Origin of the sequence: Limnohabitans sp., from assembly GCF_034680285.1 — a bacterium.
GTDB lineage: Bacteria > Pseudomonadota > Gammaproteobacteria > Burkholderiales > Burkholderiaceae_C > Limnohabitans_A.
Window position 1 is genome coordinate 1 of the sequence record NZ_JAXITC010000017.1, and the last position, 55244, is coordinate 55244.

Annotated in this window: 58 protein-coding genes (1 of these 58 running past the window's edge); 24 read left to right on the top strand and 34 right to left on the bottom strand. The window is 60.7% G+C overall.

The genetic code is table 11. The annotated features are described in order from the left end of the window. A partial coding sequence (locus tag SWE17_RS13370) for an uL14 family ribosomal protein (protein WP_322993671.1) occupies window positions 1-137 on the bottom strand: 137 nt, incomplete at its 3' end. A gap of 326 nt (window positions 138-463) precedes the next feature. Between SWE17_RS13370 and proC the strand changes: the two genes are divergently transcribed. After that, window positions 464-1288 carry a pyrroline-5-carboxylate reductase gene (gene proC, locus SWE17_RS13375; protein ID WP_322993580.1) on the top strand — a complete coding sequence of 275 codons (825 nt, stop codon included), beginning with the start codon at window positions 464-466 and terminating at the stop codon, window positions 1286-1288. A 23-nt stretch (window positions 1289-1311) separates the two neighbouring features. On the opposite strand, the gene ubiA is transcribed toward proC, so the two are convergent. From ubiA to recG, 3 genes are read right to left on the bottom strand one after another with little or no spacing between them, the layout of a single operon-like run. Further along, window positions 1312-2163, bottom strand: a complete 852-nt coding sequence (gene ubiA / locus SWE17_RS13380; RefSeq protein ID WP_322993581.1) for a 4-hydroxybenzoate octaprenyltransferase — start codon at window positions 2161-2163, stop codon at window positions 1312-1314. A 10-nt stretch (window positions 2164-2173) separates the two neighbouring features. Then, complete coding sequence (locus tag SWE17_RS13385; RefSeq protein WP_100120090.1) at window positions 2174-3136, bottom strand: LysR substrate-binding domain-containing protein; 963 nt, start codon at window positions 3134-3136, stop codon at window positions 2174-2176. Window positions 3137-3152: 16 nt separating this feature from the next. Continuing rightward, window positions 3153-5222: an ATP-dependent DNA helicase RecG gene (gene recG, locus SWE17_RS13390; protein ID WP_322993582.1), complete on the bottom strand. Its 2070-nt coding sequence runs from the start codon at window positions 5220-5222 to the stop codon at window positions 3153-3155. 110 nt (window positions 5223-5332) lie between these two features. Between recG and queA the strand changes: the two genes are divergently transcribed. Then, window positions 5333-6433 (top strand): tRNA preQ1(34) S-adenosylmethionine ribosyltransferase-isomerase QueA, encoded by a 1101-nt coding sequence (gene queA / locus SWE17_RS13395; protein WP_322993583.1) that lies wholly within the window; start codon window positions 5333-5335, stop codon window positions 6431-6433. Here queA and SWE17_RS13400 read toward each other — a convergent pair. Genes SWE17_RS13400 through SWE17_RS13410 form a run of 3 tightly spaced genes read right to left on the bottom strand, consistent with a single transcriptional unit; the run spans window position 6421 to window position 8494 of the window. Then, window positions 6421-6738, bottom strand: a complete 318-nt coding sequence (locus SWE17_RS13400) for a non-heme iron oxygenase ferredoxin subunit (protein WP_322993584.1) — start codon at window positions 6736-6738, stop codon at window positions 6421-6423. The genes queA and SWE17_RS13400 overlap by 13 nt on opposite strands. Beyond that, complete coding sequence (locus tag SWE17_RS13405; RefSeq protein WP_322993585.1) at window positions 6735-7223, bottom strand: aromatic-ring-hydroxylating dioxygenase subunit beta; 489 nt, start codon at window positions 7221-7223, stop codon at window positions 6735-6737. Before SWE17_RS13405 ends, SWE17_RS13400 begins: the two co-directional genes overlap by 4 nt. A 5-nt stretch (window positions 7224-7228) precedes the next feature. Then, window positions 7229-8494, bottom strand: a complete 1266-nt coding sequence (locus SWE17_RS13410; RefSeq protein ID WP_322993586.1) for an aromatic ring-hydroxylating dioxygenase subunit alpha — start codon at window positions 8492-8494, stop codon at window positions 7229-7231. A 116-nt stretch (window positions 8495-8610) separates the two neighbouring features. On the opposite strand from SWE17_RS13410, the gene SWE17_RS13415 reads away from it, so the two are divergent. Together SWE17_RS13415 and tgt are read left to right on the top strand one after the other, a co-directional pair. Then, window positions 8611-9537: a LysR family transcriptional regulator gene (locus SWE17_RS13415; RefSeq protein ID WP_322993587.1), complete on the top strand. Its 927-nt coding sequence runs from the start codon at window positions 8611-8613 to the stop codon at window positions 9535-9537. 21 nt (window positions 9538-9558) lie between these two features. Next, a complete protein-coding gene (tgt, locus tag SWE17_RS13420) occupies window positions 9559-10731 on the top strand; it encodes a tRNA guanosine(34) transglycosylase Tgt (RefSeq protein ID WP_322993588.1) in 1173 nt (390 codons plus the stop codon). Here tgt and SWE17_RS13425 read toward each other — a convergent pair whose 3' ends face one another. From SWE17_RS13425 to SWE17_RS13520, 20 genes are all read right to left on the bottom strand, one after another. Then, window positions 10732-11979 carry an FIST signal transduction protein gene (locus SWE17_RS13425; protein WP_322993589.1) on the bottom strand — a complete coding sequence of 416 codons (1248 nt, stop codon included), beginning with the start codon at window positions 11977-11979 and terminating at the stop codon, window positions 10732-10734. It abuts the gene before it with no gap. After that, on the bottom strand, window positions 11976-12707 hold the full coding sequence (locus SWE17_RS13430) for a PhaM family polyhydroxyalkanoate granule multifunctional regulatory protein (protein ID WP_322993590.1): 732 nt from the start codon (window positions 12705-12707) through the stop codon (window positions 11976-11978). The genes SWE17_RS13425 and SWE17_RS13430 overlap by 4 nt, the downstream gene beginning before the upstream one ends. A gap of 64 nt (window positions 12708-12771) precedes the next feature. After that, window positions 12772-13641, bottom strand: coding sequence for a TauD/TfdA dioxygenase family protein (locus SWE17_RS13435; RefSeq protein ID WP_322993591.1), 870 nt, complete (start codon window positions 13639-13641; stop codon window positions 12772-12774). Window positions 13642-13680: 39 nt separating this feature from the next. Beyond that, window positions 13681-14571, bottom strand: coding sequence for a DJ-1/PfpI family protein (locus SWE17_RS13440; protein ID WP_322993592.1), 891 nt, complete (start codon window positions 14569-14571; stop codon window positions 13681-13683). Between the two features lie 53 nt (window positions 14572-14624). Next, the gene (locus SWE17_RS13445) at window positions 14625-16739 is read right to left on the bottom strand and encodes a TonB-dependent siderophore receptor (protein WP_322993593.1); all 2115 of its coding nucleotides are present in this window, start codon (window positions 16737-16739) and stop codon (window positions 14625-14627) included. Between the two features lie 105 nt (window positions 16740-16844). Beyond that, window positions 16845-17354: a copper uptake system-associated protein gene (locus SWE17_RS13450; RefSeq protein WP_322993594.1), complete on the bottom strand. Its 510-nt coding sequence runs from the start codon at window positions 17352-17354 to the stop codon at window positions 16845-16847. A 20-nt stretch (window positions 17355-17374) separates the two neighbouring features. Then, on the bottom strand, window positions 17375-19255 hold the full coding sequence (locus SWE17_RS13455) for a TonB-dependent receptor (protein WP_322993595.1): 1881 nt from the start codon (window positions 19253-19255) through the stop codon (window positions 17375-17377). 93 nt (window positions 19256-19348) lie between these two features. Continuing rightward, window positions 19349-19711: a DUF2946 family protein gene (locus SWE17_RS13460; protein ID WP_322993596.1), complete on the bottom strand. Its 363-nt coding sequence runs from the start codon at window positions 19709-19711 to the stop codon at window positions 19349-19351. A gap of 9 nt (window positions 19712-19720) precedes the next feature. Beyond that, entirely contained in the window at window positions 19721-20869 is a 1149-nt protein-coding gene (locus tag SWE17_RS13465; RefSeq protein WP_322993597.1) for an MbnH family di-heme enzyme, read from the bottom strand. Between the two features lie 21 nt (window positions 20870-20890). Then, window positions 20891-21775 carry an MbnP family copper-binding protein gene (locus SWE17_RS13470; RefSeq protein ID WP_322993598.1) on the bottom strand — a complete coding sequence of 295 codons (885 nt, stop codon included), beginning with the start codon at window positions 21773-21775 and terminating at the stop codon, window positions 20891-20893. A 20-nt stretch (window positions 21776-21795) separates the two neighbouring features. Continuing rightward, the gene (locus SWE17_RS13475) at window positions 21796-22341 is read right to left on the bottom strand and encodes a copper chaperone PCu(A)C (RefSeq protein ID WP_322993599.1); all 546 of its coding nucleotides are present in this window, start codon (window positions 22339-22341) and stop codon (window positions 21796-21798) included. Window positions 22342-22351: 10 nt separating this feature from the next. Continuing rightward, window positions 22352-22939: a cyclic nucleotide-binding domain-containing protein gene (locus SWE17_RS13480; protein WP_322993600.1), complete on the bottom strand. Its 588-nt coding sequence runs from the start codon at window positions 22937-22939 to the stop codon at window positions 22352-22354. 94 nt (window positions 22940-23033) lie between these two features. Continuing rightward, window positions 23034-23432 carry a DUF2946 family protein gene (locus SWE17_RS13485; RefSeq protein ID WP_322993601.1) on the bottom strand — a complete coding sequence of 133 codons (399 nt, stop codon included), beginning with the start codon at window positions 23430-23432 and terminating at the stop codon, window positions 23034-23036. A 26-nt stretch (window positions 23433-23458) separates the two neighbouring features. Beyond that, the gene (locus tag SWE17_RS13490) at window positions 23459-23935 is read right to left on the bottom strand and encodes a copper chaperone PCu(A)C (protein ID WP_322993602.1); all 477 of its coding nucleotides are present in this window, start codon (window positions 23933-23935) and stop codon (window positions 23459-23461) included. Between the two features lie 129 nt (window positions 23936-24064). Then, window positions 24065-24430 (bottom strand): DUF2946 family protein, encoded by a 366-nt coding sequence (locus SWE17_RS13495; RefSeq protein WP_322993603.1) that lies wholly within the window; start codon window positions 24428-24430, stop codon window positions 24065-24067. A 63-nt stretch (window positions 24431-24493) separates the two neighbouring features. Beyond that, on the bottom strand, window positions 24494-24916 hold the full coding sequence (locus SWE17_RS13500; protein WP_322993604.1) for a BLUF domain-containing protein: 423 nt from the start codon (window positions 24914-24916) through the stop codon (window positions 24494-24496). A 175-nt stretch (window positions 24917-25091) separates the two neighbouring features. After that, a complete protein-coding gene (locus tag SWE17_RS13505) occupies window positions 25092-26186 on the bottom strand; it encodes a VWA domain-containing protein (RefSeq protein ID WP_322993605.1) in 1095 nt (364 codons plus the stop codon). Then, the gene (locus tag SWE17_RS13510; protein WP_322993606.1) at window positions 26179-27252 is read right to left on the bottom strand and encodes a DUF58 domain-containing protein; all 1074 of its coding nucleotides are present in this window, start codon (window positions 27250-27252) and stop codon (window positions 26179-26181) included. The genes SWE17_RS13505 and SWE17_RS13510 overlap by 8 nt, the downstream gene beginning before the upstream one ends. Next, window positions 27221-28201: a MoxR family ATPase gene (locus tag SWE17_RS13515; protein WP_322993672.1), complete on the bottom strand. Its 981-nt coding sequence runs from the start codon at window positions 28199-28201 to the stop codon at window positions 27221-27223. The genes SWE17_RS13510 and SWE17_RS13515 overlap by 32 nt, the downstream gene beginning before the upstream one ends. 117 nt (window positions 28202-28318) lie before the next feature. Then, a complete protein-coding gene (locus SWE17_RS13520; RefSeq protein WP_322993607.1) occupies window positions 28319-29242 on the bottom strand; it encodes a S1C family serine protease in 924 nt (307 codons plus the stop codon). A 55-nt stretch (window positions 29243-29297) separates the two neighbouring features. Between SWE17_RS13520 and SWE17_RS13525 the strand changes: the two genes are divergently transcribed. The 6 genes from SWE17_RS13525 (at window position 29298) to SWE17_RS13550 (ending at window position 33107) form a co-directional block, all read left to right on the top strand. Next, on the top strand, window positions 29298-30368 hold the full coding sequence (locus SWE17_RS13525) for a VWA domain-containing protein (RefSeq protein ID WP_322993608.1): 1071 nt from the start codon (window positions 29298-29300) through the stop codon (window positions 30366-30368). 99 nt (window positions 30369-30467) lie between these two features. Further along, window positions 30468-31118, top strand: a complete 651-nt coding sequence (locus SWE17_RS13530; RefSeq protein ID WP_322993609.1) for a glutathione S-transferase — start codon at window positions 30468-30470, stop codon at window positions 31116-31118. A 115-nt stretch (window positions 31119-31233) separates the two neighbouring features. Beyond that, on the top strand, window positions 31234-31605 hold the full coding sequence (locus SWE17_RS13535; RefSeq protein ID WP_322993610.1) for a TraR/DksA family transcriptional regulator: 372 nt from the start codon (window positions 31234-31236) through the stop codon (window positions 31603-31605). A gap of 20 nt (window positions 31606-31625) precedes the next feature. Then, window positions 31626-32000, top strand: a complete 375-nt coding sequence (locus SWE17_RS13540; RefSeq protein WP_322993611.1) for a hypothetical protein — start codon at window positions 31626-31628, stop codon at window positions 31998-32000. A gap of 88 nt (window positions 32001-32088) precedes the next feature. Further along, on the top strand, window positions 32089-32502 hold the full coding sequence (locus SWE17_RS13545; RefSeq protein ID WP_322993612.1) for a VOC family protein: 414 nt from the start codon (window positions 32089-32091) through the stop codon (window positions 32500-32502). A 5-nt stretch (window positions 32503-32507) separates the two neighbouring features. After that, window positions 32508-33107: a MarC family protein gene (locus SWE17_RS13550; protein WP_322993613.1), complete on the top strand. Its 600-nt coding sequence runs from the start codon at window positions 32508-32510 to the stop codon at window positions 33105-33107. Window positions 33108-33135: 28 nt separating this feature from the next. Here SWE17_RS13550 and mrdA read toward each other — a convergent pair whose 3' ends face one another. From mrdA to SWE17_RS13570, 4 genes are read right to left on the bottom strand one after another with little or no spacing between them, the layout of a single operon-like run. Beyond that, a complete protein-coding gene (gene mrdA, locus SWE17_RS13555) occupies window positions 33136-35109 on the bottom strand; it encodes a penicillin-binding protein 2 (protein WP_322993614.1) in 1974 nt (657 codons plus the stop codon). A 2-nt stretch (window positions 35110-35111) separates the two neighbouring features. Then, window positions 35112-35633 (bottom strand): rod shape-determining protein MreD, encoded by a 522-nt coding sequence (mreD, locus tag SWE17_RS13560; protein WP_322993615.1) that lies wholly within the window; start codon window positions 35631-35633, stop codon window positions 35112-35114. Beyond that, on the bottom strand, window positions 35630-36562 hold the full coding sequence (gene mreC, locus SWE17_RS13565; RefSeq protein ID WP_322993616.1) for a rod shape-determining protein MreC: 933 nt from the start codon (window positions 36560-36562) through the stop codon (window positions 35630-35632). Before mreC ends, mreD begins: the two co-directional genes overlap by 4 nt. Window positions 36563-36590: 28 nt before the next feature. Then, window positions 36591-37634 (bottom strand): rod shape-determining protein, encoded by a 1044-nt coding sequence (locus tag SWE17_RS13570; RefSeq protein WP_100120121.1) that lies wholly within the window; start codon window positions 37632-37634, stop codon window positions 36591-36593. A gap of 211 nt (window positions 37635-37845) precedes the next feature. Here SWE17_RS13570 and gatC point away from each other — a divergent pair, with 211 nt between their 5' ends. The 3 genes from gatC to gatB all read left to right on the top strand — a co-directional run bounded on the left by gatC (window position 37846) and on the right by gatB (window position 41215). After that, window positions 37846-38145, top strand: coding sequence for an Asp-tRNA(Asn)/Glu-tRNA(Gln) amidotransferase subunit GatC (gene gatC, locus SWE17_RS13575; RefSeq protein WP_322993617.1), 300 nt, complete (start codon window positions 37846-37848; stop codon window positions 38143-38145). Between the two features lie 3 nt (window positions 38146-38148). Next, entirely contained in the window at window positions 38149-39609 is a 1461-nt protein-coding gene (gene gatA, locus SWE17_RS13580) for an Asp-tRNA(Asn)/Glu-tRNA(Gln) amidotransferase subunit GatA (RefSeq protein ID WP_322993618.1), read from the top strand. 151 nt (window positions 39610-39760) lie between these two features. Then, the gene (gatB, locus tag SWE17_RS13585; protein ID WP_322993619.1) at window positions 39761-41215 is read left to right on the top strand and encodes an Asp-tRNA(Asn)/Glu-tRNA(Gln) amidotransferase subunit GatB; all 1455 of its coding nucleotides are present in this window, start codon (window positions 39761-39763) and stop codon (window positions 41213-41215) included. A gap of 116 nt (window positions 41216-41331) precedes the next feature. Here the strand turns inward: gatB and SWE17_RS13590 are convergent, their stop codons facing one another. Next, entirely contained in the window at window positions 41332-42342 is a 1011-nt protein-coding gene (locus SWE17_RS13590; protein ID WP_322993620.1) for a fumarylacetoacetate hydrolase family protein, read from the bottom strand. Between the two features lie 104 nt (window positions 42343-42446). Here SWE17_RS13590 and SWE17_RS13595 point away from each other — a divergent pair, with 104 nt between their 5' ends. The 3 genes from SWE17_RS13595 to SWE17_RS13605 all read left to right on the top strand — a co-directional run bounded on the left by SWE17_RS13595 (window position 42447) and on the right by SWE17_RS13605 (window position 44889). Next, window positions 42447-43277: an IclR family transcriptional regulator gene (locus SWE17_RS13595; RefSeq protein WP_322993621.1), complete on the top strand. Its 831-nt coding sequence runs from the start codon at window positions 42447-42449 to the stop codon at window positions 43275-43277. A gap of 33 nt (window positions 43278-43310) precedes the next feature. Next, window positions 43311-44537: a DUF3108 domain-containing protein gene (locus SWE17_RS13600; RefSeq protein ID WP_322993622.1), complete on the top strand. Its 1227-nt coding sequence runs from the start codon at window positions 43311-43313 to the stop codon at window positions 44535-44537. A gap of 70 nt (window positions 44538-44607) precedes the next feature. Beyond that, window positions 44608-44889: a DUF3567 domain-containing protein gene (locus tag SWE17_RS13605; protein WP_100120129.1), complete on the top strand. Its 282-nt coding sequence runs from the start codon at window positions 44608-44610 to the stop codon at window positions 44887-44889. Window positions 44890-44918: 29 nt separating this feature from the next. On the opposite strand, the gene SWE17_RS13610 is transcribed toward SWE17_RS13605, so the two are convergent. Continuing rightward, window positions 44919-46001, bottom strand: coding sequence for an AbrB family transcriptional regulator (locus SWE17_RS13610; protein ID WP_322993623.1), 1083 nt, complete (start codon window positions 45999-46001; stop codon window positions 44919-44921). Window positions 46002-46058: 57 nt separating this feature from the next. Further along, the gene (locus SWE17_RS13615; protein ID WP_322993624.1) at window positions 46059-47393 is read right to left on the bottom strand and encodes an aminotransferase class III-fold pyridoxal phosphate-dependent enzyme; all 1335 of its coding nucleotides are present in this window, start codon (window positions 47391-47393) and stop codon (window positions 46059-46061) included. 185 nt (window positions 47394-47578) lie between these two features. Here SWE17_RS13615 and purU point away from each other — a divergent pair, with 185 nt between their 5' ends. The 8 genes from purU to fahA all read left to right on the top strand — a co-directional run. After that, on the top strand, window positions 47579-48427 hold the full coding sequence (gene purU / locus SWE17_RS13620; RefSeq protein ID WP_322993625.1) for a formyltetrahydrofolate deformylase: 849 nt from the start codon (window positions 47579-47581) through the stop codon (window positions 48425-48427). Further along, on the top strand, window positions 48427-49302 hold the full coding sequence (locus SWE17_RS13625) for a LysR substrate-binding domain-containing protein (RefSeq protein WP_322993626.1): 876 nt from the start codon (window positions 48427-48429) through the stop codon (window positions 49300-49302). The genes purU and SWE17_RS13625 overlap by 1 nt, the downstream gene beginning before the upstream one ends. Window positions 49303-49394: 92 nt before the next feature. Next, window positions 49395-50903: an FAD-linked oxidase C-terminal domain-containing protein gene (locus SWE17_RS13630; RefSeq protein WP_322993627.1), complete on the top strand. Its 1509-nt coding sequence runs from the start codon at window positions 49395-49397 to the stop codon at window positions 50901-50903. Window positions 50904-51025: 122 nt separating this feature from the next. Then, a complete protein-coding gene (locus SWE17_RS13635; protein ID WP_322993628.1) occupies window positions 51026-51460 on the top strand; it encodes a MarR family transcriptional regulator in 435 nt (144 codons plus the stop codon). A gap of 17 nt (window positions 51461-51477) precedes the next feature. Further along, window positions 51478-53166, top strand: coding sequence for an FAD-dependent monooxygenase (locus tag SWE17_RS13640; protein ID WP_322993629.1), 1689 nt, complete (start codon window positions 51478-51480; stop codon window positions 53164-53166). Window positions 53167-53175: 9 nt separating this feature from the next. Beyond that, a complete protein-coding gene (locus SWE17_RS13645) occupies window positions 53176-53364 on the top strand; it encodes a DUF2783 domain-containing protein (protein WP_322993630.1) in 189 nt (62 codons plus the stop codon). Window positions 53365-53394: 30 nt separating this feature from the next. Further along, window positions 53395-53931, top strand: coding sequence for a VOC family protein (locus tag SWE17_RS13650; protein ID WP_322993631.1), 537 nt, complete (start codon window positions 53395-53397; stop codon window positions 53929-53931). An 11-nt stretch (window positions 53932-53942) separates the two neighbouring features. Further along, window positions 53943-55244 carry the 5' portion of a fumarylacetoacetase gene (gene fahA / locus SWE17_RS13655; RefSeq protein ID WP_322993632.1) on the top strand. 24 nt of this gene lie beyond the right edge of the window, so 1302 of the gene's 1326 nt are visible here — the first part of the coding sequence; the start codon lies at window positions 53943-53945; the stop codon falls past the right edge of the window.

Sequence of the window (55244 nt, forward strand, 5' to 3'; positions counted from 1 at the left end):
GCTTCTTTGATGCTCACTTTGATGATGTCGCCAACACTTGCATAGCGACGCTTGGACCCGCCGAGCACCTTAATGCACAGCACGGACTTGGCGCCGGTGTTGTCGGCCACATCCAACCGAGATTCTGTCTGGATCATTTCTTTGTTCCCAACTTGTATTTCTTGCGCACCAGCTTTAAAGCCAACACACTGAAATCAGTCTTGGACCCGTCATTCACACTGCGAACCACTCGCTGCGCTTCAGATTGGGCAGATAACTACGCCTTTTGAAAGGCGAAGCCCACGATTATGTCTGAAAAGAAGGCTGCGCGCAACACCTTTGGGAATTTATTTGCAAATATTCGGCGTCTGATCCCCATTTTTTGACGGGCCTGGGCTCCGTAACCCCATCTCGGCCCATGGGCACCCCCGAAAAAGGGACAATGCACCCAGCATTTCATTGATTTTCTGAGCTCCTCATATATATGTCCACTTTTACCAATACCTTGGCATTCATCGGCGGCGGCAACATGGCCAGCGCCATCATCGGCGGCTTGATCCGTCAGGGCATGAAGCCCGAGCAGATCTTGGTGGTGGAGCCGTTTGCGGATACGGCCGCAAAACTTCTGGCTGATTTCGGCATCACCGCACTGCGTGTCGCTGACGCCTCTTTGTCACGCGCCGACATGGTGATTTGGGCGGTCAAGCCCCAAATATTCGCTGAAGCCGCCCTCCCTGTCATGCCCCACACAGGTTCCGCACTCCATTTGTCGGTTGCTGCAGGCATTCGCACCGACAGCATCTGCCGCTGGGTCAGCACAGACCGGGTGGTGAGGTGCATGCCCAACACGCCTGCGCTGGTGGGCCAAGGCATCACCGGCTTGTTTCCATGCCCATCTGTCACGCCTGAAGACCAGGCCTTGGTCGAGCGTGTCATCGCTACCACCGGGCAATTCATTTGGGTACAGCAAGAATCCCACCTGGATGCCGTCACGGCGCTTTCAGGCTCCGGCCCAGCCTATGTGTTTTTTTTCCTGGAAGCCATGACCGAGGCGGGCGTTGGCATGGGCCTGAGCGCCGAGCAAGCCCATCAATTGGCTGTCGCGACTTTTTCAGGGGCATCCTCTTTGGCTGCCGCATCGGCGGAACCGGTCGAAGTGCTCCGTCAACGCGTGACCTCCAAGGGCGGTACAACTTATGCGGCCATCACCTCGCTCGAGTCCTCGGGCGTCAAAGCTTCATTCGTGAAAGCCATGCAAGCAGCCGAGGTGCGTGCGCGAGAGTTGGGCGACGAGTTTGGCAAGGCCTGAGGCTCCCCGCCAAGGGGGACAACTCAGCGGTACGACAAAACCACGCCCGCAAAGACGCTGAACCCCAACCAGTGGTTCAGCCGAAAGGCCTTGAAACACCCCTCGCGGGTGCGGTCTTTGATCAGCGAGAGATGCCAGACCACCTGAACGGCCGCTCCGGCCAGCCCTATGTAAAGCCCAGGGCCGCGTGCTGAAGCATCCAACAAGACAGCCCACATCCCCAGGTACGCCACATAGAAACCTGCAATGGCCACCACATCCCAGCGCCCCAAGGTGATGGCCGAGGTTTTCATGCCGATTTTCAAATCGTCATCGCGGTCGACCATCGCGTATTCGGTGTCATAGGCCAACACCCAAAACAAATTGCCCACTAACAAACCCCAGGCCAAGGGCGGCACTTGCCCCTGAACTGCGGCAAAGGCCATCGGAATGCCAAAACTGAAGGCCACGCCCAACACAGCCTGAGGCATCGACACAAGGCGTTTGGCATAGGGATAAAAGAGCGTGACCGCCAAAGCCGCAAACGACCACTGGATGGTGACCGCATTGGTGGTCAACACCATACCAAACGCACACAGCGCCAGCACCACGCCCACAGCCAAAGCTTCTTTCACGCCTAGGCGCCCGCTCGTGACCGGGCGGTTGGCAGTGCGTTTGACGTGTTTGTCAAAGTCACGGTCGGCCACATCGTTGACGCAGCAGCCTGCGCTGCGCATCAAAATGGTGCCCAGCGTGAACACCGCAATCAAATGCCATCCAGGAAACCCGTCAGCGGCAACCCACAGTGCCGCCAAAGAAGGCCACAACAACAGCAACCAGCCCGCAGGTCGGTTCCAGCGGATCAAATCCAGGTACAGCTTGAGCTTCAGGATCACGCCTTAGCCCTCAAGACAGTCGCGTCACACCGGGCAGTGGACAGGCGTAAATGGCGTTGCGAACAGCCGCAATCGCTTCGTACCGGGTGAAGCTGCGACGCCAAACCAGCACCACACGCCGCGTGGGCGGCTTGCCGCCCGCAGGGTCAACGATCGGCAAATACCGCACAGGTGAGTCGTGGTGCCCACCCGAGCGCTTGTGTACAGGCTTGAGGTCCGGCACCGACATGCGGGGCACCAAGGTCACGCCCATGCCCGCGGCCACCATGTGCTTGATGGTCTCCAGCGACGAACCCTCAAAAGTCTTGCGAATGCCATCGGTTTGGCTCGCATAACGGGCAAATTCAGGGCACACCTCCAACACGTGGTCGCGAAAGCAGTGACCGGCCCCCAACAAAAGCATGTTCTCGTTTTTCAGTTGCTCAGTCGAAATGGACGTCTCTTGGGCCAAGGCGTGGTTCAAGGGCAACGCGGCCATGAAACTCTCGTCGTACAAGGGCGCCACCGCCAGACCCGACTCCGGAAAGGGCTCGGCCAAGATGGCGCAGTCGAGCTCGCCCGTGCGCAGCATCTCGAGCAGGCGCACCGTGAAGTTCTCTTGAAGCATCAAGGGCATCTGCGGGATGTCGGTGATGATCTGCCGCACCAAGTCGGGCAGCAAATACGGCCCGATGGTGTAGATGACACCCAGCCGCATGGTCCCGGCCAGCGGGTCTTTTCCGCGCTTGGCAATTTCCTTGATCTCGGCGGCTTGCTCCAGCACGCTTTGCGCCTGGCGCACGATCTCTTCGCCCAGCGTGGTCACCGACACCTCGCTGGCGCTGCGCTCAAACAGCTTGACTTCCAGCTCTTCTTCCAGCTTCTTGATGGCCAGCGACAGCGTGGGCTGCGACACAAAGCAAGCCTCGGCCGCCTTGCCAAAATGCTTTTCTCGGGCCACGGCCACGATGTATTTGAGTTCGGTCAGGGTCATAGGCGTTATTTAAACATCAAGCCTTCAAATACTCGGATTTTCCGCCCAGCCAGCGGCCAATGTGGCGCTCGGCCAGTTGCGCGTGCTGGTCCAGCATCTGCGGCGCCAGGGCCCGCGCCCAATCCAGCAAATGGCTGTCGGTCTCCAGATCGGCAAAGCGCAGCAAAGGCGCACCCGACTGGCGGGCACCCAAGAACTCACCCGGGCCGCGGATCTCCAAATCGCGCCGGGCGATCTCGAATCCGTCGTTCGTCTCGACCATGGCCCGCAAGCGCTCGCGGGCGGTTTCGCTCAGGCGCCCACCTTCCGGCGTGCCATACAGCAGCACACAGGCCGAGGCCGCCGCGCCGCGCCCCACCCGGCCGCGCAACTGGTGCAGCTGGGAGAGGCCAAAACGCTCGGCGTGTTCGATCACCATCAGCGAGGCATTGGGCACGTCCACCCCCACCTCGATCACCGTGGTGCTGACCAGCACGCCCATGACGCCTGCGGTGAAGAGTTCCATCACGGCCTTCTTTTCGGCCACGGGCATGCGCGAGTGCAGCAGGCCCACCATCACGCCAGGCAGCGCTTCGCTCAAGTCGGCATGCGTTTGGGTGGCGTTGGTCAGGTCCAGCGCTTCGCTTTCCTCAATGAGCGGGCACACCCAATACACCTGCCGCCCCTCTTGCAACTGCGCCCCAATGCGCGAGACCACTTCGTCGCGGCGGTGGTCCGACACCACCCGGGTCACGATGGGCGTGCGCCCGGGCGGCAGCTCGTCAATCACCGAGACATCCAGATCGGCGTAGTAGCTCATGGCCAGCGTACGCGGAATGGGCGTGGCCGTCATCATCAGCATGTGCGGCTCCATGCCGAGGGCCTGCATCTTGCCGCGCAAGGCCAAGCGCTGCGCCACGCCAAAGCGGTGCTGCTCGTCGATCACGGCCAGCGCCAAATTTTTGAACTTGACGTGCTCTTGAATCACCGCGTGTGTGCCCACCACCAGCGCCGCTTCGCCCGACTCGATCAGCGCCAGCATTTCTGCGCGTTCTTTCTTCTTTTGGCTGCCAATCAACCAAGCGACTTTCACGCCCAGCGGCTCCAGCCAGCCCACCAATTTTGCAAAGTGCTGGGTCGCCAAAATCTCGGTCGGCGCCATCAGCGCACATTGCCAGCCCGCATCCACCGCCACCATGGCCGCCAGCGCCGCCACCACGGTCTTGCCCGCGCCCACATCGCCTTGCAGCAGGCGGTGCATGGGCACGTTGCGGGCCAGGTCTTTGGCAATTTCTTGGCCCACACGCTGCTGGGCGTTCGTCAATCCGAAAGGCAAAGCGCCTAAAAGCTGTCCGTACAGACCTTGGGACTTGAGCTTCAGGGCTGGGGCACGCAGCAAATCACGTTCGCGCTTGGCCGTCAGCTGGGACAACTGCTGCGCCAACAACTCCTCGCATTTGAGGCGAATCCAGGCCGGGTGGCTGCGGTCTTCCAATGCGGCCAGCGACACATCAGGCGTGGGGTGGTGCAAAAAGCGCAAGGCATCTCGCAAGGACCAAGCCCCTCGGGGGTCGGGCCAAACGATACCAGCAGGCATGGTTTCACTCAGGTCGGCGTGGTTCAGTCCGGTGATCACCGCCCGTCGCAAATAAGCTTGGGCCAAGCCTGCCACCGTGGGGTACACCGGAGTCAGGGCCTCAGCCAAGTTGCCACCCGCAGCCTTGAATGTCGGGTGCATCATGGTCAGGCCCATGAAGCCGCCCTTGACCTCGCCCCGTGCACGGATGCGGTTGCCAACGGCCAGCGCCTTTTGGTGCGAAGGGTAAAAACTGAAAAACCGCATCACGCAGGTGTCCGAACCGTCGTCCACCGTCACCAGCAACTGACGGCGCGGGCGCATCGTGATCTCGCACGCGGTGACCGTTGCCTCGATCTGCGCGGTATCGCCCTCGCGCGCATCGCGCAGCTTGACGATGCGGGTCTCGTCCTCGTAGCGCAGTGGCAGGTGCAGCGCCAAATCGATGTCACGCCGCAAGCCCAGCTTGATCAGCGCTTTTTGTGGCGCGGACAGCGTTGGAGTGGGTGTGGGAGCTGACTTGGGAGGCATGCCCTGATTGTGCCGTGACTGCCACACCCCAAGATCACTTCGGGGAAATGCATCGTTCAGGCAAAATCTTGTTTTCTTTTGACTTGTTCGGGCCTGTCCAGCCCTGCACCATGACCTCTCACACCGCCCCCCGCGATTTCACCTTGAGTGATTTCGACTTCGAACTCCCCCCTGAACTGATCGCCCAACACCCGACCACTGAGCGCAGCGGTTCGCGTTTGTTAGACGGTTCCTCCCCCGCAGTGGTGGACCGGATTTTTCATGAACTGCCTGGCCTGCTGAATGCAGGCGATTTGCTGGTGTTCAATGACACCAAGGTGGTCAAGGCCCGTATCTTTGGCGAGAAGGCATCGGGCGGCAAACTGGAGCTGCTGATCGAGCGCGTGCTCCCCGGCCACCAGGTGGTGGCACACATGCGGGTCAGCAAGAAGCCCCTGTTGGGCGGCAAGATGTATTTGGCAGGCGGGGCACGCCATGGCGGTTTCGATGCCGTGCTGCTGGGCCGCTGGCCCGATGAAAACGGGCAACTTTTTCATTTGCAGCTGAGCGACGAGCCACACGCGTTGATGGAAAAGCACGGTGTGATGCCGCTGCCCCCCTACATTGAACGCCCAGCAGGCACGGGCGACCATGCCGACACCGCAGAAGACGCACAGCGTTACCAAACCGTTTTTGCACGCGCGCCCGGCGCGGTGGCAGCGCCCACGGCGGCGCTGCATTTTGACGAGGGTGTGCTGACCACCTTGAAGGCGAGAGGCGTGCAAACGGCCAGCGTGACCCTGCATGTGGGTGCAGGCACCTTCCAACCCGTCAAGACCGAGAACATTGCCGAGCACACCATGCACAGCGAGTGGTACGAGGTGCCCGAAGCCACGCAGCAAGCCATCGCCGAGTGCAAGGCGCGTGGCGGCCAAGTGGTGGCGGTGGGCACGACCACCGTGCGCACGCTCGAATCCTGGGCCAAGTTTGGCCGGGCCAGCGGCGACACCCAAATTTTCATCACCCCGGGATTTGACTTTCAGGTGGTGGACCGGCTGATCACCAACTTTCACCTGCCCAAAAGCACGCTGATGATGCTGGTGAGTGCCTTTGCGGGCTACGAACACATCATGGGCCTGTACCGCCACGCGATTTCGAACCAGTACCGGTTCTTCAGTTATGGCGATGCGATGCTGCTCAAGCGCACTGCACTTGGATCTCAGGCCAGCTGAAGAAACACCCGCCCGCCTTCGATCTTGACCGGCCAGGTCTTAGCGGGTTCTGTGGCGAGGCCACAAGCCACCGATCCATCGCGCAGGCTGAACTGCGCTTGGTGGAAGGGGCACTCCACATGGTCACCCTCCACAAAGCCGTCGCACAACTTGGCGTTGCCGTGGGTGCACAGGTTGTTGATGGCAAACACCTCGCCCTCCACGCTGAACAGCGCAATGTCTTGACCCTCGGGCGTCACGGCGATGCCAGCGCCTTCAAACAAATCGGCCTCGGCGGCCACGTCGGTCCAGTTTGTCATGGTCATATCGGGTAAATGATGGCGTTGGGGATCATTTCGCTGTCGTACACACACAGGCGCTCGGCAAACTTCAGGCCCTCGGGGGTCTGGACGATGGTGTCGATGTAGCGGCCCACATTGAACACGGTGCTGGCCTTGTCGAGTTTGGTGCGGAACACGGCGTAATTGGCTTCCGCATGAATGCGATCACCCTCCACACTTCGCACCACAGGCGCACCCACCACATGGCGTTGGTAATACGGGTCGTGGTACAGCGTCTCTTGGATACCGTAGACCCGGTCTTTGAGCATGCCTTTGCTGGTGAACGACAGTGTACACAGCGGAAAACCGCGCTCATGGTTTTCTCGCGGGATGAGTTTGTACACGCACTGCTCGGTGAAAAACTCGGGCCACAAATCCCAATGGCCGCTGTCCACGGCCAGGGCGTAATCGGCATACAGGCGGCCAAGGGCCATGTGGGTTTCAAAGTTCACCATGGTGATTGTGCTCATCTTGTTCAGGCCTCCATCACTTTCCGCCAGTATTCGTACATGCCCCGGATCAGCGTTTCGGTCACCATGTGGTCGGTCTCGCCCACATCGCGCCCGCCCAGCTCCACCAGCATGCGGTGCTCGGGTTTGGTCTCAAAGGCTTGTTGCGAGAACTCGATCACCTCGCCGTCGTCCGCACTCACAAAGCCAGCCGGGCCAAACAGGTTGGACTGGCGCAGGCGCCGCTCGGTCATCTCGGGCGTGTCGTCTTCAAAACCAAAGTGCGTCCAGACAAAATCAAACGCGCCATGGCCGTCGGGCTGGATGTGGCGCGTGGACACGCTGTTGACCTGCTGCTGAAAAATCACACTGGGGAAAAGCGTCATCATCACCGCCGTGGGCATCTGGTCTTCCATCTGCCACCAGCCCTCGGGCACGATGTCCAGAAAGCTGGCGTCGTGCAGTTGCATGCTTTCCTTGAAGCTGCTCACTTGTGTGACCTGCGAGGCCTGCCCCGTGGCCTGGCCCGCGCTGCCCCGGGTCGAGATCATGGCGGCGTGGCGGTGGTGGGCGTCCATGCGCAGCTCGCTCTTGTTGTCGGCACGCCAAAGGCCAAAGGTCACAAACCAGGTGTGCAGCAGGCCGGGGTGGTACGGGTCTTTGATGTTCTCTTGCATCAGCTTCCAGTTGCCCGGAATGCGCTGGCGGTTGTAGCCCAGCACCACCAACTTGCGGCCGTTGAACAGGCGGTCAAAGTATTTCAGGATGGTCGGGCCCATGAAGTCTTCGAGCGACTCCACGGCATGGTCAAACGACGCGAACACCACGCCACCACGGGTTGCGACTTTCAGGGCCGTGAGACCGTGGTCTTTGGGGTCAAAGTCGGCGGGCATGCCACCGTTGACCTTGCCGTCTTGCCGCACACCACGCCGAAACGGCACGCCCTGCAAGTCGCCCTTGAGCGTGTAGCTCCACTGGTGGTAGGGGCAGACAAACTCTTTTTTGTTGCCGTGGCGTTCACGGCAAAACTGCATGCCCCGGTGGGCGCAGACGTTCTCGACCACATGGATCTGCCCGTCGGTGGCACGCGTCATGATGACCGAGCGCTCGCCCACCACGGTGCGCTTGAAGTCGCCGGGGTTCGGAACCTCAGCCTCCAGGCCCACATAACTCCAATGGCTTTTGTAGAAGAAGCGCTCCAGCTCCTTTTTGTGCCGGTCTTCGTCGGTGTACACGGCAAACGGGACGCGGCTGGTGCCTTCCGTTTCCCAGTGGATGGGTTGTTCGCGCATGGCGTCTCCTCGAATTTCTTGATACGCATCATGCGCAAAGCATCAATTTCAGTAAATCGAAATTCAAAGATAATATTTATCTGAATTTCAAATAATCATCGCCTCGCCTCACCTCCATGAACCTCGCACGCCTCGACCTGAACCTGCTGCTGGTGTTTCACCACCTGCTGCGCGAAAAGCGCGTGTCGGCGGTGGCCACCGTGCTGGACATGAGCCAACCTGCCGTCAGCAGCGCCTTGGGCCGACTGCGCAGCAGCTTGGGCGACGCATTGTTTTTGCGCACCCAGCGCGGCATGGAACCCACGCCTTACGCCCTGCAACTGGCCGAGCCCGTGGCCGCAGCGCTGGATGGCTTGCAGCAAGCGCTCAATGTGCGCGCCTCGTTTGACCCGGCCACCAGCGAGCGCAGCTTCACCCTGGCCATGACCGATGTGGGCGAGATGTATTTCTTACCCGTGCTGATGGACGCGCTGGCTGGGGCCGCCCCGTGCGTCACGCTGAATGTGGTGGCGGTGACCAGCGCCAGCCTGAAAGACGACATGGCCTCAGGCCGCACCGACTTGGCGCTGGGCCTGCTGCCGCAACTGCAAGCGGGCTTTTTCCAGCAAGCGCTGTTTCGCCAACCTTATGTGTGCCTGATGCGCGAGGGACACCCCTTGGCCCATGCTGAGGGCTTGACCTTGTCCGACTTTGCGGCGGCCAGCCATGTGCGGGTGATGGCCGCAGGCACGGGCCACGGGCGGATCGATGCGGCCATCAGCGAAACGCTGGAACAACAAGGTCTGCAGCGGCGCATCCGCCTCACGGTGCCGAACTATGTCGCTTTGGGCGATGTGCTCGGGCATTCGGACCTGATCGCCACCGTGCCTGAGCGTTTCGCCCAGCGCGTGACCAGCCCCTTTGCCCTGACCACCCGACCTCTGCCGCTGGCGGTGGACGGCAGCGCCATCCACCAGTTATGGCATGCCCGACTGCACAAAGACCCGGGGCACCAATGGCTGCGCGAGTTGGTGGCGCAATGCTTTGGCGACGGTACCGACTGACCCCCTCCTACAATCCCTGCCATGCTCCAATTCGACCTGCTCAAAACCGACCCCTCCAGCCACGCCCGCCGCGGCACCCTGACACTGAACCATGGCGTGGTGCAAACGCCGATCTTCATGCCCGTTGGCACGTATGGTACTGTCAAAGGCGTGATGCCACGCAGCCTGCACGAGATGGGCGCGCAAATCATTTTGGGCAACACCTTCCACCTGTGGATGCGCCCGGGCCTGGACATCATGAAAGGCTTTGGCGGCTTGCACCAATTTGAGAAATGGGACAAACCCATCCTGACCGACTCGGGCGGGTTTCAGGTCTGGTCGCTGGGCGACATGCGCAAGATCACAGAAGAAGGCGTGACCTTTGCCAGCCCCGTGAACGGCGACAAGCTCTTCATGTCGCCCGAAGTGAGCATGCAAATCCAGACCATTCTCAACTCCGACATCGTGATGCAGCTCGACGAGTGCACACCTTACGAGACCAAGGGGCACCTGACCACCGAAGCCGAAGCCCGCAAGTCGATGGAAATGAGCCGCCGCTGGGCCGTGCGCTCCAAAGACGAGTTCGCCCGCCTTGAGAACCCCAACGCCCTGTTTGGCATCGTGCAAGGCGGCATGTTTGAAAACCTGCGCCAAGAATCGCTGGATGCTTTGGTGGAGATGGACTTTCCGGGTTATGCGATTGGCGGCGTGAGCGTGGGCGAGCCCAAAGACCTGATGCTGCAAATCATGGCGCACACCCCGCACCGCCTGCCTGCCCACAAACCGCGCTACCTGATGGGCGTCGGCACGCCCGAAGATTTGGTGCAGGGCGTGGCCGATGGCGTGGACATGTTCGACTGCGTGATGCCCACCCGCAACGCCCGCAACGGCACGGTGTTCACCCGCTTTGGCGACCTGAAACTGCGCAACGCCCGCCACAAAAACGACCCGCAGCCACTCGACACCAGCTGCACCTGCCATGCCTGTGCAGGTACGTCCGGCGTGTCGTGGGACAACGGTGGCCGAGACGGTTTCAGCCGCGCTTACATGCACCATCTCGACCGCTGCGGCGAAATGCTCGGCCCCATGCTGACCACCATCCACAACCTGCATTACTACCTGAACTTGATGCGCGAAGTGCGCGAGTCGCTGGACGCGGGGCAGTTCGCGCAGTTCCGGGCGCAGTTCAAGTCGGATCGGGCTCGCGGCGTGTGATCAATCGGTCGTGAACACCGTCAGCACTCCGGTGTAGCCATACAGCTGCTTGCGCGCAATCTCGCCAGCGGCAAAAAAGCCCACCAAGGGCACATCGCCCAAGGCATGCCGAATGATCTGCATCTCGGCACCCGGCCCGCCAAAGTGCGGGCCGCCGCGTCCGGTGCAGCTCACATACACAGCGCCAGCAATGCGCTGGCCCGCTTGGGGCACCGTGGGCACCGGGTCGTCGCTCATGGCGTTGATGGCCTCGATGGACAGCATCTCAGGCTCCAGCGCTTCGCGAATTTCGGCGCACACCCGCACCAAATCGGCGCGGGCCGCTTGCACATCGCGGCGGCAAAACGTCAAACGCATGCCCGGCTCCAAGTGCTCGGCAATGGCCACGCCTTGGCGCAAAGGGTCCAGGCCAATGATGTGGCGCACCCGCACGTCGTTGCCCAGATTGCCTGCACGGCCCACGCCAGATTGCCCGGGCGCACTCAGGCCCACCAATGTCGCTCGCACCACGGCAATGGCCTTTTGTGGATCCTTCAGGCTGATGTCCAAATCCGCCAACATGACGTCCAGCGCAGGCTCGCCCGCCAACTTGAGCACCACATGGTCCTCAGATTCGGTGATCTCGCGTTCGGGGGCCACAGGCTGACAGCCTTGTGTCACCCGCGACAAAAGCGCCACTTCGGGTGAAAAGGCCACGCCACTCAAGCCACCTTGGAGGACACCGCCGTGCACCTCTGGGCCACCCGCGTCTTCGGCCCGCACCGCAAACTGCACGCTGCGCGTGCGGCTGGCGCTCAAACCGCCAAACAAATAGCCTTGCCGCGTGCGCTCAGCCATCTCTTTGATCAGCTCGGCCAGGTCGGGCGTGTTCGGGTCGGCGTGCACCAAAGCGGCATCCGCCCAGCCCGATGGCAGCGGCGACACCCCAGAAAACACGCGGTATTGCTCGGGCGTCAGGTCGCACAGCATGAGCGCCATGGCCGGTTCGTCAAAGTACTCGGCATTGTTCACCGCCACGCCAATGCCCACCGTGCCTGCCCAGTCCGGCACCTCGGGCAAGGCCTGGCGCAGGTGGTCCAGCAGGGCTTGCGCCTCGGGGGCGTAATGGTCGGTGATGTAGAGCAAGCCCAATCGGGGCTGACTGGCGTAATCGGGCAAACCCATCTGGGCACGCAACTGCGCCAGCACCAAGCCAGCGGCCATGCGCCACTGTGGGTGGGTGGCATGGCCACAGGGAAACAACTTCATGGCGCTTTGCGCTTGGCGGCCGCCTTGCGCGGCGCAGATTGGGCAACCGGTTTGGTTTTGGCAGCGGCTGACTTCTTGGCCACGGCTTTTTTGGCTGGACTTGGTTTTTTGCCAGCGGCTGACGTGCTGGCCCCTTTGGCGGTCATGCCCGTTTTCATGGCTTCGGCGGCCACGTCTTTGACTGCTGCCGCTGCAATGTTTTGAAACTGCTGGGTCAAGGCACCCCACCACTGCATCGGGTCCACCGCAGGCTTGGCTGCAGCGGGTCCCTTTGCGGGTTCTTCAAGCGCATCTTTGACCGCATCGTCTGTTTGAACGGGTTTCGGCTCAGAGGCAGACTGTGGCTTCACCGCTTGTGGCGCAGCAGCTTGCGGCTCTGGTGCTGGTGCTGGTGCAGGCGCTTTGACCGTGAAAGCCTTTGCCAAGTCGGCCATGTTCACATTCATGCTCTGCAGCGTGGACAAGGTCATTTTTTGCACTTCCATCGCTTGGATGGTGGCTTTGAGCGCCGTGGTGTTTTGTTCTAACCAAAAGAGCACCGACTTCAACTCTTGAATGCGTTTGTCGATGTCTTCGATGCTGAGCGTAGGCGCCACCCAACTGGCCATGCCGGGCACGGCACCCGCGCTGGCACCAGGTGCGGCCTGCGCTGCCGCATTGGACAGGTTTTGTAAAAAGTCAAAACCCGGTACGAATTTGCCAAAGCCGAAGGCGGATGAATCGCTCATGGTGTCTCCTGAAAAAGGACTGAGCAAAGCTTACCCGAAGACGCTTTCAAACAATCTGACGCACTCAAAACGCATGGTCTGCCGTGAACGTGACCCGGTGCAGCTTGCGGTGCTGCGGGTAGAAATCGGCCACGGCGTAGTGCTGGGTCGAGCGGTTGTCCCACACCGCCAATGAATGGGGCTGCCAGCAAAACCGAGCCTGCACTTCGGGCGCGGTGATCAGCCCAAACAACTGCGCCAACAAGGCGTCGCTTTGCGTGCGCGGCAGGCCGTGGATGTGGGTGGTGAAGGTCGGGTTGACGTACAAAATCTTTTTGCCTGTGACGGGGTGCACACGGACCACCGGGTGCGTCACGGGCGGGTATTTGGCGCGAGCAGCCTGCAGCTGCTCACCCGTGGCATCTTGGCGCAGCAAGTATTCGGTCCAGCCGGTCACCTCCCATGTGTGCATGGCACTCAGGGTTTCCAGATAGGCTTTGAAGTCAGCAGGCAAGGCCTCGTAGGCGGTGGTCATGCTGGCCCAGACGGTGTCGCCACCGCTGGCCGGAATCACTTGCGCATACAGGCTGGTGCCTATCGGTGGGTTGGCCTGCCAGGTGATGTCTGAATGCCAATTGTTGTTGGCAGCGGGCCGCTCGGCGGTGCTTTCCACAATTTCAATCTCGGGCTGACTCTCCACTCGGGGAAAGAAGGCTTTGACTTCGTTGACTTGGCCAAAACTGCGTGTGAAGGCCACCTGCTGAGCAGGGGTGAGCACTTGATCCCGAAAAAAGATCACCTCGAACCGGGCCAAAGCGTCCTTCAGCTCGGTTTGTGCCAGATCACTCAGTGGCTGCGACAAGTCCAAACCATGGAGAGTGGCCCCGATGTTGGGGGTGAAGGGCGTGGCAACAAATGACTCGTAAACATGCGGCAATTGGATCGAATGGACCATGACTTTTCCTTTGCCAACAGTTTACGTGGGGTGACCACCTCAGGTTGGCCCGCTCAGCAGTCTTTGCATCGCCCGCTTGGCTGTCGCCAACGCATTGGCCCGCATCCCGGCAAACATGTCTTTCAAGAACTGTCTGGCCAGTGGCTGCGCTTTTTCGGGCGAACCGGCATTGAAGGGGGGCTGCGGGTCGTACTCCAGGTACAACTGCACCGCCTCGGCATAGACCCGGCTTTTCAGCAGTGCCACCAGCTTGAGGCCAAAGTCGATCCCGGCCGTCACGCCGCCGCCTGTGATGCGGTTGCGGTCCACCACAATTCGGCCCCGCGTGGGAATCGCGCCGAGCTCCTTGAGCACATCACGGGTGTCCCAATACGAGGTGGCTTTGTAGCCCTTGAGCAAACCCGCTGCCCCCAAAATCAAGGAGCCGGTGCACACGCTGGTCACATAGCGGGCGGTTTGACCCTTGGCCTTGAGAAAGGCCAGGACTTCCGGGTCTTCCATCATGGTGAAGGTACCCGGCACACCGCCGGGCACAAACAACACGTCCAGCTGCTCGGGGCATTGCGCGAAGGTGGTGGTGGGCTTGACCGGAATCAGCGCGGCAGGCCCCGGGCTTTCATTGCCCACTGGCTCCAGGTCTTTCCAGAGCAGGTGGATTTCCTTGTTCATCAAGGCCTCGAACACGGTCAAGGGTCCGACCAAATCCTGCAAAAACATGCCCGGATAAACCAACATGCCGATGGTGATTTTGGGGCCGCCAATGAGCGGCGCGTAACGGTCCATGGTGGCCAAGTGGTGCTCGTCAGCAGCTTGCTTTGAGGGCGCTTGCACCGCAGCGGGCGTGGCCGACGCTTGGGACGTCTGCATGGCCGAGTAGCCCAGCACAACAGAGGGCCAGGACAACAAGCGAGAGAAATAACGACGGTTCATGAGAGATCAAGGGCACCCTTGCGGATGCCCCCTCCTGTGGCGTGGTGGATGGATCAGAATTTGGTGCTGATGCCCACCACCAGGCTGCGCGGCAAACCGGGTACGACTTGGCCACCACCAAAATAGGCCATGGGCGCGTAGTACTGCTTGTTGAGCAGATTGCTGATGCTGGCGCTGTACTGGATGTCGCCGCGTTTGTAACTGGCCTGTGCATCCCACAAGGTGACCGCGGGCATCAAGAAGGTATTGCTGGTGTCACCAGCCAGGTTGGAGCGATGCGACGCGCCCAAGCCCAGACCCAGGCCACGCCACTCGCCTTGTCGCACGTCGTAACGCGCTGCCACGCGCAGTGTTTGTTCAGGCACGTTGAACAGGCGTTTGCCCACCCAAGCGGCATTGGTGTCTTGCGTGATTTCTGCGGTTTGGTGTGTATAGGCCGCAATCCATGCCAGCGAAGGTGAGGCTTGCCAACGCACGTCCACATCGAGGCCTTTGGCTTGCTGCACACCCGTTTGCACAGAAAAGCCTGGATTGGCCGGATCTGCCACGGCGGCGTTCTTGCGTTGAATGTCAAACAAGGCGGCTGTGGCGCTCAAACCCTGCCAGCCCTTGATGCGCAGACCCAGTTCTTTTTGCTCGGCCTCTTCCATTTTGGGTGCCACACTGAACAAAGAACCAAAAGGCACACGGGACATCTGGCTGTAACCACCAAAGAACGACACCACATCACTCGCATCAAAGACCGCGCCAAAACGAGGCGTGACCTTGTTGTTGGTGCTTTGGTTGTTGATACCCCAATCCGCATACAAATCTTTGGCCTCGGTGCGTGTATGACGCAAGCTGCCATGCAAGTGCCAAGAACCCACTTGAACTTGGTCTTGCACATAAACCACGGTCGAAGTGCTGCGGTTTTGTTGCTGATTGGCCGCAGCAGGCACAGCAGGCTCACCCCAAGCAGGACGCACATTGCCGGTCAAATCGGTCATCACAAACGGCATATTGGCGAAGGCCATGAAGCCATCGTCGCGAGTCTCGTCGCGGTCCAGGCCCAAGCTGATACGGTGCAGCGCCTTGCCCGATTGGATGGTCGTCGCCAAACTGAGTTGGACCGTGTTCGATGTCAGCTTTTCCCACAAACGGGCGCCGCTCAACACCACATTGGAGCCAAAACCGCTGCCGTACTGACTTTCGCTGCCATAAGGGAATGGAAACACCCCCCGCTGATCCACTTCAGCCGTGTTGTGTGCAGCCAGGGCCTTCAGCGTCCAGTCATTGTTCAAGACTTGCGTCCACTGCACATTCAAGCCGCGTGCCTTTTGTGTGGTGTCGGGCAAGCCGGTGGCTGTGACAAAGGTGCTTCGGCCTACACCTGCAGAAGGCTCGGTGGCCGAGGCGCTGGCGCGTGGCAAGCCCGAATAATCCACCGTGGTGTTGTCCAGCATGCGGGCCTTGATGACCACTTTGGTTTTGGCATCGGGCGACCAGGACAGGCTCGGATTCAGCGCCGACTTGCGGAAGAACACGCCTTGGGTTTCGCTGTCAGAGCGGTCATGCTCGCCATTGACCCGAAACGCCCACGCCTCGTTGATCGGCTGGTTCAAATCAACGTGCGCATTGCGGCGGCCAAAGTTACCCAACTTGACCCCCACTTCACGCGAGGCCTTGGCAACAGGGTCTTTGGTCGTCACGGCAATGGTGCCGCCCACCGTCGAATAATTGCCAATCGCCTGGCCGCTGCCGTAGAGGCCACCGGCCGGGCCTTTGATCACATCCATTTGCTGAACGCCCACCAGGCTCTCCTGGTTTTGGAACCAACCTGGTACCGAGACACCATCGACCACCATGGCAGCATTGAAACCGCGGATTTTGAAGCCCACGTTGTTGCTGTCGCGTGGGTCGATTTCATTCACATTGCTGACATTGCGCAAGGCGTCCGAAACCGTTTTGCTGCCCTGGTCCTCGATGACCGAACGCGGAATGCTCACGATGGACTGAGGCACCTGCTCGACAGGCACCGCTGAGCGGGTGGCGGCTTGCGTCAAGGCTGGCTGATATCGCTCTTTGTCAGCCGTGATTTCGATGGTTTGTGTTTGGGCTTGGGCCAAAGCGGCGCAGCAAGACCATGCGGCCAACGCGACAGGAGAAAGACGTGAAATTTGAAAAGACATTTTTTTATTCCATAGATTGAATTGATGGCGAGAAGACTGCGCAGCCCTCAAGGTGTTGACGCCTGCTGGATCCCGAAGCAGTGCGTCCCTTTCCCGTGCGCAAATTCAGCGCGGTGAATTGTTTTGGGGATGAGCCCCGTGGGACCCATGTGGAGCACCATGACCGGCGTCACCATCCACCCGCAACATGCCCTCAAAGGAAGCGAACTTCTTCAAAGTGTCAGCGGGCAGTCGGCTTTCGGACGTTTGCAGCTTTTTCGACAAAGCAGTCGCGACATCGTTGGGCATTCCGGTTTGCACCAAAGCGGCAGCTTGTCGCAGGCCATCCCCGGCACAAACCACGATCACCCATTGACCGTGCCGTTTTTGCAGCAATGCACGCCCACCGCGATCTCCTTGCAACCAACCCGCCAATGCCCAGTCGCCCTCCACAACCACAGGCGCGACCCGCAGAGGAGACTTGGGTTGGTCAAACTGCTTCTTCATGACATGCACGATGGTCTGCATGTCTTTTGCCGGACTGAGCTTGGAAGAGTGCTGATCCCCAGCAGCCTGATGGCCACTGGCAGATGTCAACCAAGCCGCCAGCAAGGTGCAAAAGAAAAATTTCATCATGGTGGGTGCTCCTTATGGCATCAGAAACTGGCTTTCACACCCACTTGCAAAGAACGTCCCGGCATAGGGTAGCCCTCTCGAAACGCGTAGTTCTTATCCAGAAGATTCTCGATCGCCGCAAAGACTTCGCCACGCTGTCCGAGTTGCGGGACTTTGTATCCCAAGCGCAGATTGGCCACAGTGAATCCATTGACCTGAACGGTATTGGTGCTAACAGTACGCGCTTGACCCAACACCGTCATGCGTGTCTGGTGTTGTGCATCGGCACTGGCACGCCACGGTCCTTCTTGCCAATTGATGCCCACACTGAGGCTGTCTTGCGGTGCGTACGGCAAATCTGACTTGCTGCTGTTCAGGTGCGTCCATCCCGCAAACATCTGCCAAGACTTGCCCATGGATTGAGCCCAGGTGAGCTCTGTCCCTGTCACGTCATAGGTGCCCAAGTGGACAAAACCAGGGGCCGATACTGCAGGAGGGAAAGCAAAAATGTAACGGTCCTTGACGCGGTCTTTGAACAGGGCCAAGTCCACCGAGGTATCGCTCGAGGGTTTCCAGCTCACACCCAACTCCTGATGGTCAAGCCGTTCTGCGCCCAAGGATTTCCAAGTATTTCCCAGCGCAGGAGCCATGAGGTGCGACAACACAGCGGCATCCAGTCCTGGGTAGTTGACTCCTTTGGACATCTGAACCCGCAATGCCAAACGTTCCCCCTGCGCCAGTACCAAGCCAGCCTGATGCGCGGACTCTGACTTCAGAACATTGTGGCTGTAGTGGCGTACACCCACGGACGGCGTGGCCGACCAGCCGCCAGTCAAGTCCAACTTGTGACTGACTGCCACAAAGGGAGAGTTGACGCGCAAATCAGCGGCCACGAACCCAACGGTAGGCACATCACCACCGATCTTGTCGACATCCAGGCCTGCCTGCACCTGCCCGCCTTGCCAAGGCTGCAGGCTTTCACGCCAACGCAAGCCCGTTGTTTTGAAGTTCGACTTCAATCCAGGATTTTGTTCCCCGTAGCCTTCGGTGCTGTACACCTTAAAACTGCCTTGAACTTTGTCATGTTGATGTGCGACAGTCAACGCCAACAAATCGCCACGGGTTTTGAAAGTCTGTCCCTTGTTGGCCTGCGTATCCTGATGGCCAGGATCGGTCGCGGTATTGCTGCTGTTCATGGCCAGCAGGCGAATCGACCACTGGCCGTCAATCCTGTAACCCAATTGGCCCATGACATTGTTCAAGCGACCTTTGGCGTCCGGCCGATGGCCATCGGAAGAAGCATGTCCCTGAGCCAACGCGAAGTCCCAGTCGCCCTGTCGGCCGCTGACATCCAATTGCTCTGCCACGGTACCAAAGCTCCCGCCACGCACACTCACCTCACCGGAGACGCCATCTGCGGCCCGTGCCTTTTTGGACTCCAGAGCAATGGCCCCAAACGTGTTGCCAAATTCGTGCAGTTGCGGACCTTTGATGACATTCAATCGGGCCATGCCGTTGAGCGGCAAGAGGTCCAGCAAAGGATGGTTCCAGATGCCCATGTAAAAAGGGACGCCATCGATGTAGGTCTTGATTTCACTGCCGGGGCGGCTGGATCCCATTCCACGGATATAAACCGCACCACCTTCTTCACCACCAAAGGAGCCCACTGGATTGAAGCGAGAAATGCTGACGCCCGGTGTACGGCGCAATGCGGCAGCGGCATCGATCGCGTTCAGGTCTTCGATCTGACGCGATGTCACTGTCGTGCGGAAACCTGCCATGTCATCGGCACTGTTGCTGTCGATCACGGCGGGCGCAATGATGAGCACATCATTTTGAGGCGATTGGGCCCATACCGTTGCCGCAGGCAGTAAGCCCCACAGGGCGATTGCAACGGGTGAAAATTTGAATTGTTTTTGCATAGTCTGATGAGATCTGTGCGTGCAGGCGCTGCCGTACACGCGAAAAAGCACCGCCAAAAAAATATCGGGCGGAGGAAATGCGCCTTGCGGCGCTCAGATCAGATCAGGCGGCCCGCGAGAGGGCAGTGGCGGCGCGGTGCGGACCAGCAGCAAGGCCTCGGGCAAGGCTTGCACGATGTACGCGCGTGCATCGGGCACATGCGCCAAAGCAGCCGCCGTGAGTGGCGGCAATGCAGGTGTGGCGTGGGCGCACAGCGGGCAGTCCATGTTGCTGGTCAGCGGTGGGGCTTCACCCTCGCCTTGCACCACCACCTTCATGATGCCCATGGCGGAACACACCACGTCCATGGTTTTGGGCTGCAATGTGGCGGCCAAAACCGAAACGCCCACAAACAGCACGTACCAAATCAGCACGAGGCGACTCAGCGAGTGAAAGAAGGGGTGTGAACGGTGCATGTCCATGCCTCAGCGACTGGCAGGCCAGGGATTGGCGTGGCGAGGGTTGTGAACAAAGGTGTGGTCGGTCAAGGTGTTCAAGAAAGCGACCAGGTCGCTGACTTCTTGCTCGCTGACCTCGAAGCCCCCGATCAATGAACTGCGCAAGGGGCTGGGCCCGTTGGTCGTACCACCTGCGCGGCCAGCCTGCGCGTAGTGGGCGCGGATGACTTGGTCGAGCGTGGCCATCGAGCCGTCGTGCATGTAGGGCGCGGTCAGCGCAATGTTGCGCAGGCTGGGCGTGCGGAACTTGCCCATGTCATCGGCGTCGCCCGTGAACTCGCTGATGCCCGGGTTGTCTGCGGGGTAAGCACCCCGGCCATCCAGGTTGTGCAAGCCCGTGTTGTGGAAGCCGCGCTCGGCCAATGGCAGCTTGCTGTGGCGGATGTTGTCGGTGAAGGTGAAGCTGCCGTGGCAGTGGTAGCACTCCATCTTTTCGCCAAAGAACAGGCTTTCTCCGCGCTTGGCTGCTGGGGATATGGCCGTGGGCTGGCCGCCGTATTTGTAGCGGTCATACGGGCTGTCAAACGAGAGCAGGCTGCGCTGAAAACTGGCCAAGGCTTTGGTGAGCGTGCCCAACGAATACAAAGCCTCGCTGCCTTTTGCGGCTTCGACCGGAAAGGCTTTGGCAAACAAGTCGCGGTAACGCGCATCGGCTTGCAGGCGTGCAAACAGTTCTTTTTCTCGCCCTGCCATGCCCATCTCGACCGGGTGCTCGCCAAACAGCGGAATGAGCGCCTGCACCTCCAAAGCCGTGAGGTTGGGGTTGGCCCAAGTCAGCACAGGCAGATAAGCCACATTGGCCAACGCCATGGCACTGCGTTGCCCCGCTTGCCCGGTCACACCCTTGGCCACGGCCAATCCATCGGTGAAGGCTTTGTCCTGGTGGTGGCAGGTGGCGCACGACATGCTGCTGTCAGCCGACAGGCGTTGGTCGTAAAACAGGTGCCGCCCCAGCTCGACCTTGGCCACACTCATCGGGTTGTCTGCGGGCACCACAGGGCGTGGCACCCAGGCAGGCAGGTCCCAATGAAAAACGTCTGTGGAACTGCCCGTGAGCACAGCCCAACCGGCCAGGGCCAGCAGGCAGGTGCTCAGGGTTTTGCGCAAAGGGTTCATGGCCGAGCTCTGGGGTGCAGATCAGCGCTTGGACAAAAGGCGTTGAGGGCCTGCAGCGGCCATGCCGTCATAGGTCAGGCCCAGCGCCTGCATCACAGGTGGGCAGTCGCCGTCTTTGGGGAAGCTCATGCAGCCGGGCGATGTGCCTTTGGCGTTGACGTCCACATTGGCCTGTGCCAGCACCGCGCCCATGTCGGCCACCACGGTGTTTTTGCGCAGGTCAAAGCCATCGAAACGCACCGTCATGCGGTTGGGGTTTTGGCAAGCGCTGGGGGCTTGGGTTTTGCTCTCGCCCGCGCATGCCGTGCTGCCAAGGTGCACCGAGTAGCGCGTGACCGGGCCCATGGCGTTGGCTGCTGCGGGTTTGTCGGTGCTGATGCCACTGCTGGCGGTGTCGAACTTGATGAACTTGTAGCCGCCTTGCCAGTTCCAGAACATGGCTGTGGAGTTGAGCGGCGCGGGTGCAACCGTGGGGTCTTGGTGATTTTGTGCAAAGGGCACGCCCACAGTGAGTTCCACCCCGGTGTACTCGCCTGCAGGCACTTGGCCGCGCACGCTGGTGTTGGTGGCTTCTGTGCCATTGCGGCAAGGGCCTGCGCCGTTTTCAAAGTCCAGCAGCGCCACCGATTGCTGTTGCCACACGCCGTCTTGTGCAAGTTGCACGGGCACGGTGCTGCCGTCTTGGCGCACCAGCTTGACCTCGCTCACGTACATGCGAAAGTCACTGGGCGTGATGGTCGAACGCGTGCTGCCCACGCCTTCGTAACGCTGGCCGCAGGCAAAGGGCTGGCCGTTGATTTGGGCGGCAAATTTCAGCTCAACAGCTTGGGAAGTGGGTGGGCTGGGCAAGGTGCTGCAAGCGCTCACGGTCAAGGCCAGTGCCGTCAGGGTTAAAAGATTTTTCATCGTGTTCTCCAGTTCAAAAATCAATGCTTGTGCGCAGGTGCACCTTCACGCGGTGTTTGCACCCAAACGTTCACACGCCGGGTGCCTGCTTTTTCAAAGACCAACTCCAGATCGAAGCGGTCACCGTCTTGGAGGGGTTTGGCCATGTCCAGCAGCATCAGGTGGTGCGTGCCTGCGCCGCCGTGCCGCAAGGACACTTCGGTTTGCGCGGGCAACTCCAAGGCAGGCACTTGGCGCATGCGCATGACATTGCCGTCCATCTGCATCTGGTGGATTTCGACGCGCGCAGCCACGGCGGTACGAGCAGACAGCAGGCGGTCAGGCGTTTTGCCTTTGTTGCGAATGGACTTGAAATACACCGCGCCGTTGGTGGTGCCTGCCAGGCTGGGCGTGGCGTAGGGGTGGTCCATGACCACATCGCCTTGGCGAAAGTCGTGCGCTTGGGCAGAGCCCATGCCCAACAACGCCATGGCGACCAGACCCATGAACAAGCCGCCTGCCACAAAGCCCAGGCCAAAGCCGGTTTTTTGAGCGCTTTTCCAGAACTTGAAAATCACTTGTTGCATACCAGACCTTTCAGGCCGCCATGGCAAAGGGCTCGCCCACCGCCCACACACTGGGCACGCGCAGGCGAGGCTGCTTGCGTTCGGGCAGCAAGGTGTTGAGTTCGCGGCACACCGTCTCTAAGGTGGAGTCGACAACGCGGGCCATTTCTTTGAGCGTGGGCAGTTCTTTGCGCTGCACGGTCAACACACGGCCATCGGCCTGTTTGCCCAACACGGTCAACAAATAGGCCAGGCGCTGCACGATCGACCCCGTGCGCAAACGGTGCATGTCGTAGGTCTGGCGTTGCTGCTGCATGAAGCCCTGCGTCATGGTGGTGTAACGGTCCAGGTCTTGGCCAGCCGCAAGCGGCTGTGCTTGCGCAGCCACCAAGGCCACGGCCGTGAAGGCATAAGGCTCGGCACACAGCGACTCCACGCCGATCAGGTCACCGGCCTGGGCCAGTTGCACCAGAATTTGGCCATCCTGGCCCTGGCGCTCCAGCTTGAAAACACCTTGGGTCACGCGCCACACGGGACCAATACCGCCTGCGGCCAACAAGCTTTGGCCACGGCTCACGCTGATGGGTTCACCCACCGGAATTTGATTTAAAAATTGCACACTCTGCTCCTGACTGAATGGGCCAGAACACCTGCTTGAAAACAGGCTCTTGGCAAACAGCAGGCGGGCATGGCCCGACCTGCCACGGCTGACTTCAGGCGTGGGCAGGCGGGGCGCGGGAGTGGACCGTCCAGCGGGGGACGGCTTGAGGAATGTCTTGATCAAACTGCGCCAACAAGGGTGGCGCTTGTGGCAAAGCCTGCCACGCCAAGGGGGCGGGCGGCGGTGCCATGCGGTCGCTGGCCAACACGCACAAGGCGCAATGGTCGAGCATGGTCGCACCCGGCACAGAACCGTCATCGCCCTGTGCATTGCCCGGTTGTTTGAGCGCCGTCTGTGGTGTGCCCTCGGTGGTGCACACCGTCATCCAAGGCACTGCGCTGTCCTGGCTCCAGGCCCGTGCACGCGAGACCGTGGGGGCCAAAGCCGCCAGCAGCATCGCGCACAGCAGCCACAGGCTGAGCCTGCGCAGTTGGGCAGAAGTCCAGGTCATGGAGGGGTCAGGCAAAAGTCAAGAGATCAGTGCTTGTGCGCCGAATGGCCATCGCCATGCTTCATGGCGGGTGCGGCGGCCATCCGGGCAGCGGCCTTGATTTCGATGTTCTGGCGCTTGCCATCCTTGCCTTCGACCACCAGGGTCACGGGCACGGTGTCACCGTCTTTGACTTGACCTTTGAGGTCCATCAGCATGACGTGGTAACCACCGGGCTTGAGCTCGACCGCTTTGCCAGCGGGCAAGGCCAGGCTGGGCACTGCACGCATTTTCATGACGCCGCCGTCCATGGCCATTTCGTGCACCTCAACCACACCCGCCACAGGCGACTGGGCCGAGATCAACTTGGCGTCTTGGCTTGACTGCAGCTGCATGAAAGCACCCGTGGCTTTTTGTTGCGCCACAGTGGCGCGCACCCAGGCGTCCTTCACAGTGACTTGGGCTTGGGCCTGGCTGAACAGGGCCGACATCAGGACGGCAATAGAGACAACAACGCGTTTCATGGCGAACTCCAGTAAAAAAGACACGAGGGGAAAGTGTATGGTGCCGCTTGAATGCCAGCGCACCAGATCACGGGAGGGGGATCGGCGCATGCGGGCACGCCGCACTTGGCCGTCAAAGAGCTGCCGTGATCAGGAAAAAGAGGGGGGAGCGCGAGCCTGCCAAGGCAGGCCGATGAGCGAGGCCAGCCGGGCCTGCTCTGAGGGACGCAGCGCATGAGACAGCCCGACATGGACTGGCGCTGAAACCGACACCACCGGGGGTGCGGCCACCGGCAAACACAAGGGGCAGTGCAGGCCGTGGTGGCTTCCTTGCGCTTCCTCGCCATCGGCATCGAGCTGAAGCAACTTGACGCTGCCCGCTGTGGTGCACACCAGTTGCACGCCCTCGGGGTTGACCAGCGGCGAAGCCACGGCCACCCCCACAAACAACGCAAACCACACCAGCACGAGGCGGGTGAGGCGGGGGGCGTTGCGCAGGGATTGCAGACTGAACATAGCGGGAATTATGGCATTGAAGGTTGAGACCTCTGGACTCACCCGGTCCATGCACCCGTCTCTTCAGAGGGTTGTTTCGGCTTTTTCGTCCGAATATGGGGCGTTTGCCCACTGTGCGCAACGATCGGCCGCACGGGACATGCCTTGGGCATCCACCGGAAAAAAACCGGGAATATCGTACTTGTCGAAATGCGCATAGGAGGAAAAGGCCATGGCCCAATCTGAAAACTGCCGATCGGTGATCGGACCTCGCGCCAACAGTTCGACGTTGTGGTGCCGCTCATCGCGCTGGAGGCTTTTCCACAAAGCATCGATCGAGCCAGTGGGTCCTTCGATGCACTGAACAAAAATTTCCTCGGTGTAGAGCAAATGCCCCGTGATGCCCAAGCTCAGGTTGCGTTTGCGGCACTGCACCAGCAAATTGAACAGGTGCAGACTGCCCAGCTTGTGGGTGGCTTTTGAACGGTAAACAAGTCGTTCCAACATATAGGCTCCAGGACCAACCGATTATTTTTGTCGACGGGCTTGATGTGAGCCTTACAAGCAACCCTAACAACCAGGCCTACTCACGCCAGATCTCGCAGCATCTGCTGCACGATGGCAGTGGGTCCAAACGCGAGCGACCAGACTGCAACTTGGTTGAGGGCAGAAATTGACAGCCTCAAACGATCCGGCCGTGTCGCCACCAGACCCAGGCGCAGCCCCAGCACACCAGCAGCATGCCCAGCAAAACACACAAGGCAGAAACCTCGGTGCGCCGATGCTTTTTGAGCACGATCTTGCTGCTCAGGGACTGGTAAATCTGCAGCAGGTCCTCGCGCTTGTCGACGCTGAAGTATTCAGCCTTGGTGATTTCGGCGATTTTTTTCAGGCTAGCCTCGTCCAGCTTGACACGCATTTGCATGCCCTGGGCTTTGAGCACAGTACCTTGCGCCGTGCCCACCCCCACGGTGTAAACGCGCACCCCCAGGTCGGCCGCGACCTGGGCCATTTTGAGGGCGTCAGGCCCGACATTGCTTTGGCCGTCGCTGAGCAGCACGATGGCCGCAGCGGTGTTGGAGCCGGGTGGCACTTTGGGCAGGCTGACCGGTTTAGGGGGGGCGGCACCCGATGTTGGGCTGGTTGGGGCCGGTGTGGGTCCACCGAGAGGCGCTCCCGTTGAAGCTGGTGGGCTGGTCTCACCGTCGATCAGACCGCGCACGTCCAGGCCCGAGCCGGGCAGCATGGCGTGCAGCGCAATCACAATGCCACTGCCCAGGGCGGAGCCCGGCTGCAGGCTCAGCTGGTCGAGGGCCTGGATGACCAGATCGCGCTGGTCGGTAGGTGCTTGCACCAACGCAGCCGCCCCCGCCACGCTGACCACGCCCAATTTGACTTGACCAGGTTGGCCCAGCACAAAACTTTTGGCGGCGGCCTGCGCGGCTTCGATGCGGCTGGGCTGCACATCGGTGGCGCGCATGCTGCCCGAGCTGTCGATGGCCAGCATCACAGTGTCGATGCGGCTGGGCAAGAGCAGGATGGCCTGAGGCCTTGCGATGGCCACCAGCAAGCCACCCAAGCCCAGCAGCATCAGCAGCGCCGGGGCATGTCGGGTGAACCGAAACGTGTCTCCAGAGCTGACCAAGCTGGCCGAGGGCCATGCCCTCTGCACGCCACGGCGTTGCCAGGCGATGTACAGGCCCAGCCACAGCGGCAAGGTGGCCAGCAACCACAGCAGGCGCGGCCAGACGAACTGGATCGAGTGCCATTCAGGCATGAACACCCCCGGCTTGCAGGGGCCGCTGACTGCCCACGGGGGCCGAACGGCCCCCGGTACTCAACTGGCTGGCGCGTTTTCGCAGTTGTGCAAAACGCAGCAGGGCTTGGTCCATCGCTTCGTCGGTGTTCAGCTCTAGGCAGTCCACACCGGCTTGGCTGAGGCTGCTCAGCAAAGCGGCTTCACGGTCCTGGGCCTGCTGAGCAAAACGCTGGCGGAAGTCTGCATCGTTGCCGTCGACCAGCAGTTGCTCGCCCGACTCGGCGTCTTGCACCAGCAACATGCCAGTGTTGTCAGGCCAGGCCATCTCCAGCGGATCGCGCAGGCGCACGGCCACCACTTCATGACGTCTGGCCAATTGGGCCAGGGGCTTTTCCCAGCCGGCGGGGCTGATGAAGTCAGACACGACAAACACCGCCGAGCGGCGCTTGAGCACCGATTGGGCCTGCGCCAGCCACGGCCCCAGCGCGCTGGTTTGCACGGCACTGGCATTTGCTGGGGTTTGACCCGCCTGCAGCATCTGGTGCACGATGTGCAACAAATGCCGCCTGCCCGAACGGGCGGGCACCACGCTGTGGGCGCGGTCTTGTCCGGTGAACAGCATCAGGCCCACGCGGTTGCCGTGTTGTGACATCAGCTTGGACAGCACCGTCACTGCGCTGCAGGCCAGATGACGTTTGCTGGTGGGGCCCGAGCCAAAGGCCACCGAGGCAGACAGGTCAACCACAAACCAAGCGGCGATTTCGCGGTCTTCCTGGTGTTCGCGCACATAAGGGGTCTGCATGCGGGCGGTCACGTTCCAGTCGATGTGGCGCACGTCGTCGTGCGCCTGGTATTCGCGCAGATCGGCCAGCACCAGGCCGCTGCCGCGAAACAAGCTTCGGTAATCGCCTTGAAGCTGGCCATCGAGCCTTTTGAGCACGGTCCATTCCAGCCTTTGCAGCCATTGCGCCGCGTTGGGCCATGGCGTGTCTGCGCCAGGTGCGTCAGACACCTTAGCCTGGGGCTGGCCGCTGCCATCGGCAGCCGCAGCCTCAGTTCGCTTCTTGCGCAGCCAGCTGAACATGGCGGTCCAGGGGTTGACTCGGTGCGGGCACGGCCTGCAGGATTTTCAGGATCAGCGCATCGGCCGTCATGCCCTCGGACAAGGCTTCGTACGACAGCACCAGGCGGTGGCGCAGCACGTCGGGCACCAGATCGATCAGGTCTTGCGGTAAGGCGTAGGGGCGCCCGCGCAGGAAGGCCAACGCACGGGCCCCCTCGATCAGGGAAATGGTGGCGCGGGGGCTGGCACCAAAGGTCAAATAGGGCGCCAGCTCGGGCAAGCCGCAGCGCACCGGATCGCGCGTGGCGGCCACCAGCTTGACCGCGTATTGCACCAGGGCCGGGTCGACATAGCCTTGGCGGCACTGTGCTTGCAGCGCCATGAGTTGCGCCGTGTCGGCCACGGCCGCTGCGGTGGCAGGCATGCCGGTCACGCGCTGCACGATCACGAACTCTTCTTCCTCGGTGGGGTAGCCCACCAGCACCTTCATCATGAAGCGGTCCACCTGCGCTTCGGGCAGGGGGTAGGTGCCCTCGGTCTCGATCGGGTTTTGCGTGGCCATCACCAAAAAGGGGCGAGGCACCGCATGGGTTTCGCTCGCGATCGTCACTTGCCGCTCTTGCATCACTTCCAGCAAGGCGCTTTGCACTTTGGCAGGGGCGCGGTTGATTTCATCGGCCAGCAGCAAGTTGGTAAATACCGGCCCCAACACGGTACTGAACTCGCTGGTTTTGGGGTTGAAGATGCGCGTGCCCACAAGGTCGGCAGGCAGCAAGTCGGGCGTGAACTGGATGCGCTTGAAGCTGCCACTCACGGTTTTGGCCAACGTGTTCACGGTAAGTGTTTTCGCCAGTCCAGGCACGCCTTCAATCAGCAGATGGCCTTGCGCCAAGATGGCCACCAAGATGCGTTCGAGGAAAGCGTCTTGCCCCACCACCACGCGTTTGACTTCGTACAGCACACGCTCCATCAACGCGGCGTTGACGGCAGCGTTGACGCCAGCGCTTTGGGGCGCCTGGCCCTGGTTCCATGCCAATTCAGAGGGGTTCATGCACAAAGCCTTTCAGATCGGGTGGGTCATCAAGAATCAAAACGGCGGCACGCCTAAGCCGCCGCCTGCGCTTTCGATGGTGGCGGCAAACACGATGCCAATGAAGGTACGGGCCGAGGTGGGGTTAAGAATGGCGGTCACGATGCCCACCACTTCGCCAGCCATGTTGATGAGCGGCCCACCCGAGTTGCCGGGGTTGGCAGCGGCATCGGCCTGGATCAGGCCGCGCATCATGGTTTTGCCCTCGGAGCCAAAGGACCGGTTCAGGCCCGAGACCACACCGGCCGAGACCGAGGGGCCAATGCCAAAGGGGAAACCAACCGCCACCACCTCGTCACCCGCTTGCAGGTTCTGGCTGCTGCCCAAAGTGGCCGGCTGGAGGTCGTCGGGCAGGCGCTTGGCCTTGATCACGGCCAAATCGTTTTCAGGTTGCACGCCAATCACCACTGCTTCCGATTCCGTGCCATCGGCAAAGGTCACTTGGATGCGTTTGGCGCCTTGCACCACATGCAGATTGGTCAGGATGACGCCTTCTTCCGAGATCACCACACCGGAGCCCACACCGGTGTTTTGCATCTCGCCTTTGGGGTTTTTCTTGTCTTCGTCCTGCGTCTGCACACGCACCACCGAGGGAGCGATCATCAGCGCGGCACGGGCTGCACGGGAAGGCAACTCTTGGGTGTTCAGGGTGTGCAGCACTGCCGCGTTGATATCGTCCTGAGTTAGCCGCTGCGGAGTACCCGCCTGCCGGGTCAGGGCCCAAGTGAGCGTGGCGCTGAGCAAAGCACTCACCAATAAAGCGGCCCAAACGGGCAGTCGCTGCAAGCGTTGGGTGATGTGGCTGGCGCTGCGGGAGGTCTTCACAGGCGGACGTACGACAGCCGGTGCTGCCACTGCTGCAGGCAGTCTGTCAGCCCCTTGTGAAGAAGGCTTTCGGCTGTAGAGAGCGGCGCGTTTCATCGTTGTTGGGGTCTTCGGTGATACAGTGGCCAGACTTCATTGCACGCCACACAACATGCACTTTATCTGGCCCGAGCTGCTTTGGCTATTGCTGTTGATCCCCCTGTTGGTGGTGGGCTACATCCGGGCTTTGCGCCGCAAACGCACCGAGGTGGTGCGTTATTCCAGCTTGGACCTGATTCGACCTGCCCTAGGTCCAGGGCACCGGATCCGCAGGCACATTCCCCCCGCTTTGCTCTTGTGCGCCTTGACCTTGGTGTTGCTGGGCACCGCTCGGCCCAGCGCCCGGATCTCTTTGCCTGCCGACTACCTGACCCTGGTGCTGGCCATGGACGTGTCGCGCAGCATGCTGGCCGAAGACATACCACCCAGCCGCATCGTCGCGGCCCAGCAGGCGGCCAAATCCTTTTTGCAAGAACTCCCAGGCCATGTGCGCGTGGCCGTGGTGTCGTTCGCGGGCAATGCCCAATTGGTCCAAGGCGTGACGGACCAAAAAGACGAGTTACTGGCGGCCATCGATGGCTTTCAATTGCAGCGCGGCACGGCCACCGGCAGCGGCTTGCTGGTGGCCCTGAACACCTTGTTGCCCGAATCGGCCATAGACCTGGAATCGGTGTTGTATGGCGCGGAGTTCAAGTCGGGCAGCCTGGTACAAGGTGGTGGAATGGCGGGGCGTTCGCTGGACCAGCGTCCAGCCCCCGGAGCCGCAGAGTCATCCAAACCGGTACCAGTGGGTTCGTACACGGCTGGTGCGGTGATTTTGTTGTCCGATGGGCGACGCACTACTGGGCCCGATCCGGTCGAGGTGGCCAAGTGGGCGGCTTCTAAGGGGGTGCGTGTGTACACCGTGGCCTTTGGCACGCCCAATGGGTTCATCCCTGGTTTGGAGGGCTTTTCTTTTTATGCCAAGGTCGATGAAGAGGCCTTGCAAAAAGTGGCCGAGACCACGGGCGCCGAGTTTTTCAGGGCCACCAACGCCAGCGATCTGGCCAACATTTACCAGCACCTTTCATCCAAGTTCACACTGGAGCGGCGTGACACCGAAGTCACTGCTCTGCTCGCGGCACTGGCCGGTGTTTTGGCTTTGCTGGCGATGGGCCTTTCCATGCGCTGGTTTCGACGCTGACCCAGACTGGGGCAACATGGGCTTGTAGGCATCTTGGTGACTATTTGGGGCGGCACCATGGGCTAATCTTGGGTTTTTCACACTCAACTGGAAACTCTCATGCTCAAACTCTGCGGATTCGCTGGCAGCAACTACCACAACAAAGTCAAACTGGCCTTGCTCGAAAAGGGCATTCCTTTTGAAGAAGAGCTGGTCTGGGTTGGCGAAACCGACCCTGAGGCCAGCCCTTTGGGGAAAGTGCCTTATTTCAAAACCGAAGATGGTGCGATGTGCGAATCGGCCGTGATGCTCGAGTACATCGAGCAAAAGTATCCGCAAAACCCCCTGATCCCTGCCGATCCATTTGCCGCCGCCAAGGTGCGTGAGCTGGCTCTGTTTCTGGACCTGCACTTGGAACTGGTCGCGCGGAACCTCTACCCCGAAGCCTTTTTTGGCGGCAAGGTGAGCGATTCTGTCAAAGAAAAAGTCGGTGCGCAGCTTGAGAAAAACGTCGCGGCCTTTGCCAAGCTGGCCAAGTTCGCCCCCTTTGTGGCGGGCGATAGCCTCACGCTGGCCGATTGCGCGGCAGTAACCCACCTGCCTTTGATCTCTGGCGTAACCAAAGTCATTTACGGCAAAGACTTTTTGGCCGACCTACCTGCCCGCGATTACCTTAAGATGATGAGCGAGCGCCCCCACATGCAAAAGGTCAACGCCGACCGCAAAGCCAATATGGATCTGATGATGGCCCGAATGAAAGCCAAGAGCTGAGTCTGTGCGTTTGAGCACCTGATGCAGATCAACCCCGGCCCGTGGCTCATGTCACGCGGCAGCGGGGGTTGACCCACATCAATACCGCGCCACAAGATGCGCCTAGGATGAAGCCATGACTTCATTCCTCACCCCTGACCTCTCCGTCCACCGCGAGCGTCTTTTGCATGAGCGCACGCAACTGTTGCAGCGCATCGCCCAAGAGCGCGGCGGTTTGGTCTCTCGCGCCGACATGGCGGCAGAGCACGATGTGCGGAGTTTTGACGACCGGGCCCAGGCCATTTCAGAGCGCAACGACGAGTTCGCCATGAACGAACACGAAACGGCTGAGCTGGGCGACATCGAATCTGCACTGGAACGCATAGATGCGGGCACCTATGGCCAGTGCACCGATTGCGGCGTGACCATTCCGCCTGCACGCCTGAACGCTTACCCAACCGCTAAACGCTGCATCGATTGCCAGACTGTGGCTGAACAACGCCGCTGATTTTTTAACCAAGGAATTTGATGAGCACTTTTCACGCTGTGGTCTGGATGGACCACCAAGAAGCCCATGTCGTCATGTTTGACCGTGAGCACGTTGAAGCCCAACGCATCAAAACACGCAGCCACCACAAACACCAAGGGAAAGGCGGTGATACCGCTGCCTTTTATGCCGAGGTGGCCAAAGCGCTGGCGGGCGCACACGAAGTGCTGTTGACCGGCCCAGGATTGGCACGCAATGAATTCCGAGATTGGTGCACAAGCCACCAAAAAAGCATTGCGGCAGCTGTTGTCGACAGCATCGCCAGCGATCACCCCTCAGACGCGCAACTGGTGGCCATGGCCAAGCAGTACTTCAAGAAATTTGATGCGATGGCGGCAGACCCCTCGCAAACCTGAGCGCTTGCTGCAGCCCTGTTCAATCGGGCGGGTGCATTCGGGTTCTTCCGGCTGCACCGGCCCCTGACTGGCTGATATGCTTTCGGGCATGCACAGCCTTTTCCATTTTGCTTTCCATGTCACCGACCTCGACGAGGCCCGCCGTTTTTATGGCGGGACTCTCGGCTGCCAAGAGGGTCGCTCCACCGACACTTGGGTGGACTTTGACTTTTTCACGCACCAAATTTCCTTGCACCTAGGCGAGCCTTTCAAAACGACCCTCACGGGCCGTGTCGGTGACCACTTGGTGCCGATGCCGCACTTCGGCTTGGTCTTGCAAAAGAACGATTGGCAAGCGCTGGCTGATCGCTTGCAGGCGGCCCAGATACCTTTTGTGGTTGCCCCGCATCTGCGCTTTGAAGGGCAACCGGGCGAGCAATGGACCATGTTTTTCATGGACCCGTTTGGCAACCCGATTGAAGTCAAAGGCTTTGCCGACCTGAGCACGGTTTACGCCAGCTGACCGGCATGGAGCACACCTTTGCTTCGGCCACCATTTTGCTGCTGCTGATCACCGACCCGCTGGGCAACATCCCGATTTTTGTGAACACGCTGCGGGCCGTGCCGCCAGAGCGACGGGCGCGTGTGATCGTGCGCGAGGTCTTGATCGCCTTTGGCTTGCTGCTGGCCTTCATGTTTGTGGGGCAGTCGTTCCTGAAGGCCATGAGCCTGTCGGACGTGTCTTTGCAAATCGGCGGCGCGGTGGTGCTGTTCTTGATTGCGCTGCGCATGATTTTTCCGCCGCCACCCCAGGATTCGCCCGTGCCTGTAGCCGAGCCCTTGATCGTGCCTTTGGCCATTCCAGCTTTGGCAGGACCTTCGGCCATGGCCACCGTGTTGCTGTTGGTCAGTCAAGCGCCCGAGAGGCGCATGGAGTGGGTGGCCGCATTGACGGTGACCATGCTGGTGTGCGCTGTGGTGCTGCTGCTGGCTGAGCGTTTGCAGCGCGTGGTGGGTTTGCGCGTGGTCTCTGCCTTTGAGCGTTTGATGGGCCTGATTCTGGTGTCCATCTCCGTGGAAATGCTGATCCGAGGCTTGAAGTCACTGGCGCAAAGCTGGCCGCACTGAAAAAACCAAGCACTGGGTTGGTCGCCCATCAGTTCAGTTTTCTCGCTTCAAGGGGCACCTCTTGTTTGGTGCGCGGCTTACCTATCGGACCGGCAGTTTGCCCCTTTTGGGTAGCGGCCATGTCTTCTTCGCTCGGGTATTGCCCCAGCAGCCAGTAGTCAAATACACGCCGCGCGATGGGGGCTGCTGAAGCTGCACCAAAGCCCGCGTTTTCCACCACCACCGCCACCGCGATCTTGGGTTTGTCTGCCGGGGCATACGCCATGTACAAAGCGTGGTCACGCTGGTACTCCGACAGGTTGGCTGCGTTGTACTTGTCCTTTTGGCCAATCGTCACGGCTTGGGCGGTGCCGGTTTTGCCAGCACTGGTGTAACCCGCGCCAGCAAACACACGGGCCGAAGTGCCAGAGGTAACGACGCCCACCAAGCCGTTGCGGACCACCTCCAGGTGCTCCGGCTTGAAACCCAGGTCCACCGGATCGACGGCGTTCACTTGCGTTTGCGCATGGGTCAAAGCGTCTTGTGTGGCCGACACCACGCGCGGTTTGAACTGCACCCCACCATTGGCCAGTGTGGCCGTGGCCGACGCCAACTGCAACATGGTGAAGGTGTTGTAGCCCTGTCCAATGCCCAAAGAAATGGTTTCACCACCGAACCATTTTTTTTGCTCCGGCTTTTTGTAGTAGTTGCGCTTCCACTCGGTGCTGGGCAAGATGCCGCGCACTTCGCCAGGTAAATCAATGCCCGTGAGCTGGCCAAAACCCAAAGGCTTCATGAAGTCGTGGATGGCGTCCACGCCCATTTCATTGGCCAGCGAGTAGTAATAGACATTGCTGGACAACACAATGGAGCGGACCATGTCCACCGGGCCCAAGCCACTGTCGCCGTGGCTGCGGAAGGTATGGCCCCCATACGTCCAGGAACCTGCATCGTTGATGATGGTGCTGGCACTGCGCTTGCCCGTCGACAATGCGGCCATGGCCATGAACGGCTTGTAGGTGGAACCCGGTGGGTAGGTGCCACGCAAAGCCCGGTTGAGCAAGGGCTTGTCGATCGACTCGTTGAGCATCTGCCAGTTTTCAACGTCGATGCCGTCCACAAACAGGTTGGGGTCGAAGGTGGGTTTGCTGACAAAGGCCAGCACCTCACCTGTGCTGGGGTCCAAGGCGACGAGCGCACCACGGCGGGACCCAAACAGGTCTTCCACCATTTTCTGCAACTGGATGTCGATGGACAACACGACGTTTTGCCCCGGCGTGGCCAAGTCGCTGGACAGGCTGCGGGTGGCCCGCCCGCCCGCCGAAGTTTCCACCCGGTTCACGCCAGTGATGCCATGCAGTTCACGCTCGTAACGCTGCTCCACCCCCAGCTTGCCAATGTATTCGGTGCCGCGGTAGTTGCCTGTGTCGTCCTCTTCTTCCAAGCGCTCTTTTTCCTTGGCATTGATGCGGCCGATGTAGCCCACCACATGGCTGGCCAGTTCACCGTAGGGGTATTGTCGAAACAGTCGGGCCTTGATTTCAACGCCCGGGAACCGGTAACGCTGCGCACTGAATTTGGCCACTTCTTCGTCGCTCAAGCGGGTGCGGATGGGCAAGGAGTCAAAACTGCGCGAGTCTTCGCGCAATCGTTTGAAGCGGCGGCGGTCTTTGCCCTGTATATCCACCACCTCGGCCAAAGCGTCGATGGTGGCTTCCAAGTCAGCCACCCGCGAGGGCGTGATCTCCAAGGTGTAGGCCGAGTAATTGCTGGCCAACACCACCCCGTTGCGGTCGAGGATGGTGCCACGGGGCGGCACCGTGGGGATCACCGCCGTGCGGTTGTTTTCGGCCTGCTCTAGCAAGTCGTCATGCCGCACGATCTGCAAAAACGACAAGCGTGCGACCAACAACAAGAAACAGACGAGCACCACGATTTGCATGATGGCCACCCGCCCGCGAAACCGATGCAGTTCGGCCTGACTGTCGCGCAACTCGGCAAGTGAAGGCAGCCACAATGACATGGTCAAAGCGGCCGGATGTTGTCAGGGGCAAAAGCCCGTCGCTGTGGCGCGAGCAACAAAGCCCCGACCAAGGGCCACAAAGCGGCTTGCATGAAAGGCGCAAGCAACTGGCTCCAATGCGGCCAAGCGTCTTGCACGATCAAGCGCGTGACCCATTCCACCAAAGCGGCGAGCACAAACAAGGGCACGATTTGCAAGGCTTGCTCGCGCAGCGGAAACCACTGCAAACGCCGCTGAACCGCCAAAGCGATGCTGCTGAGCACCACGTAGGACAAAGCGTTTTGCCCCAGCAATGCCGACTCGTGCACATCGAGCGCCAAACCCAACACAAACGCCAACACCACCCCTATCCGACGCGGTTGGTAGACATTCCAAAACACCACCACGATGGCCAGCACATCGGGCAACCAATTCCATCCCGTCAGACCCAACAGCATGTTCAGCAACAAGCCCAAGATCAACGTGAAGGCTATGAAACGAGGGTTGGCCGGAAGCAACAACTGACGGCCTGCAGGCATGATCATGGCGAAACTCCTGCAGCAGAGGTTGGGCCCTTGCCTTTGCGCTTGGGTTCGGGGGGCGCCACGGGCACGGCCGGCCAATCCTTGACCGGCATCAGCACCAGCAAATGTCGGCCACGCGGCTTGGCCGTGGGGGTGGCCTGCACACGGGCAAACGAAGAATCTACTCGGCGGTCGATGTGGCTCACCACGCCGACATGCAAGCCTGCGGGGTACACCCCGTCGATGCCGCTGGTGGTGAGCAAATCACCGGGCTTGATGTCGGTGCCCGACGGCACAAATTTCAACTCCAAGGCCCCCTCTTGATTCGTGGGGTCGCCAATGGCCACATGGCGCGTGCCGGTTCGTGCGTTCAAAACAGGAATGGTCTGGCTGCGATCGGTGAGCAAAGTCACCTCACTGACTAAGGGGTAGACGCGGGTCACTTGGCCGACGACGCCGCCCACATCGATCACGGCAGCCCCTTGCACCAAGCCGGCCACCAAACCCCTGTCCACCACCAAGCGGTCGGTGTAAGGGTCGGCCGTGTCGTACAAAACTTCAACCGCCTTGGTGGGGCCTGCAAACTGTGCACGCAAATCCAAGAGGCCACGCAGTTGGGCGTTTTCTTGGGCCAGCTGCTCGACCTGCTGCAGCCTTTGGGCTTGGGCAATGGTGCGGGTTTGGAAGTTTTGCGCCGCGTCTTGCGCTTTTTCCAAATCACTGAAGTAAGCGCCCAAGCCACTGAAGGCACGCACAGGCTGCAGCGACAACCATTGCAAAGGGGCCAGCACGACGGCGATGCCAGAGCGCAAGGGTTGAGAAATTTGGAAACGGTGGTCAGAAGCCATCAGCAAAATGGACAGCAATGAGAGCAACACCAACTTGGCGGTCGCAGACAAGCCCTGCCGAAAGATCGGCGGGGCACTGCGTTCCAGGGTATCCAGAGCCATGAGGGGGGTGCGCCGGATGCAACCGGGCTTATTCGCTGGTGAAAATGCTGCCCAGCTGGTCCATGCGCTCCAGGGCCATGCCGCAACCACGTGCCACGCAGGTCAGCGGATCTTCGGCCACCAAAACGGGCAGGCCGGTCTCTTCGGCCAGCAAGCGGTCCAAGTCGCGCAGCAAGGCACCGCCGCCGGTCAGCATCATGCCGCGCTCGGCGATGTCTGCACCCAACTCAGGTGGGGTGTGTTCCAAAGCGGTTTTGACGGCCGAGACGATCTGGTTGAGCGGATCGGTCAGGGCTTCAAGGATTTCGTTGGAGCTGATGGTGAAGCTGCGGGGCACGCCTTCGGACAAGTTACGCCCTTTGACTTCCATCTCCTTGACTTCGCTACCAGGAAAGGCCGAGCCAATGTTTTTCTTGATCGATTCGGCAGTGGGTTCACCGATCAGCATGCCGTAGTTGCGGCGGATGTAGCTGATGATGGCTTCGTCGAACTTGTCACCGCCCACGCGCACACTGCCTTTGTAGACCATACCGCCCAGCGAGATGACACCGACTTCGGTTGTGCCGCCGCCGATGTCTACCACCATAGAGCCCGAAGCTTCAGAGACAGGCAAACCTGCGCCAATGGCCGCGGCCATGGGTTCTTCGATCAAATACACCTCCGAAGCACCTGCGCCCAAAGCCGATTCACGGATGGCACGGCGCTCGACTTGGGTGGAGCCGCAAGGCACGCAAATGATGATGCGGGGGCTGGGGCGGAAGGTGCTGCGGGGGTGCACCATGCGGATGAACTGCTTGAGCATCTGCTCGGTCACGGTGAAGTCGGCGATCACGCCGTCCTTCATGGGGCGGATAGCTTCGATGTTGCCAGGCACTTTGCCCAGCATGGCCTTGGCTTCGTGGCCCACGGCCTGCAAAGTCTTTTTGCCCTGGGGGCCGCCTTCGTGGCGAATGGCGACCACCGAGGGTTCGTCGAGCACGATGCCCTTGTCGCGCACAAAAATCAGGGTGTTGGCAGTGCCCAAGTCAATGGCCAGGTCACTGGAGAAATAACGGCGGAAAGAAGAAAACATTCAGGGGTCCTTTGACGCGCCAGCCCCAAGCCTGCGATTGGCTTGCGGAGGTCGGCGCGACGTTCAAATCAGGGGTGTTGTCAGGGCAGGCTCAAAGACTACTGAGCGGGCGGCACCAAACACAGGATAATACCTGATCCCCCGGCAAAACAGGTCTTTCTAGACCCCTTTGACGCCGTAAAACACGACCCCTTACAACTCTTTTCAAACCATGTCCCTGACCTCGCAGGATATTGCCCGGATTGCCAACCTCGCTCGGTTGGAACTACAGCCGGAAGAAAGTGAGCGCATGCTCACACAAATCAATGGGTTTTTTGGCATTGTTGAAGCCATGCAGGCGGTGGACACCACCGGCATCGAACCCATGGCCCACCCCGTGGCCGCCATTCAGGACATCACGCTGCGCCTGCGGCCTGACGTGGCCAGCGAGCCCAACCAACGTGATCTGAACCAGCAAAGCGCCCCTGCCGTCGAGCGCGGCTTGTTCCTGGTCCCCAAAGTCATCGAGTAAGCCATGAGTGACCTGCACAACCTCAGCGTGAAAGCGCTGGCCACCCTTTTGCACACCAAAGAAGTCAGCGCCGTCGAAGTCGCGACCCGCTTTTTGGCCCGCATGGGCGGCAACCCGCACAACGCCTTTTTGGACATTGACAGCGAAGTGACGCTGGCCCAAGCCCGCGCCTCGGACGCCAAGCTGGCTGACGGCACCGCTGGCCCGCTGGAAGGCGTGCCCGTGGCGCACAAAGACGTGTTCGTGACCCGCGACTTCGCGACCACCGCAGGCTCCAAAATCCTGAGTGGCTACCGCTCGCCATTTGATGCCACCGTGGTGCAGCGCCTGCGCACAGCGGGCATGGTGTCTTTGGGCAAGCTCAATTGCGATGAATTCGCCATGGGCTCGGCCAACGAAAACTCGGCCTACGGCCCAGTACAAAATCCTTGGGACACGGCCCGCGTGCCTGGCGGGTCTTCTGGTGGCAGCGCCGCCGCCGTGGCCGCTGGCCTAGCGCCTGCAGCCACCGGCACCGACACCGGCGGCTCGATTCGCCAGCCCGCCAGCTTTTGCGGCATCACCGGCATCAAGCCGACCTATGGCCGCGCGTCCCGCTACGGCATGATCGCCTACGCCTCCAGTCTTGACCAAGCCGGCCCGATGGCCCGGAGCGCCGAAGACTGCGCGCTCTTACTCAGCGCCATGTGCGGATCAGATTTGGACCGTGACTCGACCTCGCTGGACATGCCCAGCGAAGACTTTGCGGCTTCGCTCAACAACTCACTCGAAGGCCTGCGAATTGGCATTCCCAAAGAGTTCTTTGGCGAAGGCTTGGCGGCCGATGTGCGCTCCGCCGTGGACGGCGCTTTGCGCGAGTATGAAAAGCTGGGCGCCAAGCTGGTGCCCATCAGCTTGCCGCGCACCGAGTTGTCCATTCCGGTTTACTACATCATTGCCCCAGCCGAAGCCAGCTCCAACCTCAGCCGCTTTGACGGCGTGAAGTTCGGCCACCGCGCCAAGGACTACACCGACCTGGTGGACATGTACAAAAAGACCCGCGCTGAAGGCTTTGGCAACGAGGTCAAGCGCCGCATCATGACCGGCGCTTATGTGCTGAGCCACGGCTACTACGACGCTTACTACCTGCAAGCGCAAAAAATCCGCCGCATGATCGCCGACGATTTCCAAAATGCGTTCAAAGAATGCGACGTGATTGCGGGCCCAGTAGCACCGTCTGTGGCTTGGAAATCTGGCGAGAACGCCAACGACCCGGTGGCCGACTACTTGGCCGACATCTTCACCCTGCCTGCATCGCTGGCCGGTTTGCCCGGCATGAGCGTGCCCGCTGGCTTTGGCGCGGGCGGCATGCCAGTGGGATTGCAGCTGATCGGCAACTACTTCAAGGAAGCCCAGTTGCTGAACGTGGCGCACCGACTGCAACAAGCCACTGATTTCCACCTTCGCAAGCCACAAGGCATTTGAGCCATGCCCTGCCGCCTCAAAGCGTTCGCCCGCCCCTCGCTGAGTGCTGCGTCATCGCGAGCGAAGCGTGGCGATCCATGGACTGCAGCGTCGCATGCGCTCCTCGCAGTGACGGCGACAGGCCACTTGTGATTCACCGGATAAACACACCATGAGCAAACTCGTCCAAGGCTACGAAGTCGTCATCGGCTTTGAAACACACGCCCAACTCTCCACCCAAAGCAAGATCTTCAGCCGCGCACCCACCGCCTTTGGCGCCGAAGCCAACACGCAAGCCTGCGCGGTGGACATGGCCCTGCCCGGCACACTGCCCGTGATGAACATCGGCGCTGTGGAACGCGCCATTGAATTCGGTTTGGCCATCAATGCGCACATTGCCGAGCGCAGCATCTTTGCGCGCAAAAACTACTTCTACCCCGACCTGCCCAAGGGCTACCAGATCAGCCAGTTCGAGATCCCGGTGGTGCAAGGCGGCGAGGTGTCCTTCTTCCTTGAAGAAGGCAAAGAGACGGTGCGCAAAACCGTGCGCCTGGAGCGTGCCCACCTCGAAGAAGACGCGGGCAAATCACTGCACGAAGACTTCATTGGTCAAAGTGGCATCGACCTGAACCGCGCTGGCACACCCTTGCTGGAAATCGTGACCCAGCCCGACATGCGCAGCAGCGAAGAAGCCGTGGCCTACGCCAAAGAGCTGCACAAAATCGTGACCTGGATCGGCATCTGCGACGGCAACATGCAAGAAGGCAGCTTCCGGTGTGATGCCAACGTGTCAGTGCGAAAACCCGGCGACCCTCTGGGCACCCGCCGCGAAATCAAGAACCTGAACAGCTTCAAATTCATGCAGCAGGCCATCGACTATGAAGTGCGCTGGCAGATCGAGCAGATCGAAGACGGCCACGCCATCCAGCAAGCCACGGTGCTGTTCGACCCCGACACGGGCGAGACCCGCGCCATGCGCACCAAGGAAGACGCCGCCGACTACCGCTACTTTCCGGACCCGGATCTGCCACCGCTGGTGATTGGCCGCGACTGGGTCGAGCGCGTGAAGGGCGAGATGGCCGAGTTGCCGCGCGTCATGGCCGAGCGCTTCGTCAAAGACTACGCACTGCCCGAATACGACGCCACGCAACTGACGCAAAGCAAAGCAGTCGCCGCCTACTTTGAAGCCACGGCCAAAGCCTGCGGTCAAGCCAAACTGGCCAGCAACTGGATCATGGGTGAAGTGTCACGCCGCCTGAAGGCCAGCGAAATGGCCATCGAGCAAGCGCCCGTGAGCGCCTCGCAACTGGCGGCTTTGATTGGCCGCATCAGCGACAACACCATCAGCAACAACGCGGCGCGTCAGGTGTTTGAAGGTCTGTGGAACGGTGAGGGCGAAGTCGACGCCATCATCGAAGCCAGAGGCCTCAAGCAGATGAACGACACCGGCGAGCTGGAAAAAATCATCGACGAGGTGCTGGCCGCCAACCCCAAAAACGTCGAAGAGTTCAAGGCGGGTAACGCCAAAACCCTGAACGGCCTGGTCGGCCCGATCATGAAAGCCAGCAAGGGCAAGGCCAATCCGGGGCAGGTGAATGCTTTGTTGATGAAGAAGCTGGGCGGGTAACCCTCACGCATGGGGGAGTGGGAGCGAGCCTCTGCTCACGAATACTGGATCAGCCACCCCACACCGCCCATCGGTCGCAGGGGCGGCCTCCTACAGGGACAAGAATTGTGCTGGCTTCAGCGCTCGAGCGGCACGATTTCCTGCTCAATCGCCCCAAACAAGCTCTCGCCGTTCAAACCCTTCATTTCGATGCGGATGGTGTCACCGTACTTCATGAAATCGGTGCTGGGTTGGCCGTCCAAAATGGTTTCGATGGCGCGTTTTTCGGCGATGCAGCTGTAGCCTTTGGGCCACTCGGGTTTTCCGTTCACGTCGACGCTTTTGTTGCTCACAGTGCCGCTGCCCACCACGGAACCTGCCCGCACGTTGCGGGTTTTGCAGATGTGGGCAATCAGCTGGCCGAAGTGGAAGGTCATCTCGGGGCCGGCTTCGCACATGCCCACTTTGCGGCCGTTCCAGGTGGACTGCAGCGTCAGGTGCACGCGACCGCCTTGCCAGGCCTCGCCCAGTTCGTCGGGCGTCACGGCTACGGGACTGAAGGCGGTGGCGGGTTTGCTCTGGAAAAAACCAAAGCCTTTGGCCAGTTCGTTCGGGATCAAGTTGCGCAGGCTCACGTCATTGGCCAGCATGATCAGGCGCACGCCTTCGATGGCATCGTCGGCGCTGGTTTGCATGGGCACATCGCCTGTGATGACGGCGATTTCGGCTTCAAAGTCGATGCCAAAGGCTTCGCTGGCGCACACCACCGGGTCGCAAGGGCCGATGAAATCATCGCTGCCGCCTTGGTACATCAGAGGGTCGGTGTAGAAGCTGCTGGGCACTTCCGAGTTGCGTGCCGCACGCACCAATTCAACGTGGTTGATGTAAGCCGAGCCGTCTGCCCACTGGTAGGCGCGGGGGAGCGGGGCCATGCATTGGGCCGGGTCAAACGGGAATGCGTGGCGGGCTTTGCCTTGGTTCAGCGTCGTGTACAGGTCTTCCAGCTGGGGCGCCAGAAAGTTCCAGTCGTCCAGCACCTGTTGCAGCTTGCTGGCGATGCCGGTCGCATAATGAGCGGTGCTAAGGTCGCGCGAAACCACCACCAGTTGTCCGTCGCGTGAGCCGTCTTTGTAGGTCGCCAATTTCATGTTGAATGTGTCCCTTCATGTCGCCATGCGCTACAGTGTGCCGCATCGGAAAAATTACGCATTGTTAAACTCGTTTAACTAATCGAAACCAGATTTTAGGCGACATGGAATCAAACACCACAGCCCTCAACCCACCTGACAACGACAAGGAACGTGCAGGCATTCAATCGGTCGAGGTGGGATTTGCCTTGCTGGATGTGCTGGCACAAGCGCCGGGGCCTTTGATGCTGCGCGACTTGGCCGCGGCGGCACATATGAGTGCCGCCAAGGCGCACCGTTATTTGGTCAGTTTTCAGCGTTTGGGTCTGGTCGTGCAAGACAACACCAGCACACGCTACGAATTGGGCCCGGCCACCTTGCGCTTAGGCCTGGCCACCTTGTCTCGACTTGACGCTGTCAAACTGGCCCGCGAGCGTTTACCCGCCCTCATTGAAGCCACTGGCCACACCACCGCTTTGGCGGTTTGGGGCAACCGGGGGCCCACCTTGGTGCACTGGCAAGAAACGCCACTGGCCGCACCGGTCAGTTTGCGATTGGGCGACGTGATGCCGCTTTTGTCTTCGGCCACAGGACGATGCTTTGCGGCCTTCAACCACCATGGTGGCGGAGCCGACAAAGCGGCACCCATGATCGAAGATGAGTTGGCGCAGGCCCGCAAACTCGGCCGCAAGGACTTGCCCAGCACGCCCGCCCAATTGCAGGCCATGAACGAAGAAACACGCCAACAAGGCTTGGGCCGCGTGGTCAATGTCCTGCTGCCGGGTATTTCTGGTTGGTGCGCCCCCGTGTTTGACGCCGACGGACACCTGGTCTTGGGTGTGGTGTCCTTGGGCTCATCTGCCACCCTCGACACCGAATGGGACGGGCCCATCGCACAGCGCTTGCGCCAATTTGCGCAGCAATTGTCGGCCGATTTGGGCTGGCATGGCGATTGAGCTGGCATGACACGGCGGCCAGGCTCTACACCATTGAACACACCAAAGACCTTGGTGTTGCCGCAGCACGAACACCCCTCGCGGCGGGTGCTCAGCTGGTTGGTGGTGGCCGTGCTGGCGCTGCACTTGGCGCTGCTTTGGGGCATGACGGGCAGCCTGGCCTGGCGCCTGCCAACTGACGACGCGGTGCGCGTGGCACCGCTTCAAACACGCTGGATACCGCCTGCGACTGCGACCGTGACCTCGCCCCCTGTGACCCCGGCCGCCCAACCCCGCACGCGGATTGCGACGGTTCCGAAGGCCCCATCTGAACCGGCGCATGTGCCCATGCCGGAGTCTCCCTCGGCATCAAACCATGAATCTATGGGTGAAACACCCACTCAGGCTGCAAGCGAAACTCGTACCACGGCCCAAACCTCTGCCGATGCCTCTGCCCATACCGCTGCCGCCACCACGGCCGAAGCGCCACGCACCGAAACAATCACCGACCCTGAGCCCACACCTTCAACTGCAACGCCCGCTCAATCAGTTCACACCACCAACACCGCATTGCCCCCAATACCCCTGGGCGCTTTGCCGCCCTCGGTGCTGCTCAGCTACAAACTGACGGGCCAAGAAAAAGGATTGAACTACTTTGCCAACGGCGAATTGCGTTGGCAACACAACGAAGCCGCCTACGCCTTGAGTTTGTCGGTGAAGGCATTCTTGGTGGGCTCGCGGCATTGGCGCAGTGTGGGCGAGATCAACGCATCGGGTCTTGCCCCCAGGCGCTTTTCAGACAGCTGGCGCAACGAACGAGCCGCCCACTTTGACCGCGCCAACCAGCGAGTGGTGTTCAGCAACAACGCGCCCATTGCCCTGTTGGAAGCGGGTGCGCAAGACCAGATCAGCCTTTACGTGCAGCTGGCAGCCGCCATGGCGGGTGCCCCTCAGCGCTTTGAACCCGGCACGCGCTTGCAAGTCCAAACCGCCACCATCAAAGATGCCTTGCCATGGCTGCTCACTTTGGGTGAGAACGAGACCTTGCAATTGAACGGACAAGCCGTAGCGACCGCCAAATGGGTCTGCCAACCACGCAACCGCTTCGATGCAACGGTGGAGTTTTGGGTGTCTGCCCAGCACGCGTGGATGCCCGTGCGCATCAGGATCACCCAAGTCAGTGGCAGCTACATTGACTTGGTGTTGAGTGGCTACGAGGCCTTGCCGCCTTTACCGAACCAAGCTTCCCCTGCACCCCACTCGTCCGTCCCAGCCGGTTAAAAACCCTAGCCTATTGAAGTTGTTCAATCCAGCATCACATCAGGGGCATAACTTGAGTCAAAATGAAGCCATGAACCTGTTGTACGAATCCGAGACGTTTGCCGTGATGCATGTGTTGGCCAACGCACCTGCTGAACCCGCTCCTGCCACCAGCAAACCCTTGCTGGAGCGCCACGGGTTCGAAATTGTGGACAAACGATCAGGCAAAGAGGTTTATCTGGACGGCTCGTGGGCAGAAATGTTCCAGCAACAAATCCAGGCTTGGCAACAGCACACACCCACACAAGAGGAAGTGGAAGACACGCTCGAGGGCTACACCGGCTTGGCCCAGCAACCGGTTGTGGTGCACTGACGCCACTGGTTTGAACCGACCGTCTCTTTTCAGGCGGCTTTCTGACCCTGGCCCAGCCACTGAAACATGGGCCCCACCAGCATCAACACCGCCACCAAACGGCATACTTGAAACGCGGTCACCACAGGCACACCGAGCTGCAAGACCTTGGCCGTGATGGCCATTTCGGCAATACCGCCCGGCGCTGTGCCCAAAATCAAGGTGGCCGCTTGCAGTCCTGTGGCCCAAGCCAAACACTGGCCAAAGACCACCGACAGCAGCAACATGCCCACGGTGCCCAAGCCCACCGATAGCAACCAGCGCGGTGCGGTGTGCACAAACTCTCTACGAAAGCGCACACCCAAACTCACACCAATCACCAACTGCGCCGCATTCGACAAAAAGGTGGGGATGGTTGACCATTCAACGCCAGACAGTGTGAGCCCCATCGAGGCCAACAAAGCGCCCATGAACCAAGGGTTGGCGCGTTTGAAACCGGCCATGACCAAGGCGCCAGCTGCCGTGGCCAGCGCCAGCCAAAGCAAGCCCAGCCAATTCACAGCCCCGGCACCGGGCAACAACCGGGTATCGATGGTCAAACCCCAGTGACTTTGCACCCACTGCATCGCAAAAGGCACGGACAAAACCACAATGACCAAACGCACGCTGTGCGAGGCCGCCACCAAGTCGGTGCGTGCGCCGTGGCGTTCAGCCAACAACGTCATCTCGGAGGCGCCACCGATGGCGCTAGCGAAATAACAAGTGGCCCGCCCCGCACCAGGCGGCAATTGTTCAAAATCGACGGCGTGTTGGCGCTGCAACCAGCCACCGAAGATCGCCCCCATGGCCAGCGCCCACACCACGGCCAATGCAATGGCCCACCACAAGCTGACCACCAGTGCGCCCACTTGCGGCGTGAAGTACAGCCCCAAAGCGGCACCGATCACCCACTGCCCCGCATTGCGCAAGGGCGTGGCGCTTCGGGTCGGAGCCCCCATCACCGAAGCCACAGCCGTCACCAGCAAAGGCCCCAGCATCCAAGGGATTGGCGTGCGCAACCACAGGCAAAGTTGAACTGCCAGCCATGCGGCCAACAAGGTCAACACCACGCGGATCAGGTGACGAAAGTTCATGGCATCAAAAAAAGACCGCCCCACAGGGCGGTCGGGCTGATCACCACCGCCAAGCCATCAGGCGTGACGGCGGATGCTGTCGGCCACGGTCTGCACAATCTGGTCAATGTGCGCATCTTCCACGATGTAGGGCGGACAAATGACGATGTTTTCGCCCGCAGGACGCACCCACACGCCTTTGTGGAAGCAGTCCATGAAGATGTCGTAAGCCCGCTTGCCGGGCGTGCCCGGGATGCTGGCCAGCTCAACCGCCCCGGCCAGGCCCAGCGTACGGATGCCGATCACGTTGGGCAAGCCCTTCAAAGCGCTGTGCATCGCGTCGCCCAACACCCGGCCTTTTTGCCCGGCGCGGGCAAAAAGGTTTTCTTCCTTCATCAAATCGAGCGTGGCAATGGCTGCCGCACAGGCGACTGGGTGGCCGGAGTAGGTGTAGCCATGGAAAAACTCAATGGCGTGCTGGGGTGAGTTGGCGTTCATCATCGCGTCGTAGATGAAGTCACGGCAAATCACGCCGCCCAGTGGAATCACGCCGTTGGTCACCGCCTTGGCGAAGTTCAGCATGTCGGGCACCACACCGTAGTAGTCAGCCCCAAAGTTCACGCCCAAGCGGCCAAATCCGGTGATGACTTCGTCAAAAATCAACAAAATGCCGTGCTTGTCGCAAATCTCGCGCAACCGCTTCACATAGCCTTGGGGCGGGATGTACCAGCCCGCGCTGCCCGCAATCGGCTCGACGATCACAGCTGCGATGTTGCTCGGGTCGTGCAAGACCAAAATGCGGTTTTCCAGTTCCAGCAGCGGGTCTTCCGCCCACACGGGCTCTTCGTGGTGGATGTAGGGGTGGTTCACCGGGTCATGGATGAAGCGCATGTGGTCCACCCGAGGCAGCAGTTGCGCACCAAACGCCTTGCGGTTGGCGGGCAGTCCGCCCACGCTCATGCCACCAAAGTTGACGCCGTGGTAACCCTTTTCGCGGCCAATGAACACCGTGCGGTGGCCTTCGCCCCGGGCGCGGTGGTAGGCCAGCGCCACTTTGAGGGCCGTGTCAGCCGCTTCCGAGCCCGAGTTGCAAAAGAGCACTTTGTTCAAGTCACCCGGCGCCATGTCGGCAATCATTTGGGCAGCTTTGAAGGCCTTGTCGTTGCTGGCCTGAAACGCCGTGGCGTAGTCCAGCGTGTCCAGCTGGTTCTTGATGGCTTCATTGATCGGCTTGCGGTTGTGGCCTGCGCCCACACACCAGAGGCTCGAGATGCCGTCGATGACTTTTTTGCCGTCGTGGGTGGTGAAGTGCATGCCCTCGGCACCCACGAACACGCGCGGGTCTTGTTTGAAGGTGCGGTTAGGCGTGAACGGCAACCACTGGTTGTCCATGTTGAACTCGGTATGGGCCACAGCAATACTCCTCAAAATCTCTGAATTGACTCAGTTTAATGGGCAATTCGGCAGCCTGCTGCCCCAGGGCGACAGGTCGAACGACAGAAAAACCAAGGTCTTTACAATAGAACCCACTTCAACGACTGCCAACGGGGAGCGCCCCGCCATTGCCCAGTCGATGCCCTTCCCCCTTGCTTGAACCCATGACCACGACCTACATCCTGACCCTCTCTTGCCCTGACCGCACTGGCATCGTGCATGCCGTGTCGGGTTTTTTGCTGGAGCGCGGGGGCAACATCGAAGAAGCGGCCCAGTACAACGACCATGACACCGGCCTGTTTTTCATGCGGGTGCAGTTTGCGTGTGATCAATTGGACGGTGAAAGCCTGAATGCCCAGTGGACCGCTTTTGCCCAAACCTTCAGCATGAAGTGGGACCTGCACGCCACCGCCCAGCCCATGCGCACCGTGCTCATGGTCAGCAAGGAAGGCCACTGCCTGAATGACCTGCTGTTCCGATGGAAGAGCGGCCTGCTGCCTTTGGACATTCGCGCCATCGTGAGCAACCACCGCGAGTTCTACCAACTGGCCGCCAGCTACAACGTGCCGTTTCACCACATCCCGGTGACCAAAGACAACAAGGCGCAAGCGGAGGCCAAACAGTACGAAATCATCCAGGCCGAGGGCGCCGAGCTGGTCGTTTTGGCCCGTTACATGCAAATTTTGAGCGACGACCTGTGCCGCAAGTTGGCCGGGCGCGCCATCAACATCCACCACAGCTTTTTGCCCAGCTTCAAGGGCGCCAAGCCTTATTACCAGGCACACGACCGAGGTGTGAAACTGATTGGGGCCACCGCCCACTATGTGACGGCCGACCTGGACGAAGGCCCCATCATCGAACAAGACGTGGCCCGCGTGGACCACAGCAAAACCGTAGAAGATCTGACGGCCCAAGGCCGCGACACCGAGAGCCAAGTGCTGGCACGCGCCGTGAAATGGCACAGCGAGCACCGCGTCCTGATCAACGGCCACAAGACGGTGATCTTCAAGTAATGTCCGTCGCGTCCCGCATCCCGCCCATCCAGTGCCTCTTGACCTTTGAGGCCTTGGCGCGTTTGCGCAGCGTGACCCAGGCCGCTGAAGAGTTGTGCGTGACGCCCAGCGCTGTGAGCCACCGGGTCAAGCAGTTGGAGCAAATCATTGGCACGAAACTGTTTGGCCGGGCCGATTTTTCGCTCACCACCGAAGGCATCGAATACCTTGCGCATGTGCGCGAAGGCTTGGTGTCGCTGCAACGTTTCCCCAGTGCCAGCAACACGCCCGGACGTCGCAAACTGCGCTTGGCAGTGACCCCGACTTTTGCGCGCTCGGTCTTGATGCCGAGGCTCAAGCACTTTTTGGACGCCTACCCCGAAATCGACATCACACTGCAAGTGAGCATTCCCCTGCTGGACGTGGTGGCCGAAGATGCCGACCTGACGGTGCGCTTTGGCACGGGTCGTTACTCGGACGTGGAGCATGTGTGTCTGGCCAAAGATGAAGTGACGCCCTTGGCATCGCCCGCCTGGCTCCGAGAGAACGGACCCTTTGCCAACGCAGAAGACCTGCAGGGCGTGGCCCTCTTGCGCAGCCCACTGGAGCCTTGGCGCACTTGGTTTGCCGCGCACGACCTGGACTGGCCCGAGCCCACCGATGGCTCGTCGTTCAATGACATAGGCCTGATGTGCGACGCCGCCGCTCAAGGCTTGGGGGTGGGCTTGATCCGCACCAAGCTGGGGGCCCCTTGGCTGGAAAGTGGCCAATTGGTGCGTTTGTTTGAGCGCAGCGTGCCCAGCCCGCACGCCCATTACCTGTGCTGGCGCACCGGCACCATGGAACGCTGGGAGTGCGCCACCTTCGCCGACTGGCTGAAAAAAGCGCTGGCCTGAGCGGTCAAATTCACAAATCCATCAAAGTTTATTCATCCACTTCGGTCAGGCTTGGGCGTACAGTTGAACCTTCACCACAGGTCTCCCATGCCATGAGCGCCAACACCCCTGCCGAAACACAGCAACTGACCGCGACTGAACGTGCCGAGCGCCAACGCGCTGTGGTGCAGGCCTTGGGCCTGGCGCTGCCGGCTGATGCCATTCTTTACACCCCCGAAGACACCACGCCCTACGAGTGCGACGGCCTGACCGCTTACCGAGAGCGCCCGCTGGTCGTGGCCTTGCCGGAGACCGAAGCGCAAGTGCAGGCCGTGCTCAAGACTTGTCACGCGCTGCAAGTGCCCGTGGTGGCACGCGGCGCAGGCACTGGCTTGTCGGGAGGTGCGATGCCACACCGCATGGGCGTTACGCTGTCGATGGCGCGCTTCAACCAGATCAAAAACGTGGACCCGGTGAGCCGCACGGCCGTGGTGCAGTGCGGTGTGCGCAACCTGGCCATCAGCGAAGCGGCTGCGCCCTATGGCTTGTATTACGCGCCCGACCCGTCCAGCCAGATCGCCTGCACGATTGGCGGCAACGTGGCCGAAAACTCGGGCGGCGTGCACTGCCTCAAATACGGCCTGACGGTGCACAACGTGCTTAAGGTCAAAGGCTTCACCATCGAAGGCGAGCCCATTGAGTTTGGCAGCGATGCATTGGACACGTCCGGCTACGACCTGCTGGCCGTGCTGGTGGGCAGCGAAGGCATGCTGGCCGTGACCACCGAAGTGACCGTCAAGCTGGTGCCCAAGCCGCAGCTGGCCCGCTGCATCATGGCCAGCTTTGACGACGTGCGCAAAGCGGGCGACGCGGTGGCTGCCGTCATTGCGGCCGGCATCATCCCAGCCGGGCTGGAGATGATGGACGGCCCCATGACGATCGCGGTGGAAGACTTTGTCCACGCGGGCTATGACTTGAGCGCAGCTGCTATTCTTTTGTGCGAGAGCGACGGCACGCCCGAAGAAGTGGAAGAAGAAATCGGTCGCATGAGCGAGGTGCTGCGCGGATGCGGTGCGACCGCCATCACGGTCAGCCGCGACGAAGCCCAGCGCATGAAATTCTGGAGCGGCCGCAAAAATGCCTTCCCCGCCTCAGGCCGCATCAGCCCCGACTACATGTGCATGGACTCCACCATCCCGCGCAAGCGCTTGGCCGATATCCTGCAAGCCATCTCTGAGATGGAAACCAAATACGCGCTGCGTTGCTTGAACGTATTCCACGCAGGCGACGGCAATCTGCACCCGTTGATCTTGTTCGATGCGAACGACGCCGACCAACTGCGCCGCTGTGAGCTGTTTGGCGCCGAGATTCTGGAAACCAGCGTGGCCATGGGCGGCACTGTGACCGGCGAACACGGTGTGGGCATCGAAAAAGTGAACAGCATGTGCGTGCAGTTCAGCGCCGAAGAAAACAAGCAAATGTTTGCGGTCAAACGCGCCTTTGACCCGCAGGGCCTGCTCAATCCCGGCAAAGTGATTCCGACGCTGAACCGCTGCGCCGAATACGGCAAGATGCTGGTGCGGGCGGGCGCCATCAAGCACCCGGATTTGCCACGATTCTGAGACCACACCCCACCAAAAAGCCTGATCATGCCTCAGGCTTTTTTATGTCCATTTGGTTGCGCGCGCAACCAAATTAACTTAAGATAAAACCTTCTTTCACACCCTTCAGACTGAAGAGCCGAATGCCCACGCCACTCGACCGCACGCTCACCTATCGCCTGCACCAACTGCACAAGCTGACCGATGCTGACAGCCAATCGGCCTATCCCGAGCACACAGGCCTGTCGATGAGCGATGGCCGATGCCTGACCACGATTGGCACGTTTGAGCCTTTGTCGGTGAAAGAACTGGCCGAAAAAGCCAACCTCAACAAAGGCCAGGCCAGCCGGGCAGCGCAGGCTTTGGTGGATCAAGGCCTGGTGATCAAAGCCGATCACCCTGGCGATGGGCGGGGCGTGGTGCTGACCCTCACCGCCGTGGGTCGCCAAGTTTTTGAGCGTGCCATGGCCATGGTCGCTCAGCGCAACGATCAGATTTTTGGCTGTCTCACGCCACACGAACAGACCACTTTGAGCACGATGTTCGACCGCCTGATTGCCCACGCCCGTCCCCGTTAATCCCCCACTCAAGCCCTATGCACACCCCCAGCACCGAAGCCCGGCCTTCGATTTATTACACCTATGAAGTGTTCAAGCCTTGGCTGGCTTCGGCACACCCTGCGCAAGATCGGAAAAAAGTCGTGATCGTCGGCTCGGGCCCTGCCGGCATGGTCACTGCGCTGGAGCTGGCGCGCCACGGTGTGCCCAGCGTGGTGCTGAGCGCCGAATTGCAGTTCTCACAAGGCAGCCGGGCGATTTGCTTCACCCGTCGCTCCATGGAAATCCTGCAACAAGTGGGCGTGGCCGACCGCATGACTGCAGGCGGTTTGCCTTGGCGCTTTGGCAACTCTTATTACCGGGGACAGCGCGTGTTCCGCATGGAAGCGCCGCACGATGCCGATGACCGGTTTTTCCCGATCATCAACGTGCAGCAGCAGTTCATGGAGGAGTACCTGCACGACGCTTGCAAAGCGAATCCGCTGATCGACTTCCGCTGGGGCAACAAGCTAGAAAAAATTGACCAGAAAGACGGCTATGCCCTGCTGGAAGTGGACACACCTGAAGGCCCTTACACGATAGAGAGCGACTGGGTGGTCGCCGCCGACGGGGGGCGTTCAGGCATCCGCAGCGCCATGAACCTGCAAATGGAAGGTGCGTCCTACGAAGGCTTTTTCGTGATCGCCGACATCCGAATTGATCTGCCGTTCCCCACCGAGCGATTGGCCTTTTTTGACCCCGAGTGGAACCCCGGCAACACCATCTTGATGCACCGCGAACCGAACGGCATGTGGCGCGTGGACTACCAACTGCCCCCGGGCGAAACGCCCGAAGAAGCGCTGCGCCCCGAATCGCTCAAGGCCCGCATCGACGCGCAGCTGGCCATGATCGGCCACACAGGATTGAAGTGGGAGATGGACTGGTCTTCGGTTTACTCAGCCCGCACGCTCACCCTGCCTGACTTTGTGCACGGCAGCGTGATCTTCACGGGGGACGCGGCCCATCTGTTGCCGATTTTTGGCGTGCGCGGGGCCAACACCGCCTTTCAAGATGCGCAGTCGCTGGGCTGGCATCTGGCTTTTGTGGTCAAAGGTCTGGCAGGCCCAGCGCTGCTGGCCAACCACAGCACCGAGCGCGTCGGCGCAGCACGCGAGATCATCACCGAAGCAGGCAAAAGCACCCGCTTCATGGCACCGCCCAGCCCCGGCTTTCGATTGTTGCGCGACGCGGTGCTGTCGCTCTCGCTCACCCAAGAATTTGTGCGCCCGCTGTACTACTGGCGAACCTCGCGGCCACACGAATACACTCACTCACTGCTCAACAGCACGGGGGACGACAACAGCCTGTTCAAGAGCGGCCCCGCCCACGGCGCGCCGCCGCAAAACGTGCGTTTGGCTGCGAATGACTTCCTGCTCGACCACTTGGGTGGCGGATTCGACCTGCTGTATTTCACCGACACCGCCCTGCCCGAGGCGCTGCAACACGTCATCCAGACCGCTCGCGCCCAAGGCGTGCCCCTGAACGTGATCGCGGTCGGCGCGGCCCAAGCTGTGGCCGGGGCCGACCAACACCTGCCCGATGCCGACGGTCACCTGCGCCAGCGTTATGGCGTGCCGGCAAACGGCGGCGCTTATTTGCTCCGCCCGGACCAGCATATCTGCGCCCGTTGGCTCACACTGGACGCCACCCGCTTGCAAGCCGCACTGACCAACGCCTTGCCACAATAAGGACACACCATGTCAGAACCCACACTCACGATTGGCGGCCTCGAAGCCGTGTACGACGCACTGGCCACAGCCTTGGACCAAGCGGGCACGGACAAGGCGCAGCTGTTCCTCGTCAAGCTGGCTTTGCTCAACGCCAATGCGTTGGCCGATGAAGTTCTGTTCCAGCAACACATCAACTCAGCCCTGCAAGACCTCTGATTCACCCCCCATTCACACCAGGAGACCCCCATGCTCGTTCAATCTGTTCACCACGTCGCCTACCGCTGCAAAGATGCCAAAGAAACCGTCGAGTGGTACCAAAAGCACCTCGATATGAAATTCGTGTTGGCGATTGCCGAAAACGAGGTGCCCTCGACCAAAGCACCGGACCCGTACATGCACATCTTTCTCGATGCGGGCCACGGCAACATCCTGGCCTTCTTTGAGCTGCCCAGCCAGCCCGAAATGGGCCGCGACGAGAACACCCCCGCCTGGGTCCAGCACCTGGCTTTGAAAGTCGATTCCATGGCAACGTTGCTGGCGGCCAAAGACAAGCTGGTGGCGGGCGGTGTCGAGGTGCTTGGCCCCGTCGACCACACCATTTTCAAGAGCATTTACTTCTTTGACCCCAGTGGTCACCGCCTCGAATTGGCGGCCGACTGCGGTACGCCCGAGATGATGAAGAAACTCGACGAAGTGAAATGGGACATGCTCGAAGAGTGGAGCCAAACCAAGCGCGCCCCCAAGCACGCCGCGTGGATGCACGACGGCAGCATGGCAGCCTGAAACAGGGTGCAATGACGATGCTCAACGAAACCCACAACCCTGCCCTGACCAGTTGGGTCGCCTCGGCCAACGCCACAGGCACCGACTTCCCGATCCAGAACCTGCCGTTTGCGGTGTTCCGCCGCCAAAGCTCAGCTGAGTCCTTCCGTGGCGGTGTGGCAATTGGCGACCAGATCGTGGACCTGGCTGCGGTCGCCCAATCAGGCATGCTGAACGGCATCGCCGCTGCTGCCGCACAAGCGGGCGCACAAGACAAACTCAACGCGCTGATGGCGCTGGGCACATCGGCCTTGAGCGCCTTGCGTTTGGCCCTGTCACGCGCCCTGCGTGAAGGCTCGGCTGACCAAGCCGCGCTGCAAGCCTGCCTGGTGCCGCAAGCCGAGACAGAATACGACGTACCCGCTCGGATTGGCGACTACACCGACTTCTACACCTCGGTCCACCACGCGACCAACATCGGTAAGCAGTTCCGCCCCGACAACCCGCTGCTGCCCAACTACAAATGGGTGCCCATCGGCTACCACGGCCGCGCGTCCAGCATTGGCGTGTCGGGTCAGCAGTTCCGCCGCCCGGTGGGGCAGACCATGCCGCCCGGCGCAACCGAACCGGCGTTCGGCCCCTGCAAGCGGCTTGACATTGAGCTGGAGCTGGGCATCTTTGTCGGCAGCGGCAATGCGCTGGGAGACGCGGTGGACATCACCGAAGCCGAAGACCATGTGTTCGGCATCTGCCTGCTCAACGACTGGTCGGCGCGCGACATTCAGGGCTGGGAATACCAGCCGCTCGGGCCTTTCCTGGCTAAAAACTTTGCGACCACGGTCTCGCCTTGGGTGGTGACGCTCGAAGCGCTGGCCCCTTACCGCATGCCCTTCACCCGTGCAGAAGCTGACCCACAACCCATGGCCTATCTGGACTCGCCCACCAACCGCAGCGGCGGCGCGTTCGACATCCAACTGCAAGTGGGCCTGCAAACAACCCAGATGCGCGAGGCCGGGCAGCTTGAGGCCAGCATCTGCCGCACCAGCTACCGCCACGCCTACTGGACCGTGGCGCAAATGGTCACACACCACACGGTGAACGGCTGCAACCTGCAGCCGGGCGACCTGCTGGGCAGCGGCACGCTCTCTGGCCCCACGCTGGACCAAGCGGGCGCTTTGATCGAGCTGACCACTGGCGGCAAAAACCCGATAGTCCTGCCAAGCGGCGAGCAGCGCACCTGGCTGGAAGACGGCGACAGCGTGGTGCTGCGCGGCTGGTGCGAAAAAGCAGGCGCTGCGCGAATCGGCTTTGGCGAATGCGTGGGCACGGTGCTG

What these genes read in the sequence shown, in the direction of transcription:
- SWE17_RS13570 (WP_100120121.1), bottom strand. Translation starts at nt 37,634, where the DNA reads ATGTTTTCTTCTTTCCGCCGTTATTTCTCCAGTGACCTGGCCATTGAC.
- SWE17_RS13605 (WP_100120129.1), top strand. Translation starts at nt 44,608, where the DNA reads ATGAACCTGTTGTACGAATCCGAGACGTTTGCCGTGATGCATGTGTTG.
- gatA (WP_322993618.1), top strand. Translation starts at nt 38,149, where the DNA reads ATGAGTGACCTGCACAACCTCAGCGTGAAAGCGCTGGCCACCCTTTTG.
- SWE17_RS13485 (WP_322993601.1), bottom strand. Translation starts at nt 23,432, where the DNA reads ATGACCTGGACTTCTGCCCAACTGCGCAGGCTCAGCCTGTGGCTGCTG.
- SWE17_RS13525 (WP_322993608.1), top strand. Translation starts at nt 29,298, where the DNA reads ATGCACTTTATCTGGCCCGAGCTGCTTTGGCTATTGCTGTTGATCCCC.
- SWE17_RS13450 (WP_322993594.1), bottom strand. Translation starts at nt 17,354, where the DNA reads ATGATGAAATTTTTCTTTTGCACCTTGCTGGCGGCTTGGTTGACATCT.
- SWE17_RS13635 (WP_322993628.1), top strand. Translation starts at nt 51,026, where the DNA reads ATGCCCACGCCACTCGACCGCACGCTCACCTATCGCCTGCACCAACTG.
- SWE17_RS13535 (WP_322993610.1), top strand. Translation starts at nt 31,234, where the DNA reads ATGACTTCATTCCTCACCCCTGACCTCTCCGTCCACCGCGAGCGTCTT.
- SWE17_RS13430 (WP_322993590.1), bottom strand. Translation starts at nt 12,707, where the DNA reads ATGAGCGATTCATCCGCCTTCGGCTTTGGCAAATTCGTACCGGGTTTT.
- SWE17_RS13435 (WP_322993591.1), bottom strand. Translation starts at nt 13,641, where the DNA reads ATGGTCCATTCGATCCAATTGCCGCATGTTTACGAGTCATTTGTTGCC.
- SWE17_RS13465 (WP_322993597.1), bottom strand. Translation starts at nt 20,869, where the DNA reads ATGAACCCTTTGCGCAAAACCCTGAGCACCTGCCTGCTGGCCCTGGCC.
- SWE17_RS13625 (WP_322993626.1), top strand. Translation starts at nt 48,427, where the DNA reads ATGTCCGTCGCGTCCCGCATCCCGCCCATCCAGTGCCTCTTGACCTTT.
- gatB (WP_322993619.1), top strand. Translation starts at nt 39,761, where the DNA reads ATGAGCAAACTCGTCCAAGGCTACGAAGTCGTCATCGGCTTTGAAACA.
- mreD (WP_322993615.1), bottom strand. Translation starts at nt 35,633, where the DNA reads ATGATCATGCCTGCAGGCCGTCAGTTGTTGCTTCCGGCCAACCCTCGT.
- recG (WP_322993582.1), bottom strand. Translation starts at nt 5,222, where the DNA reads ATGCCTCCCAAGTCAGCTCCCACACCCACTCCAACGCTGTCCGCGCCA.
- gatC (WP_322993617.1), top strand. Translation starts at nt 37,846, where the DNA reads ATGTCCCTGACCTCGCAGGATATTGCCCGGATTGCCAACCTCGCTCGG.
- SWE17_RS13545 (WP_322993612.1), top strand. Translation starts at nt 32,089, where the DNA reads ATGCACAGCCTTTTCCATTTTGCTTTCCATGTCACCGACCTCGACGAG.
- SWE17_RS13425 (WP_322993589.1), bottom strand. Translation starts at nt 11,979, where the DNA reads ATGAAGTTGTTTCCCTGTGGCCATGCCACCCACCCACAGTGGCGCATG.
- SWE17_RS13440 (WP_322993592.1), bottom strand. Translation starts at nt 14,571, where the DNA reads ATGAACCGTCGTTATTTCTCTCGCTTGTTGTCCTGGCCCTCTGTTGTG.
- SWE17_RS13405 (WP_322993585.1), bottom strand. Translation starts at nt 7,223, where the DNA reads ATGAGCACAATCACCATGGTGAACTTTGAAACCCACATGGCCCTTGGC.
- SWE17_RS13595 (WP_322993621.1), top strand. Translation starts at nt 42,447, where the DNA reads ATGGAATCAAACACCACAGCCCTCAACCCACCTGACAACGACAAGGAA.
- SWE17_RS13645 (WP_322993630.1), top strand. Translation starts at nt 53,176, where the DNA reads ATGTCAGAACCCACACTCACGATTGGCGGCCTCGAAGCCGTGTACGAC.
- SWE17_RS13415 (WP_322993587.1), top strand. Translation starts at nt 8,611, where the DNA reads ATGAACCTCGCACGCCTCGACCTGAACCTGCTGCTGGTGTTTCACCAC.
- SWE17_RS13540 (WP_322993611.1), top strand. Translation starts at nt 31,626, where the DNA reads ATGAGCACTTTTCACGCTGTGGTCTGGATGGACCACCAAGAAGCCCAT.
- mrdA (WP_322993614.1), bottom strand. Translation starts at nt 35,109, where the DNA reads ATGTCATTGTGGCTGCCTTCACTTGCCGAGTTGCGCGACAGTCAGGCC.
- SWE17_RS13445 (WP_322993593.1), bottom strand. Translation starts at nt 16,739, where the DNA reads ATGTCTTTTCAAATTTCACGTCTTTCTCCTGTCGCGTTGGCCGCATGG.
- SWE17_RS13640 (WP_322993629.1), top strand. Translation starts at nt 51,478, where the DNA reads ATGCACACCCCCAGCACCGAAGCCCGGCCTTCGATTTATTACACCTAT.
- SWE17_RS13530 (WP_322993609.1), top strand. Translation starts at nt 30,468, where the DNA reads ATGCTCAAACTCTGCGGATTCGCTGGCAGCAACTACCACAACAAAGTC.
- SWE17_RS13500 (WP_322993604.1), bottom strand. Translation starts at nt 24,916, where the DNA reads ATGTTGGAACGACTTGTTTACCGTTCAAAAGCCACCCACAAGCTGGGC.
- SWE17_RS13515 (WP_322993672.1), bottom strand. Translation starts at nt 28,201, where the DNA reads ATGGAGCGTGTGCTGTACGAAGTCAAACGCGTGGTGGTGGGGCAAGAC.
- SWE17_RS13510 (WP_322993606.1), bottom strand. Translation starts at nt 27,252, where the DNA reads ATGTTCAGCTGGCTGCGCAAGAAGCGAACTGAGGCTGCGGCTGCCGAT.
- SWE17_RS13495 (WP_322993603.1), bottom strand. Translation starts at nt 24,430, where the DNA reads ATGTTCAGTCTGCAATCCCTGCGCAACGCCCCCCGCCTCACCCGCCTC.
- SWE17_RS13505 (WP_322993605.1), bottom strand. Translation starts at nt 26,186, where the DNA reads ATGCCTGAATGGCACTCGATCCAGTTCGTCTGGCCGCGCCTGCTGTGG.
- SWE17_RS13630 (WP_322993627.1), top strand. Translation starts at nt 49,395, where the DNA reads ATGAGCGCCAACACCCCTGCCGAAACACAGCAACTGACCGCGACTGAA.
- SWE17_RS13650 (WP_322993631.1), top strand. Translation starts at nt 53,395, where the DNA reads ATGCTCGTTCAATCTGTTCACCACGTCGCCTACCGCTGCAAAGATGCC.
- proC (WP_322993580.1), top strand. Translation starts at nt 464, where the DNA reads ATGTCCACTTTTACCAATACCTTGGCATTCATCGGCGGCGGCAACATG.
- SWE17_RS13550 (WP_322993613.1), top strand. Translation starts at nt 32,508, where the DNA reads ATGGAGCACACCTTTGCTTCGGCCACCATTTTGCTGCTGCTGATCACC.
- SWE17_RS13475 (WP_322993599.1), bottom strand. Translation starts at nt 22,341, where the DNA reads ATGCAACAAGTGATTTTCAAGTTCTGGAAAAGCGCTCAAAAAACCGGC.
- SWE17_RS13610 (WP_322993623.1), bottom strand. Translation starts at nt 46,001, where the DNA reads ATGAACTTTCGTCACCTGATCCGCGTGGTGTTGACCTTGTTGGCCGCA.
- queA (WP_322993583.1), top strand. Translation starts at nt 5,333, where the DNA reads ATGACCTCTCACACCGCCCCCCGCGATTTCACCTTGAGTGATTTCGAC.
- SWE17_RS13590 (WP_322993620.1), bottom strand. Translation starts at nt 42,342, where the DNA reads ATGAAATTGGCGACCTACAAAGACGGCTCACGCGACGGACAACTGGTG.
- SWE17_RS13385 (WP_100120090.1), bottom strand. Translation starts at nt 3,136, where the DNA reads ATGACCCTGACCGAACTCAAATACATCGTGGCCGTGGCCCGAGAAAAG.
- SWE17_RS13460 (WP_322993596.1), bottom strand. Translation starts at nt 19,711, where the DNA reads ATGCACCGTTCACACCCCTTCTTTCACTCGCTGAGTCGCCTCGTGCTG.
- tgt (WP_322993588.1), top strand. Translation starts at nt 9,559, where the DNA reads ATGCTCCAATTCGACCTGCTCAAAACCGACCCCTCCAGCCACGCCCGC.
- mreC (WP_322993616.1), bottom strand. Translation starts at nt 36,562, where the DNA reads ATGGCTCTGGATACCCTGGAACGCAGTGCCCCGCCGATCTTTCGGCAG.
- SWE17_RS13400 (WP_322993584.1), bottom strand. Translation starts at nt 6,738, where the DNA reads ATGACCATGACAAACTGGACCGACGTGGCCGCCGAGGCCGATTTGTTT.
- SWE17_RS13410 (WP_322993586.1), bottom strand. Translation starts at nt 8,494, where the DNA reads ATGCGCGAACAACCCATCCACTGGGAAACGGAAGGCACCAGCCGCGTC.
- purU (WP_322993625.1), top strand. Translation starts at nt 47,579, where the DNA reads ATGACCACGACCTACATCCTGACCCTCTCTTGCCCTGACCGCACTGGC.
- SWE17_RS13520 (WP_322993607.1), bottom strand. Translation starts at nt 29,242, where the DNA reads ATGAAACGCGCCGCTCTCTACAGCCGAAAGCCTTCTTCACAAGGGGCT.
- SWE17_RS13490 (WP_322993602.1), bottom strand. Translation starts at nt 23,935, where the DNA reads ATGAAACGCGTTGTTGTCTCTATTGCCGTCCTGATGTCGGCCCTGTTC.
- SWE17_RS13470 (WP_322993598.1), bottom strand. Translation starts at nt 21,775, where the DNA reads ATGAAAAATCTTTTAACCCTGACGGCACTGGCCTTGACCGTGAGCGCT.
- SWE17_RS13455 (WP_322993595.1), bottom strand. Translation starts at nt 19,255, where the DNA reads ATGCAAAAACAATTCAAATTTTCACCCGTTGCAATCGCCCTGTGGGGC.